We start from the raw sequence: 56532 nt of genomic DNA, 5'->3' as shown, positions 1-56532 counted from the left end.
CCTGCGCGACCCGTCGGAACGGGTGGTGACGCTCAAGAGCGGCCAGGTCTTCGTCGTGCCGAAGGGCACGTTCCACAAGCCGTCGTCGAAAGCGGGCGCGAGCGTGCTCCTGGTCGAGCCGGCGGGCACGCTTTCGGTCGGCGACCAGCACGACGACGTCCCGGACCACGTCGACGTCACCACCGGTCACCTGGTCTAGCTTCGGGGCATGGCGCTGACCTTCGTGCCCGCGGACCAGGCGTCCTGGGCGGACCTGCAGTCGATCTTCGGCGACCGCGGGGACCCGGCCCGCTGCCGGTGCCAGTACTTCAAGGACACGCCCGCGCAGTGGCGCTCGGGCACCGTGTCGCGAACGCGGAGCGCGGGCCGTCGAGGGTTACCCGATGCTCGTCGAGCCGGGGCAGCAGCTCGCCTGGCCCGGCGGGTGGTCATGCGGCTGACCTGCTGAGTCTCTCCGGAAAACGGCGTACTCTCGGCCGCATGAAACGGACCTCGTTCGCGCAGTGGCCGTGCTCGATCGCGCGCACCATGGATCTGCTGGGGGACTGGTGGACGCCGCTGGTGCTGCGTGACGCCTTCTACGGCGTCCGCCGCTTCGACGAGTTCCAGCAGGCCCTCGGCATCGCCCGCAACACCCTGGCCGACCGGCTCAAGCGGCTGGTTGACGAGGGGTTGCTGGAGAAGGTCGCCTACCAGACCGAGCCGGTGCGCTACGACTACGTGCTCACCGAGAAGGGCCGCGACTTCTACCCGGTGCTGCTCGCGATGACGCGCTGGGGCGACAAGTGGCTCGCCGGCGATGGCGGCCCGCCGATCACCGTGCACCACCTGGCCTGCGGGCACGACACGCACGCCGAGATCGTCTGCGCCGAGTGCGCCGCGCCGATGACGCCGGACGACACGCGGATGCGCCGCGGCCCCGGCTTCCCGGCCCGGCTGGCGCAGCGCGCGGACGTCGAGGAGCGCTTCGCCCGGCAGGAGTGAGATTGACAGCCGGGTCTACCTACGCAACTATCGTGGTCAGAAGCTCACCGAGAGGAGTGGCGACCACGATGGAGTGGACAGGCGCGCGGTACGCGGACAAGCCGACGGCCGAGGTCTCGACCTGGATCGACGCCGCCCCCGAGGCCGTCTGGCCGGTGGTCTCGGACATCGGGCTGATGCCCTCCCTGAGCTCGGAACTGCAGTCCGTCGAGTGGTGCGACGGCGAGACCCGCCGCAAGTTCGTCGGCCGGAGCAAGCACGACGCGTTCGGCGAGTGGGAGACGACGTCGTACGTCGTCGAGTGCGAAGCGCCGCGCGTGTTCGCCTGGGCGGTGCAGGATCCGGCCGAGCCGAGCTCGGTCTGGAAGTTCACCCTCGAACCCGACAACGGCGGCACCCGGCTCTCGCAGTGGATGCAGATGGGCCCGGGCCGGTCCGGGCTGTCGTTCGCGATCGACCGGATGCCCGAGAAGGAACAGAAGATCGTCTTCGTGCGGCTCCGCGAGTTCGAAACCGCGATGACCGGCAACCTCGCCGCGATCAAGGACCGGGTCGAAGGCTCGTGAAGACCGCGACGACGGTCGAGTTCTCCCGCGACACCCGCTCGACGCTGGACTTCGTGCTGGAGGCGGAAAAACTCGGCCTCGACGTCTGCTGGGTCGCGGAAGCCTGGGGCTCGGACGCGCCGTCCGCGCTCGGCTACCTCGCCGCGCGCACCGACCGGATCCGGCTCGGCTCCGGCATCGTCCAGCTCGGCACGCGCACGCCGGTCGCGATCGCGCAGGCCGCGCTGACGCTCGCCGACCTGTCCGGCGGCCGGTTCGCGCTCGGCCTCGGCCCGTCCGGGCCGCAGGTGATCGAGGGCCTGCACGGCGTGCCGTTCGCCAAGCCGCTGACGCGGATGCGCGAAACCGTCGAAATCATCCGCCAGGCCTTCGCGGGGGAGAAGATCTCCTTCTCCGGCAAGGCTTTCGAGATCCCGCTGCCCGGCGAGACGCGCCCGATGCGGCTGTCGACCGAGCCGAACCCGGACATCCCGATCTACCTGGCCACGCTCTCGCCGAAGCTCCTCGAGCTGACCGGCGAGGTCGCCGACGGCTGGCTCGGCACCAGCTTCGTCCCCGAAGGCGCCGGCGCGTACTTCACCCACCTCGACGCCGGCCTCGCGAAGTCGGGCCGCACGCGCGCGGAGATCGACGTCTGCCAGGGCGCCGAAGTCGCCTTCGCGGCGAACGAGGACGAGCTGCGCACGATGGTCGGCGGGCGCAAGAAGGAACTCGCGTTCAGCCTCGGCGGGATGGGCTCGGCCACCACGAACTTCTACAACAACGCCTACAGCCGTCAGGGCTGGGCCGACGTCGCCGCCGAGGTCCGCGAGCGCTGGCAGGCCGGGGACCGGGACGGCGCCACCGCGCTCGTCACCGACGAGATGGTGCTCGGCACCACGCTGATCGGCACCGAAGAGATGGTCCGCGAACGCCTGCGCGTCTGGCGTGACACCGGCATCGACACGGTCCGGCTCTACCCGGCCGGCGACACGCTGGAAGCGCGGCTGGACACCCTCGGCCGCGCGCTGGACCTGCTGAAGCCTGTCGCGAATGGACGGATCGGATAGTCCGGGCAAACCGCTGCGGGACGGCGGCCTTTCGGTCATAGTGAGAACTCGACCGAAGGGGTGGCCATGCGCAAGATCGTGTCGAACCTGTTCCTCTCGCTGGACGGTGTGGTCGAGGCACCCGACAAGTGGTCGCTGCGCTACTGGAACGACGAGATCGGCCGCGCCGTCGGCGGCGGGATGGCGGCGGCCGACGCGATGCTGCTCGGCCGCGTCACCTACGAGGGCTTCGCCGAGGCGTGGCCCGGGCGGACGGTCGAGGACGACGCGGGCGCCGAGTTCATGAACAGCGCCCGCAAGTACGTGCTGTCGTCGACGTTGTCCGAGGTCAGCTGGAACAACTCGACGCTGCTGACCGGGGATCCCGTCGAAGCCGTCCGGGCGTTGAAGGCCGGCGAGGGCGGCGACATCATGACCAGCGGCAGCACCACGGCCGTGCGCTGGCTGCTGGCCGAAGGCCTGGTCGACGAGCTGAACCTGCTGCTGTACCCGATCGTCGTGGGCCGTGGGAAGCGGCTGTTCCCCGAGGAGGGGCCGGGTTTCCCGCTGGTGCTGAAGAAGTCCGCCACCTTCGGCAACGGCGTCGTCCAGCTGACCTACGTCCCGGCGTGATCACGCCGTTCCGGATCGACGTCCCCGAGGCCGACCTCGACGACCTGCGCGCGCGCCTGCGCCGGACCCGCTGGCCCGAGCCGGAGCCGGTCGGCGACTGGAGCCAGGGCACGCCGCTGGCCGTGCTGCGGGAATTCTGCGAGTACTGGGCGGCCGGCTACGACTGGCGCCGCGCGGAGGCCCGGCTCAACGGATTTCCGCAGTACCGCACCGAAATCGACGGCCTGGGCCTGCACTTCCTGCACGTGCGTTCGCCGCACCCGGACGCGCTGCCGCTGGTGCTGACGCACGGCTGGCCCGGCTCGATCGTCGAGTTCACCAAGGTGATCGGCCCGCTGACCGACCCGCCGGACCCGGCGGACGCGTTCCACGTCGTCTGCCCGTCGCTGCCGGGTTACGGCTTCAGCGACAAGCCGTCGGTGCAGGGCTGGGGCATCGAGCGGATCGCGGCGGCGTGGGCGGAGCTGATGGCCCGCCTCGGCTACTCCCGCTACGGCGCCCAGGGCGGCGACTGGGGGACGTCGATCACGACGTCGCTGGCCCAGCGGGACGCGGCCCACCTGGCGGGCATCCACCTGAACCCGCCGATCGCCGCCCCCGACCCGGCGACGTTCGACGACCTGACCGCGGCCGAGCGAGCCGCGCTGGCGGCGTTGGAGCACGCGCAGCGCTGGGAGGACGGCTACTCGGTCCAGCAGTCGACCCGCCCGCAGACGCTGGGCTACGGCCTGGCCGACTCCCCGGCCGGCCTGTGCGGCTGGCTGCTGGAGAAGTTCCACGCCTGGTCCGACGGCTTCCCCTTCACCCGCGACGAGCTGCTGGACACCATCACGCTGTACTGGCTGACGGGTACGGCGACGTCGTCGGCGCGGCTGTACTGGGAGAGCATCGCCAAGGTCCAGAAGTGGTTCAGCGAGGCCACCGACGACACGGTCGACGTCCCGACGGGCTGTTCGATCTTCCCCGCGGAGATGCCGCGCCCGTCGCGCCGATGGGCGGCGCGGAGGTACACGGACATCCGGCACTGGAACGAGCTGGACCGTGGCGGGCACTTCGCGGCGTTCGAGCAGCCGGAGCTGTTCGTCGCCGAGGTGCGGACGTTCTTCCGCCTGGTCCGCTAGCGCTTGAAACCCTTCGGGTCGGCCAGATACCGGTCCAGGTCCGGATCCTCGTGCAGCGCGGTGAAGCCGTCCTCGACGTCCTCCCCGAGTTCACGACGCAGCCGGGTCAGCGCCGCGCGGACGTCGGCGTTGAACCGAAGGCACCGCGCCTCCCGCCACGGGCCCGGGTCCGGCGGGTAGTCCCAGTTCAGCGACTCGTCGTACTGCTCCACGAGGCTGTCCAGCTCCGCGCGCAACCCGGCGCTGATCGGCAACCGGTCCACGTCCGCCGGGCCGACGCCGGTCCAGAGCACCGCGCCCGAGCCCGCGTCGAAGAAGAACCTCAATTCACCCCTCGGGCCTGGCCCTGCCAGAACGGCTCCCGCAGCTTGAACTTCTGGATCTTCCCGGTCGCCGTCCGCGGCAGCTCGTCCAGGAACTCCACGCGCTTCGGGCACTTGTACCCCGCCAGGTACTCGCGGCAGTGCTCGATCAGCTCCTCTGCGGACACGTCCGAACCCGTCACCACCAACGCCGTCACCAGCTCGCCCCACTTCTCGTCCGGGATGCCGATCACCGCGGCTTCCCGCACGGCCGGGTGCGAGCTGAGCGCGTCCTCCACCTCGATCGACGACACGTTCTCGCCGCCCGAGATGATCACGTCCTTCTTGCGGTCCGCGATAGTGAGGTAGCCGTCTTCGAACGAACCGCCGTCACCGGTGTGGAACCAGTTGCCCTCCTGCACCCGCGCGGTCTCGTCGGGGTTCTCCCAGTAGCCGTCGAGGTTGTGGTTCGACTGCGCGAGCACCTCGCCGTCGGTGTCGACGGCGATCCGGACGCCCAGCGCGGGCGTGCCGGCGCGGCCCAGCAGCCGGGCCTGCTCGTGCGGGTCGAGGCCGGCCCACTCGCTGCGCATCCGGTTCACCGTCAGCAGCGGCGCCGTCTCGGTGAGGCCGTAGATCTGGATGAACTCCCAGCCCAGCTCGGCCCGCACCCGCTCGATCGTCCGGGTCGGCGGGGGCGCGCCGGCCACGACGATCCGGACGCGGTCGCGGCCCGGGATCTCGCCGTCCCAGCTCGCGGCGCCGTCGAGCGCCGCGCTGACCACCGCGGGCGCGGCGCACAGGATCGTGACGCCGTGCTCCTCGACGCGCCGCAGGATCTCGGTGCCGTCGACCTTGCGCAGCACGATGTGCCGCCCGCCGAGCCCGGTCACCGCGTACGGCATGCCCCAGCCGTTGCAGTGGAACATCGGCAGCGTGTGCAGCAGGACGTCGTTGTCGTTCAACGTCGTGTGCAGCCCGAATACGGCCGCGTTGAGCCAGATGTTGCGCTGGGTCAGCTGCACGCCCTTCGGCCGCGCCGTCGTGCCGGAGGTGTAGTTGATCGTCGCGGTGGCCGACTCGTCGCCCGCCCACGGCCGCGGTTCGCCGTCGCCGCCCCAGATCGCGGCGTCGTCGTCGCGGCCCAGCACGAAGACGTGCTTCGCGGTGACGGTGCCGAGCAGGTGTTCCAGCTCGGGGTCGACGATCAGCACCTCCGCGCCGGAGTGCTCCACGATGTACTTCACCTCGGCCGGCGCGAGCCGGAAGTTCACCGGCACCAGCACCCGGCCCCAGGCCGAGACGCCGAAGAACGACACGAGCAGGCGGGCGGCGTTGTGCGACACCACCGCGACGCGCCCGCCGACCGGCACGCCCAGCGCGTCGAGGTGGGCGGCCTGCGCGCGGGCCCGCCGCGCGACCTCGCGGTAGGTGAGCGAACCCCAGCTCGGCGCGGGCTGGTCCGGTTCGTCGACCACCGCGACGCGGTCCGGGTACACCGCCTCCGCGCGGTCGAGGAAGTCCCGGACACCCAGATCGAAGAACACGCGCCTTCCCTTCGTCGCCCCTGACCCGATGATGACTGTTCGCGGGTGCTCGCACCAGTCCGATGTGGTTGGCTGGGCGGGATGGACCTGAAGACGGTGGCCGGCGAGCTCTACGGGGGTGACCTCGCGGAGTTCGTCAGCGCGCGCAACGCGGCGGCGAAGACGGCGAAGGCCGAGGGCGACACCGACCTGGCGGCGAAGATCAAGGAGCTGCGGAAGCCGACCACGGCCGCGGCGATCGTCAACCGCTTGGCCCGCGACGACCCGGACGAGCTGCGTGAGCTGGCCGAGCTCGGCGACGAGCTGCGGGACGCGCACACCCGCCTGGCCGGCGACGACCTGCGCGCGCTGGCCCGCCGCCGCGGCGAGCTGGTGCGGCGGATCCTGCACGGCCTGGCCAAGATGAGCGACACCGTGGCGCGGGAGGTCGAGGCGACGCTCGAAGCCGTCGCGGCCGACCCGGACACCGCCGCGCTCGCCCTGGCCGGGTGCCTGACGTCGGTGGCGCACCAGGACACCGACCAGTGGTTCACGCTCGCCGCGACCGCCCCGCCGTCGACCGGCAAGCGCCCGGCGAAGCTGGTGGAAAAGGCCGAACCCGCGAAGGCCAAGCGGACCGAAAAGGCCGAGCGAGCCGAAAAGGACTCCAAGCGCGAGGACGAGGAGCGGGCCGAGCGGGAGCGCGTCCGCGCCGAACGCGAGCGCCTGCGCAAGGAAGCCGCCGAGCTGGCGAAGGAACGCGCGGTGGCCGAGCGCGACCTCGTCCGCACCGAGCGGGCGGCCGAGCAGGCCACGGCCCGTGTCGAAGACCTGCGGGCCCGCCTGGCGGAAGCCAAGGAACGCGCCGAGCGCGCGACGGCCGAGTTCGAGACGGCCAAGGAAGCCTTCGACCAGGCCGACGAAGCTTCCATCGCGGCGAAGGAAGCCGCTGACGACGCGCGCTGATTCCGTGCTACCGTGGAAGTGCGCCCCGGATGGGCCTACGCACGGAGGTAGTGGCTACTCAGCCCCCTGAGATCGACACGTCGGTGTCTCTCGTCTTTTCCCTGCTGTGGGACAAGTGTGCCTCCGTCGTGCCCTCTCACGCCTCCGATCACTCCACATCGGAAGGACCACGCGAGTTTGATCCAGCTCACCACGACCGGTGCCCGCACCGGCCGGAAACACCGCGTCACCTTGGGAGCCCTGCACATCGACGGCCGGCTGGTCGTCGTCGCTTCGGCGATGGGGTTGCCGAAACACCCCGCCTGGTACCACAACATCCGCAAGAACCCTTTGGTGACCGTGGAAACCGGCACCGAGACGTTCGAGGCGATGGCCGCCATCGCCCCCGATCGTGACGCCCTGTTCGCCAAGGTCGTCGAGCAGCAGCCGGGCTTCGGGGACTACCAGGCCCGCACCACCCGGGTGCTGCCGGTGCTCGTGCTGCACCGGCTCGACCGCGTCCGGCGCATGGGCGACTGGATCGTCGAGGTGCACGACTGGCTGCGCACCGAGCTGCGGGACCTGCGTGCCCAGCTGGATTCCGGCGAACCGCTGAGCTTCGGCAAGCGCTGTCTCGGTTTCTGCTCGGCCCTCACCCGCCACCACACGGGTGAGGACACGGCGATCTTCCCGATGCTGGCCGCGCAGTTCCCCGCGCTCGCCCCCGCGTTGACGAAGCTCGGCGAGGAACACGTCGTCGTCGCGCAGCTGCAGGAACAGATCCAGCGGCTCGTCGACGAGGAGTCCGACCCGGCCCGGCTGCACGCGGAGTTCGACCGGCTGGCGTCCGCATTGGACAGTCACTTCACCTACGAGGAAAGCGTGATCGTCACGGCGTTGAACGCGCTGGCCCCGGCGCCGGGCTGATCAGAGCAGTAGGCCGGCGAGGATCCGGTGGTGCTCGGCCTCCACGTCCGGCGTGGGGCCGAGCACCTGGACGGCCACGTGGTCGGCTCCGGCGTCCACATGGGACCGCAGGCACTTCGCGATGCTCTCGGGCGTGCCGTGCAGCACGAGGTCGTCGATCAGGCGGTCACTGCCGCCGCCGGCGACGTCCGCCTCGGTGTACCCGTGGCGCAGCAGGTTGTTCACGTAGTTGCGCAGCCCGAGGTACGGCTCGCGGACGAACGGCCGGCCGATCGCGCGCGCCGCCACCGGGTCCTCGTCGACGACCACTTTCTGTTCCGGCGTCAGGAGTTTGCCCGGGCCCAGCACCGATCGCGCGTGCCGCGTGTGCGCGACCGGCACGAGGTAGGGGACCGCGCCGGCGGTGCGCTCGGCGGCCAGCTTCAGCACGCGGTCGCCGAGCGCCGCGAGAATCCTGGCCTCGACGGGCACGCCGGCCGCGTCCAGCCGGTCGAGGTAGCCGACGATCTTGTCGTACGGGCTCTGGTAAGCGGCGATCGACTCGGGGTGGCCGACGCCGATGCCCAGGAGCAAGCGCTTTCCGTACCGGCCCGCCAGCCGGTGGTACGACTCGGCCAAGGCCTCAGGCTCGTCGGCCCACATGTTCACGATCGCCGTCGCCACGGTGATCCGCTCGGTCGCGGCCAGGACGTCCTCGACGAACGCGAGGTCGCCGACCGACGCGCTGCCGGTGCCGAACCAGACCGTGCCGTAACCGAGCTTGTCGGCCGCGACGGCGTGCGCCTTGCGCGTCTCGTCGTCGCGGTGCGGGGCCAGGAACACACCGAACTCGTTCACTACATTCGCCATACGGCTCAATGTAGCAAATGTAGCGTCAGCTCGCGAGGCGGTGCAGCCACTCCCGCAGCAGCTGTCGCTCGGTGGTCGTCAGCTCGTCGACGTCGTCCGCGAGCGCGGTCGACAAAGCGACTGCGAGCGCGCTCGTCGACGACCCCGCGGCCGGGCCGTCGGTCAGCAGCCCGGCCAGCACGGCGTCCCGGACCTGCGTGGACATCGCCAGGTCGCGGGCACCTTCGTGCTGGGCGATCAGGCTGAGCGTGACCCCGCTGTTGGCCGCCGCGAACTGCCGCGCGGCCTCGGTCGCCTCGACGCGCAGCCGCCCGGCGCGGGCGAGCGGGGTGAACAGCTCGAGCAGCATCGCCTCGGCGCTGCTGGTGAGGTTGCACGGCACGCCGGGCTCGATCTGGCCGTAGAGCAGCACGTAGAACGCGGGGTTCTCCAGGCCGTACGCGACGTGCCTGTCCCAGCCCTCGCGGATCCGCGCCACCGGGTCGCCACCGGTCTCGGGCGCCTGGACGTACTGGGTGAAGCCGTAGTTCACGACGGCGTCGAGCAGGCCCTGCTTGCTGCCGAAGTGGTGGTACAGCGTCGGGGCCTGGACGCCGGCGCGTTCGCAGATCGCGCGCGTCGACACCGCGCCGCCGTCCGCTTCGTGCAGGAGCTGCCCGGCGGCCAGCAGGAGGCGGTCGCGGGTACTGGTGGCGTTGCTCGATCGTCCGGCCATGTAGCAAGTGTAGCGGCGAGCTGTAACGTCAGGCCGTCCCGTCGAGCGCGCGCAGCCGCAGCTGGACCCGGCGCAGGCCGATGAACGCGTCGAGCACGGCCGGGTCGGTCGCGAACGTGGCCGGGCGCACCGACCGGTACCCGTCCAGCAGCGCTTCCCGCAGCTCCGCGCGGTGCGGCAGGTGCGCGAACGCCTCGACCGTCACGGCCAGGTCGTAGGCGTAGTGCCCGTACCCGCAGTCGTCGAAGCCGACCACCGCGACCCGGCCGCGGTGGACCAGGTAGTTCTCCTGGTGCAGGCCGCCGTGGACCAGGCCGAACACGTCGGCGCCGAACCCGAGCGCGGCCCGCACCGCCCGCACTCGCTCGAGCGCGGCGCGGACGTCCTCGCCGGCCAGCGCGACCGCCCGCGCGACGACGGTCGCGGAGAAGCCGTCCACCTGCGCCCGGCCGAACGCGCTGAGGTCGTCGACGCGGCCGCGGTCGAGGCCGTTCATCCGCGCGCCGTGGCGCTGCAGCCGCGCGGTGACCTCGCCCAGCCGGTAGAGCTGCGACGCGTTGAGCCGCTCGTCGAGGAACCGGCCCTCGACCCAGTGGCGCAGCACGCAGGTGCGCGGCTCGGGCACGGCCGGGTCGGCGACGACGGTGGCCGGCTCCCGGTGCCGCGTCGGCACCGGCCGTGGCACCACCAGGTCCGTTTCCCGGCACAGCGCCGCGAGCCAGGCCACCTCGGCTCGCACCTGCGTGACGCTCGGGCCGTCCGGCCGCTCCACGCGCAGCACGTAGCGGCGGCCGTCCGCACCGTCGACCCGGAACGTCGTGTTGCGCCCGCGCGCCAACGGCGTCAGCCGCGCCACCGGGACGTCGTAGTCGGTCAACGCCGCTTCGGCGAGCCGGCGCAGCCTGCGCGTGCGGCCCGCGCGGTCGAGTTCGGCGAACGGCCGGAGGTTCGCTTGGAAGTCGGCCATCGACCACGTGGTCAGCTGATCGACCGTTCCGGCTCGCGGGAGTGCGAGACGAGCTCGATCGGCGGCGTGTGGCGGCCGCCGCCGAGCCGCTCGACCCCGCGCAGTCCCTCGACCAGCCGCTCGACCTCGGTGTCCGGCCGCACCCCGAAGCGCATGAACTGGCTGGTCATGCCGATCTTGTTGCCGCACTGGCGCACCAGCAGGTGGTGCTCGGTGAGCAGGTAGTCGCACAATTCGGCGCCGTCGACCGAGCCGGGCAGCTTGACGAGCAGGAAGTTCGCCTGCGACGGGTACACCGTCAGCTCCGGGAACTGGCTCAGCTGCGAGTTCATCATGAACCGGTCGAGCGCGAGCCGCTTGAGGCTGTCCTCGTACTCCGCGCGGTGCTCGGCGAGCATGAAGATGACGGTCTCGGCCAGCGAGTTCAGGTTCCACTTCGGCAGCGCGGCCGACAGCTTGCGCGTCAGCGCCGGGTTCGACACCTGGTAGCCGAAGCGGATCCCGTGCAGCCCGAAGTTCTTCCCGAGGCTCTTCAGCACGATGACGTTCGGCCGCACGACGGCCTCGGCGGCCACCGACGGGTTCATCTCGGCCTCGACGAAGTCGATGAACGACTCGTCGATCACCACGAGATCGAGGTCTTCCAGGGCGTCCATGAACCGGATGACCTCACGGCGTGACAGGTAACCGCCGTCGGGGTTGTTCGGGTTGCACAGCACCGCGACCCGCGAGCCGCGGCGCTTGATGAACTCGATGTACTCGTCGACGCGCAGCTCGAAGTTGTTCGCTTCCTTCAGCAGGAACATGTCGACGCGCTTGCCGGTTTCCAGCGGCTGGTCGGTCCAGCGGCCGAACGTCGGGATCGGCACGGCGATGCTGGCGTCCACCAGCAGGTGGTCGATCCAGGTGATCAGCTCGGTCGAGCCGTTGGCCAGCGAGATCGTCGAGGGGTTGAGGCGGAGCACGTGCGCCAGCTGCGCGGTGATCGCGCCCGCGTCGCTCGGGTAGAACTTGAGGATCGTGCGGAGGTTCCGTTCCAGCTCGCCGAACATCCCGTCGGTCGGGAAGTACGGGTTGCAGGGGATGCAGAAGTCCGCGAGGTCGTCACCGTGCTGGCCCATCGCCCGCATGACGGAGAAGAACGACGGGCTGTGGGCCTGACTCTGCTGGAAAAGGCCGTTCGTGGTCATGCCGTGCCGCACGTGGTCTCCGTCCGCCGCTTTACCGGCCCCTTGCCTTCCCATCGGAGATACGTACGAATCGGATACCCGGTTCAACGCCGCTCAGCGCGTAAAGCCCGGTGCCGGCCAGCGCGGCCGCCGCCAGGACGGACAACGCGAGCACCGGCAGCGGCGCGGCGAACGGCGAGACGGCGGTGAAGGACTCGACCCCGATCACGGCGGTGAGCACGGCGTCGGCGACCACCGCGATCTTGACGACACACAGCCGGTGGGCCTCGGGCCAGCGGGTGAAGGTGAGCAGCCAGGCCAGCCCGGGCAGCACGAGGATCGCGTGCATCGCGACCGCGTGCAGCGGCTTGAGCGAGCCCGCGGTCGTGTAGGCCAGCTGCGGATCGCCGCCGCGGGCCTCCACGACGCCGCGCGCGATCATCACGGCCCCGGTGGCCAGCGCCACCACCAGCACGAGCAGCCCGGCCCGGACGGCGAGACGCAGGCTCGGCGCGTCCGGCCCGGGTTCCACGAGCGCGGCGGCGGTGAAGCCGATGACGGTCAGGATGAGCACCCCGCCACCCGCGGCGAGCGTCATCGACACGACGTTGTCGAACGGCGTCTCGAAGTCGAAGTGCGACGGCACACCACGCCAGGACTGCATGCTGACCAGGGCGACCTCGACGACGCTGGCGACACTGAACGCGCCGAGCAGGGTTGTGCGCCACCGCGGCCGGACGGTGAGGAACGACGTCGCCCAGGCGACCGAGGCCAGCGTCAGGCCGAACGACAGCCCGAAGGTGACGGCCTTGCGCATCGACAGCGGCCCCAGCCACGAGCCGCCGGTGGCGAGGAGCACGATCGCGTGCACGAGGCCGCTCACGAAGAGGACCGCGCCGACGACGTAGGCGATCCGCTCGGCGCGCCGGCCGTGCCGCCAGACGTCGTGCCGGATCCGGGTCAGTGCGTTCATGCCCCCGAGTCTCGCGCGTCAAGGGGGCGCCCCGCGTCGGCCCGGCGTCGACTCCCTGTCGTACGCCGATCTACGTACGGTGGATTCAGAAAGCCGCCGTAAAGAATTACCGGAATTCTTGACCGAAATATTGCCGAATACGGTGTCCGGCGCCACTCGGCAGGTGGATGCGGGGTGGCCGGGGGAGTTCTACTCTTGAATCATGTACATCGCACTGCTGACCTACACAGCGCCCGAGACAGAAGTAGACTACGCGCTCCCGGACCATTCGGACTGGTTGCGCACCCAATTCACGAGAGGAATTTTCCTCGTTTCCGGAAAGGGAACCGGAGCGGCCGACCACGTGATCCTCACCCGCCCGGTACTACGCGGCAAACTCGACGCGGTCCTCGCCAGCGACCCGTTCGTGGTCCAGCGCCTCGCCCGCTACGACGTCATCGAGTTCACCGCCACCCGCACCGCACAGGAGCTACTGGCGATCAACGAGGCCATCGCCTCCTGAGGAGCCACGCCGACGGCCAGGTGGCCCGCAACGACGCCCGCCACCTACCGGCAAACGCCGACACTCGCTCTCTCGCTGCGCCCGTTCTCTCGCCGAGCCCCGCTCACCTCGCCCGGCCCTGCTCGCCCGGTCCCCTTGTCCGGCCCCGCTCGCGTGGCCCTAGTCGCTCGGCCCCACTCACTCGACTCCACTCGCCCAGCCTCGCCTGGCCCCGCCCAGCCTCGCCTGGCCCCCACCCGTCCAGCCTTGCTCGCCCGACTTCGCTGGTCCGGCCTCAATCGCGTGGCTCGCGCCCGCGTGGCTCGCTTGTCTGGCCCCACTCGCTCGACCTCCCTCGCCCAGCCTGGTCCGGCCCCGCTTGCCCGGCCTTGCTCGCCCGGCTTCGCTGGTCCGCCCTCGGTCGGTGGCTTGTTTGCTGGCCCCACTCGCTCGGCCCCACTCGCTCAGCCTCGCGTGGCCCACTCGCCCGGCTTCGCTGGTCCGGTCTCGGTCGCGTGGCTTGTTTGCCGGCCGCGCTCGCACGGCCCCACTCGCGTGGCTTGTTTGTCCGGCCCTGCTTGCTTGACTCTGATCGCCCGGCCCCCGTTCGCCCCGGCCCCACTCGTCCAGCCTGGCTCGCGTGGCGCACTCGCTCGGCCCTGCTTGCCCAGCTTCGCTGGTCCAGCCTCGGTCGCGTGGCTTGCGCCCGCGTAGCTTGTTTGCCTGGCCGCACTCGCTCGACCCCACTCGCGTGGCTTGCTTGCCTGGCGCCGCTTGCCTAAATTCTGATCGCCCGGCCTCTGCTCACCCCGGCCCCGCTCGCCCCGCTTTGCTCGCCCGCCCACTGCGCCGCAGTTTTGTCGGTCCCCTCGGGTAGCATGGAGACCGGGGGCAGCGCCCATCACCATCGCGCGATTTCCCTTGCGTCACAACAAAATCTCGCGCCAATCCCGACGCAGCACATCACCCGATTCAGCGATGATCTTCGCACGTGTGTTCGGGTAACGTCGATGGCGTGACCAGAACGATCCGCCCGCCCGGCCGGGGCCGGCTACGAAGACAGCAGCCGGCGAAAGTGCTCCGGCAGCTCCAAAGCGCGTGCCGCCGCCGGCGTAAGCCACGCGAAGTCGTCGTGTTCTCCCGGATTGAGCACCACTTCGCCCGCGCCCGTTTCCTCGGCCGTGTAGAAGATCGCGTGGATCTGCAGCGGCTGTCCCGTGATGTCCGGCCAGGAATCGCGGCCGCGTTCCCCGGTGATCCGCACCGTCAGCCCGGTTTCCTCCGCCGCTTCGCGCACCGCTGTGGTCTCGAAGGGTTCGCCCGGCTCGGCCGTCCCGCCCGGCAGTTCCCAGCGCCCGGCGAGGAAGACCCCGGGCGCGCGGCGGAGAAACAGCACCTCGTCACCGCGGGCGATCCAGCAGTACGCGAGGTGCTTGTGGTCCGTCATGCCCGCGATTCTCGCTCAGTTGGTCTTCGACGTCGGCAGGTGGGCGCCCAGGTACCCGACGTACACAGTGCCCGTGCGATCGGTGTCGTCGAGGAAGTGCAGCCGCGGCGCCGGCGACTTGAAACGCTCCAGCGCGATGTGGGCGCCGAAGTAGTCGCGCCCCGCCGGGTTCGTCCGCGGGTCGACGCGGAACGTCCGCGCCTGCCGGAGCCGTTCGTTCGTCGTCACGGTGTCCGACTCGGCCAGCGCGATGATGTTGGCGCTGATCAGCGAGCCCGGCTGGCCGGTGCGGGCGAACGCGAGCACGTCCGACAGCTCGGGTCCCGGGTCCTGGCCGGCGTCGAGCAGCGACCGGCGAGCCCGCGCGTACGCGTCGAGCGTGCGGAGCGCGTCCCACGCCTTCCGGCGCCAGGCGGCGGCTTTCGGGTGGTGGTCGAGGATCGCCGTCGGCGCGGCTTCGGCCGTGATCTCGAGGTGCTTGAGCGTCGCCGCGGCCGCGCCGATGAGGTCGGCGAAGCTCGGGAAGTCGTCCGGCGGAAGCTCGGCGTCCGCGACCTCGGTGCCCGCGTCGTGGTAGCGGGTCAGCGTGCCGGCCAGCAACCCGTTGGCCCGTCTGAGCTCGTCGCGTTCGGCCTCCACCTCGTCGAAGGCGCGCGTGTAGTCGTCCAGCGCCTCCTGCAGCTGCGCGAGCTGCTCCTGCAGGCAGGCGATGTCGGTCGCCGACAGCTCCTCGATGTGAGCGCGGAGCGCCTTCACCTCGCGGGCCGCGCGATCCCGTTCTTCCGCGCCGGTCTTGGCCTTCTTACGCAGGATGGTGATCACTCCGCGCGCCTCCGCCAGCTCGCGCTCGACGCGGTCAAGCTTCTCGGTCATCCCGGTGTCGGGTTCCCGCTCCGGCGCCGCGAACGGGTCCGCCGCGTACCAGGCCCGCACACTCGGCACGTCCGCCCACTCCTCGGGCAGCGGCGTCCGGCCTCGCGTCTGGATGAACCGCGTCATGGCGTCCTCGAGCGCCTGGTCCGCCATCGGGATCGTCGCTTCCACGAAGTCCGGCAGCTCGTCGCACGGCGGGACGAACAGCCGCGCGCCCAGCGGCACCGCGCAGCCGAGCGGGAGGTGACTGTTGAGGGTGCGGCGGAAGCGGTCGTCGACGTCGAACACGTTCACCAGGCCCGGCCAGCCCTCGACCGGCGCTGTCGGCGGTTCGGTGAGCACCAGCACCGCCGACGTCCGCCACGGCGCAACCAGCGCCTCGGCGAGCAGATCCGCGACGCGGTCGCACTCCTCGCGGGACCAGCCGTGCATCGAGAGCACCGGCCCGTCGATCGGGATCTCGTCGCTACCGCTGGCGCCCAGCTCTTCCAGGCCGATCCGCTGTGCCGGCGCTTCGTGGCAGCTGCGCCACGGCCGCGTGCACGCCGCCGCCAGCAACCACGCCACGCGGTCCTCGCCGGCGTGGTAGCAGAGCGAAAGCAATACCTGAACGGAGTAGCGGCCTTCGTGGCCGAGCCACGCGAACTTCAGGTCGCACCGGCGCGACCCGCCGTCGTCGGACGAGCCGAGATCGGTGACGGTGTAGTCGTCGTGCTGCCGTTGCCGGCTGATGAGCCTGCTGCGCAACGCGTCCAAGGGGCGTTTCCCCTCGACGGGGACCAGTCCGTGGTGCCAGATCCGGTGCACCCCCACTGGACTCACTCCGTTCGCCGGGAACCGGTACCTCCAGCGAACATAGCGGATCCTGTGACCGTTCGAACGCAGGGTGTCACCTCATTCACGCGTCCAGAGGCAGAACGGATGCCCGGCCGGATCGAAGTAGACGCGGACCTTCTCCTGCGGCTGGAACGCCGAGAGCCCGGCGCCCGCGGCGATGGCGACCGCGCCCGCAGCGTCGAGATCGTCGACCTCGATGTCGAGGTGCAGCTGCATCTGCTGGGCGCCTGTCGCCTGCGGCCACTCCGGCGGCACGTGGTCGGGTTCCAGCTGGAACGACAAGCCGGGCCCGTCATCGGCGGGGCGGAGCGTCACCCACTCCGGCTCGTCGGTCTTGATCGACCAGCCGAGCAGAGTCGCGTAGAAATCGGCCAGCGCGCGTGGATCCCGCGCGCCGAGCACGGTCGAAGTCAGCTTCATGCCCGGTGTCTACCCGCCCGGGCGGTCGATCTACCGTCGGCGTCCCGACGTTGCGCCACGATGATGTCGCGAACACCACGGCACCGGAAACGCGACCGCGTGCCGGCGTACCTGCCGAAGACCAGTGCCGGCACGTTGATCGGCAGCAACGCGAACCACGGCGAGCACCAGCACGAACGCCTGCGCGACCCAGGAGTACGTCCACACGGCCGGCGGCCGGACGATCACCCAGGCCGCCCAGGCCGCCACCGCCGGCGTCGGGCCGGACGCGCCGATCGCGACGGCCGTGATCGCGAGACCCCGTGACTTGGTTTCCGTGCGCTCGGTTCATCGTCAGGTTCCCGCATGGCGGGACTGGCGCCTACGCGCGTCGTGTTACCCGGAATACCCCGGCGAGGCCTCGCCTTGCACCTTGGCGCAGGCGTCGTGATCACTGAGGGAGCCGCCATGTCGTCCGAGCACATCCAGGGAACCGTCGCCGACGGGTACGAGTCGGTCCGCGAGGAATTCGCCGCCGTCGCGACCGAGGAAGGCGGCGACTATGCCGCCCAGCTCGTCGCGCACGTCACCGGCGAACGCGTCGTCGACCTCTGGAGCGGCCCGGAGATCACGGCCGACTCGCTGACCGGCGTGTTCTCCTCCACCAAGGGCGCCGCACACCTGGTGGTCGCGCTGCTGGTGCAGGACGGCGTGCTGGACCTCGACGAGCGCGTCAGCCACTACTGGCCGGAGTTCGGCGCCGCGGGCAAGGCCGCGATCACGCTGCGGGACCTCCTGGCGCACCGCGCCGGCGTCGTCGGCGCGGACCACGGGTTCACCGCCGAGGAGATCGCGGACGACCGGATCATCGCCGAGCGTCTCGCGCCGCAGAGGCCGTACTGGCGCCCGGGAACGGCGTTCGGCTACCACGCCCTGGTGATCGGCGCCCTGACCGGCGAAGTCGTCCGGCGCGTGACCGGCCGCAGCATCCAGGAGCACTACGAAGAGCGCGTGCGCAAGCCGTACGACCTGGACTTCTACCTGGGCCTGCCCGAGGACCTGGAGCCGCGTTTCCTGACCACGTTGCCGATGCTGCCGACCCCGGAGCAGCTGGCCGCACTCGAGGCGAACGCGACGGGACCGGACAGCCTCACGGCGATCGCGTTCAACCGCAACCACCCGGAGGCCCCCGAACTGTGGGACCTCCCGAACCTGAAGCAGGTCCGCCAACTGAGCCCGGCCTCGGTAGGCGGCGTGGCATCGGCACGAGGCCTGGCGGGAATGTACGCGGCGGCAATCAGCGGCCCCGAACCCCTCCTGACTCCGGAAACGGCAGCGGACGTAGCCCAGATCCACTCGATCGGCGACGACCTGTCGACACGAGGCCCCAACGCTTTCGGCCTGGGCTTCTCGGTCGTCTCGTACGACTACCCGGTCCTGGGCCAGGGAGCATTCGGCCACAGCGGAGCGGCGGGCTCCCAGGCATTCGCAGACCCCCGAACAGGCTTGGCGTACGGCTACAACCGCCGCAGGTTCGCCTTCCCGGGCGGCGCGGCCCCGGAGAACACTCGCTTGATCCAAGCGGTCCACGCGGCAGTGACAGCAAAGCGCGCCTGACCCACAGACGCCCCCGACGCTCCAGGCCGCCAGGTCCGGACCACGAAGCCCCAGACTCCGAAGCACGGCCGGGAGAACCGGATCGCCTGGCAACAAAGAAGTCCCCGCTACGCCCACCGACGGTTGCGGGGGTACGCCCAATCGAGCCCCGCAGGTGTCCGCAGCCGTGCCGTCCCGTGGTCCCGCGATCGGCAAGGATTCCCCCAGCCATGGCAGCCGATGGCTCGCGCGCCGAGGCCGAGCGTCAGCGGCTGAGCAGGTTCGCTCGCGTGCAGCGCCACCAGTGCCGGTGTCCTGCCCACATGACCCGCGACCTGGCCCGGCCAGGGCCAGCGCGACATCGCGCGGGTGGCGGACGCCGCCGTCGGCCCAGACGTGCTTGCCCAGCTCTCGCGCGGCGGCCGCGCGTCGGCAGACCATCGCGGTCGCCGCAGAGATCCACAAGTACTGCGCCCGAGCCGCAGCCCGCGGTTCGCCGCGCACGCCCACCCTTCTCTCGCCGCCGTCACCCATCACCATCGCCCGCCGCGCCCGCCGCCCGCCGCCCGCCGCGCCCGCCGCCCGCCGCCCGCCGCGCCCGCCGCCGGCGCGCACCGAGGCGGCGACCGGGCGCGGCCAATCAACCGCCGCACTAGACCACCTGAGCGCACGCTCAGTCGCACTCCGTGACCGGCGGTGTGCGTCGATCCGCATGACCCCGATCGCCCTAGTCCGCCCGGTGGTGATGCACGCCCTGGTCAAAGCCGTTACAGGGTTCACTCGTTAGGACGGTTTGGCGAGCGCGTCTGCCCAGTTCACGCCGATCGGACTGACTTTCCGTAGTGAAAGGCCTCCCGATCACTGCTCCGTTGTGCAACTATTGGTCCGTTCGCGGGGAAGAGGGCCCCGCGGCGAGGGACTCACCGTCACCGGTCAGCGTCCCTATGAAGATCCCCAGGGGAGAGGAGATCGACCATGTCGACGCCCACGGACACCAAGCCCGAAGAAACCCCGGAGCCGGTCGAAAAGGCCGGACCGGTGGTCCCGCACCCGGAGGCCGACGAGCACGGCTGGGTGCACATCGGCCATGACCACCCGAAGAGTGACGGACCGGTCATGACCCCGAACTGCGGGAACCCGTGCTATCAGGTCATCAAGTCCTGAACTTCATCAATTCGTGATCACCCGCCTGCCGGATTTCGCCTGGCAGGCGGGCTTCTTTCTGCGACTGGCTGTGCTGTCATAGGAGAGTGCCTGTGACGAACCTGGACCCGACCGAAGTCATCGAGAAGGTCCGCGCTCTTCAGAAACAAGCCGCAGACGGGTCCTGCCTCAAGCACTACCGCGAGGGTGTCCGGCTGCTGCGACGCGGTATGAGCATGCTGGACTCGATCCACCCCGTTCCGGAGAGTCGTCGCACCGACTGGCTGGTCACGAGGATCCGGCTCGTCAGCCTCATGGCCGCGCTGTCTTCGGAGATCAGCGGGGACCTCGCCGCGGGCTTGGCCGGTCTCGACGATGCCCGGCTGCTCATCAACGCGGTGCCGAATCCCGTGCTGCAAGCCGAACTCAACGGCGCGCTCAACCACAACTACGCGGCGCGGTTGATGAGCGTCGGGCGCAACGAGGACAGCCTGATCGCGTTCGACATCTCCGTCGGCCACCAGGAGTACCGCCTGGCGCACGGCCCGGACCCGGAGACCAGGATGGGCGCCTTCGTCCAGACGCTGTCGTCCCGGGCGTGGGTGCAGATCCGCCTGGGCAACGTCAGTGAGGCCCGGGCTGATCTCAACCGCTCGCTCGAGCTCGCCGAAAAGTTCGAGCTACGCTCGGTCGCCGCCGACATGCGGCGCACCATGGGCATGCTCGCGCTGAGGATCGGTGACGTCCCCGAGGCGTTGCGGCTGTACGAGGAAGCCGAACGGACCTACCGGGCATTGGACAGGGACGTCCCGAAGGAGCTGCGGTTCGAGCAGGCGGAGGCGTTGCTGGCGGCGGGGCTGGCCGACGAAGCCGGCGCTCACCTCGACGAGGTGCTTCCGATGCTGATGGCCGGGCAGAGCATCAGCCGCGAGGTCGCGCGAGCGGAGCTCTACCGGGCCTCCGCCGCGTTGATGACCGACGACGTCGAACTCGCTCGGCAGATGGCCGATTCGTCACGGCGCAAGATGCTGCGGGTGGGTTGCCAGACCTGCATCGCGGACGCGACGCTCGCCGGGTTGCAGGCCGATGTCCGGGACGCGCTACGTGGCTCGGAGGTGCCTGCCGCGCTACCGACTCGCGCGCTCCGGCTCGCGGCGAAGATGCCGATGCCGCAACTGACGGAACAGGCTGCGATGGCTCAGATGCTCGCCGTCCGGCTCGACATTCGGCGGGGGAACCTCAAGCGGGCGGCTGAGACTCTGCAGAAAGTGCCGCGGCCCGGGCAGCTGACTCCCATCGACTACCGGATGCTTCGCCGGCTCTGCCGGGCCGAGCTGGCCGTTGCTCAGGGGAGCCGGGCCAAGGCGCTCACCGAGATCCGGTCCGGGCTGACCGAGCTCGACGCCGTCCGGGATCGGATGGGTGGGCTTGACCTCGTGTCCGGGACCGCGTTACACGGTCAAGAGCTCGCCGATCTCGCCGTGAAGCTGGTGTTGGAGCGCAATGACGCTCGGCGGCTCTTCGTCTGGCTGGAGCGGACCCGCGCGCAGACTTACCGCTACGAACCGCTCTCCGCCGGGACCGATCCCGAGCTGGCCGCGCGGGTGGCCGAGGTGCGTGGTCTCGGGCAGGCCATCCAGGAGGCCCAGCACGACGGGCACCCGATCGCGGGCCTGCGCGCCAAGTACAACGAACGCCTTCGGGAAGCCCAGCGGCTCGGCTGGCACACCGGGCGCTGGGGCCGGCCGCGGCCGGTGGCCGGGTTGGGCGAAGTCGTGGGGCAGCTCGGCGAGCGGGCTTTGGTCAGCTTCGCCGCCTCCGGGAACGAGCTGGTCGCGGTGGTCGTCGCCGGGGGTGAGTGCCGGCTGGTGCGGCTCGGGTCGGCCGGCGACGCCGCCGAGTCCGCGCGCGTGCTGAACGTCGACCTCGACGCGCTCGCGCCGGACAACCTGCCCGAAAGGCTGGCCGAGGTCGTCATGGTGTCGGCGCGCAAGCAGGCGGACAAGCTCGACGCGCAGCTGATCCAGCCCCTGGAGAAGCTGTTCGGCGACCGCGATCTCGTCATCGTTCCCACCGGGCCGCTGTACGCCGTGCCGTGGGGTGTGCTGCCGGGGCTGCGGGGCCGGCCGACCGTCGTCGCGCCGTCGGCGACCGCGTGGCTCGCCGCCGAGCGGACGAAGCTGTCGCGGGCCCGCAAGATCGTGCTCGTCCGCGGGCCGGGGCTGGCCGGCGCGCGCGGTGAGCTCGAGAAGCTGACCACGCACTACCGCACCGCGACGACGATGACCGGCGCCAAGGCGACCGTGAAGTCCGTGCTGCGCGCGATGGACGGCGCCAAGCTGGCCCACTTCGCCGCCCACGGCGCGCACGAGCCGGAGAACGCGCTCTTCTCGCGCCTCGAGCTCGCCGACGGCGCGCTGTTCGGGCACGAGATGGCCGGGTTGCGGCAGCCGCCGCGGCAGGTCGTGTTCGCCGCGTGCGAGCTCGCGCTCAACCGCATCCGGCCGGGCGACGAGGCCCTCGGGTTCGCCAGCGCCCTGCTGGCGAGCGGCTCGCGGACGGTGATCGCGCCCCTGTCCCGCGTCGGCGACCTCGCCTCGGCCGCCGCGATGGACGACTACTACCGGGCCCTCGCGGTCCGCGACAGTCCCGCGCTGGCCCTGGCCGACGCGATCGCGGTCGACCCGTTCCGCCGCCCCTTCGTCTGCCTCGGCGCCGGCTGACGGTCGTTTCGCCCGACGTAGTCAGGTGGATCTGTTCTGTCTGCTTCGGCGCCGGTCGGCAGTGGCCCGGTCTGAGACCCTCGAATTGGCTCTGTGGGCTGGGCCAATCCCGTCTTAGGCTGCCCGGCATGTCCAAGCGTCTGCAGCAGGCCTGCGACAACGCCGTTGCGATGTGGACCGTCCTCGGCCGGGCTCGTGGCCACGACGTCCGGGAGCACGACGGCTTCGTGGCGATCGACGGCCCGGCCGGCGTGCGGATCATGCTGACCACCCCGGATCCCGGGGAAGACCCGGCGTCGGCCGCGAAGACGTACAGGGACGGCGGCCGCGCCCTGGTCGTCGAGGATCCCTTCGGCACGCTCGACCTCATGGCCATCGGCATGACCGCGCGCCCCCTGCCGGTGATGGTTCGCGAACCGGCGCCCGCGCCCGAGCCCGTCGGTGTCCGTCGTGTCGAGACCGGCGACGACCTGGTCCAGGCCGGACGCATCGTCGTGGACGGCTTCCCGCTGGAGCATTACCGGGCCGACGACGTCTTCCCGCCGTCGCTGCTGGCGCAGGACGGTCCGGCCTTCTTCACCCTCGGCGACGCGGGTGCCTGCCTGACCATGGCCCACGGCGGCATCGGCGGCGCGTACTGGGTCACGACGATGCCGGAGCACCGCTCGAAGGGCGTCGGGCGGACGTTGATGCACGCCGTGCTGCGGCAGTTCGACGGCCTGCCCGTGACGCTGACCGCTGCCCGGGCGGGCAAGCCGCTCTACGACTCCCTGGGCTTCACCAGCGTCGGTGACGCGCACTGGTGGAGCTGACGGCACACGGTGGACTCCGCCCTGTAGTCGCCCAGTAGGGTGACCCCCGTACGCGGCCAGGTGACGCCGGCAGGTGGAGGTCTTTCGATGGCACGCACGGGCGGTGAGGGCGAACTCCCCTCGGTCGCCGAACTGGTGAACCTCTCGCAGACGAAGCCGCTGATGATCCGCGGTGAACTCGACGCGAAGCTCGCCGGGGAGCTTGCCGCCGAATCCGAAGAGCCCAGACCCGACCCGCTGGCGATCCTCGACGCCGAATTGGCGGCCGAAGACGTCGCTGACGACCGCCCGCTCGACGCCCCGCCGGACGACCGGCCGCGGCGTACGCAGCCGTTCGTCATCGGGGCGGTCGCGGCCGTCGCGCTCGGGCTGGCCGCCGTGGTGCTGTTCCAGCCGCACGAGGTCGGCGGGACGGCCGTGCCGCCGCCGGGGGCCGCCGCGCCACCGCCACCCGCGACCTCGAGCGAGGCCGTCGCGACGTTCAGCGCCTCGGCCGAACCGCCGCCGCTCACCGCCGGGCTGCAGGACACTCCCGTCAAGACGACGAGCCGCCCCGTCGCGGGGCGCAAGCCCGCGAACCCGGTGGCGACGTCGTCGACGCCGCCACCGCCCGAGGACCAGTGGCGCGACATGGTGAGCTCGGCGATCAGCTCGTGGCAACACGGCCACGGCCGCCCCGGTCGCTGACCCGCGCCGCGGTCGTCGGCTCGTCGGAACCTCGCGGCGCTGCCGAAGATCGGCGACACAGCATGGCGCCCGGTCGCTGATTCGCGCCGCGGTCGCTTGTCGGAACCTCGCGCCGCCGCTGCTGCTGCCCGAATACCGGTGATGCGGCATGGCGCCAGTCGCTGGTCTGCGCCGCGGTCGTCGGCTCGGCGAAACCTCCCGCCGCCACCGTCCAAAGGCCGGAGACGCGACACGGCCGCCGCGGGAGCTGAGCCGCGCCAACAGCCGGTCGACCACCACGATTCCCTGCGCCGCAACGCATCGCGGCCGCCTGAGTGTTAACCGGGCGCGGGGCGAAGCGTTACTCAACGGCGTTCTGGTAACGCGCCGATGTTCCGGATGAAACCGTCCGGAAATGGTTCGCCGTTGCACTGATCGGCATGAACTTCGAGCTCGACGGCCTGCACCGGCCGGTGATCGTGGTCGGCGGCGGCCAGGCGGGACTCTCGATGTCCCACTGCCTGACCTCCGCCGGAGTCGGGCACCTCGTGCTCGAACGCGAGCGCGCGGGGCACGAATGGCGGACCCGCCGCTGGGACAGTTTCTGCCTGGTCACGCCGAATTGGCAGTGCCGGCTCCCCGGTTTCCCCTACCCGGGTGGTGATCCGGACGGTTTCATGGTCCGGGACGAGATCGTCACCTACCTCGAGTCGTACGTGAAGGCCTTCGACGTCCCGCTGCGCGAGGGCGTCGAAGCGAAGCGGTTGCGGCCGCTGCCCGGCGGCGGGTTCCGGCTGACGACGTCGGCCGGCGAGCTGACCGCCGACCACGTCGTGCTGGCCACCGGCCCGTACCAGGTGCCGCTGAAGCCGCGGCTGGCCGAGCGGCTGCCGGAGCACGTCGTCCAGCTGCACTCGGCCGAGTACCGCAACCCGGAGCAGTTGCCCGACGGCGACGTCCTGGTCGTCGGCACCGGGCAGTCCGGCTGCCAGATCGCCGAGGACCTGCACCTCGCCGGACGCGGCGTGCACCTCGCCGTCGGGTCCGCGCCGCGCGTCGCCCGGCGCTACCGCGGCCGGGACGTCGTCGCCTGGCTCGACGAAATGGGCTACTACGCCCGGGGGATCGACGAGTTCGCCGACGCGGACGCCGTCCGGTTCCGCGCCAACCACTACGTCACCGGACGCGACGGCGGCCACGACATCGACCTGCGCGCGTTCGCCGCCCAGGGCATGCGGCTCTACGGCCGGCTCAGCGGCGTCCGAAGTGGACAGCTGACGTTCGCCGACGACCTGCGCCGCAACCTCGACGCGGCGGACGCCGTCTCCGAGGGCATCAAGGACTCCATCGACGCCTTCATCGCGAAACGCGGGGTAGCTGCGCCGAGGGAGGACCGCTACAAGCCGGTCTGGGAGCCACAGGATAGCCGGAAGTCCCTCGACGCGGAAGCGCTTTCCGCCGTCGTCTGGAGCACCGGCTTCGGCCGCGACCACCGCTGGATCGACGTCCCGGTCTTTGACGGCAAGGGCTACCCGACGCACCACCGCGGCGTCACCAGCTGCCCCGGCCTGTACTTCCTCGGCCTGCCCTGGCAACACACCTGGGGCTCCGGAAGGTTCTGCGGCGTGGCGGCGGACGCGGAATACCTCGCGAGGCGGATCACCGGAGGCGGCCGCGGCGACGTCCGCTGGCTGTCGGGCACGCCGGTCAGCACCTACCCGGCCGACGACGACTGGGTCGCACCGAGGACGGTCGCATGAAGCGCTGGACCAACGACGCCCACCGCCACCTGGGCGTGCTCCCGCCGTTCCCGTTCTACGGCGGGCCGCCGGTCGCCCCGGCGATCGGCAGCCGCGCGACGATCGGCGAACTGCTGGCCGACCTGGACCGTGAAGGCACCGAACGCGCGCTGGTGATCCCGAACTACGGCGTCCCGGACCCGGCGATCGCGTTCTCCTTCAACGAGCTCTGCGTCGAAGCAGCGGGTAAGGACGACCGGATCAGCGCCGCGCTGTGGGTGTCGCCGCGAGCCGAAGACGCCGTCCGGACCGACGACGCGTTGAAGCTGGCGGGCGAGGACGGCGTGCGAGCGTTGAAGCTCAGCTTCCTGCTGGGCGGCAAGGCATCCGACCCCACGTGCAAGCCGCAGCTCGACAAGATCTTCGCCATCGCACGGGATCACGACCTCGTCGTGCACGTTCACACCTCGCCGGGCGCGGCGTCGGACATCGACGAGGTCGGCAAGCTCGTCGACGCCTACGCCGGCGACGTCAAGCTGCACCTCGTCCACTTCGGCGGCGGGATGAGCGGGCACATCAAGCTCGTCGGCGGCCGCTTCTTCGACTGGATCGCCGCCGGGAAACAGGTCTACACGGACCTGTCGTGGGCGATCGGCTTCACGCCGCGCTGGCTCGTCGAGGAGATCTCACGCCGGGGCCTCGGCCACGACCGCGTGCTGTTCGCCTCCGACGAACCGTGGGGCGATCACGAAGGCGAACTCGCCAAGCTGGCCGCCGCGGCCGGCGACGGCGAGCTCGCCGACCTGGTTTTCCGCGGCACGTTCGACGTGCTGTACGGACCGAAGAAAGGGAAATAGACCGATGGCAGAGCTGACCGACACCGAAAAGACCAGCCTCGACGAGATCCCGCACCCGTCGCTGCCGCAGGGCTCCAACCTGTACGGCGGGACCAAGGTCTTCCCGGACTACCAGGCCGAACCCGGCCAGAGCTACTTCACCCTGGTCCACGGCATCGCGCACGAGTCGTCGGTGAGCTTCGTGGCGATCCTGCAGGCGACGCGCGCGCTGCGGAAGGGCTTCGAAGCCGCGATCTACTTCTACGGCCCGGGTTCGCTGAACTGCCTGGCCACGCGCGGCTTCCCGACCACCGGCAACGCCGCGTTCCCCGGCGAGCTGAACATCAACGACCAGCTCAAGACGTTCATCGGCGAGGGCGGCAAGGCCTACTGCTGCCGCTTCGGCCTGTCGCTGCACGGTGCGCGCGAGGAGGACCTCATCGAGGGCGTCATCCCGACGCACCCGCTGGACGTACAGGACGCGCTGATCCACTACGCGCGCAAGGGCGCGATCATCAACTCCACCTACATGTTCTAGGGAGCGGTAGTGCGCGTTGGCATCGAAGAGGACCTGGACACCCGCGCCGACATCGCCGTCCGCGGGGTGCGAATGGACGCACCCGTACAGCGCAGCAAGGGCGCCGGGCCGAGCGACGACGGCCACCTGGTGGTCGACGGTGCCAACGCCACGCTGCCGCTGAACCCCGAAAGCCCGTACGTGGTCCGGGACGGCCGCATCTTCCGCGAGACGATCGACCTTGGCCTAAGCGTCGCACCAGTGGACCGTCCGCGATTCTACGATCTGTCCACGTCAGACGGTGTGCCGTACCGCAAGATCGCCCTGCTGCATGGAAAGGACGTCCTCGCGACAACGGTCGTCCAGACGTGCATCCGGTACACCGAGGACCAGCGCTGCCGGTTCTGCACCATCGAGGAGTCACTGCGGGCGGAGTCCACGGTGGCCGCGAAGACGCCGCAGCAGCTCGCGGAGGTCGCGGAAGCGGCGGTGCGGCTCGACGGCGTCCGGCAGATGGTGATGACGACCGGCACGACGTCCGGGCCGGACCGCGGCGCCCGGCACCTCGTGCGCTGCGTCCGCGCGGTGCTCGGCGCCGTGCCGGGCCTGCCGATCCAGGTGCAGATCGAGCCGCCGGGCGACCTCGGCGTCCTCACCGAACTGCGCGACGCCGGGGCGACGTCGATCGGCATCCACGTCGAGTCGTTGGACGACGACGTCCGGCGGCGCTGGATGCCGGGCAAGTCGACGGTGCCGATGGCGGAGTACGAGGCCGCGTGGGCGGAGGCGGTCCGCGTCTTCGGCCGCAACCGCGTCTCGACGTACCTGCTGATCGGCCTCGGCGAGGACCCGGACTCCCTGGTGGAGGGGGCCGGGCGGCTCATCGGCATGGGCGTCTACCCGTTCGCCGTGCCGATGCGGCCGATGGCCGGGACGCTGGCCCGGCGCGACGGCGCGACCGCGCCTTCACCCGCGCTGGTCGCGGACGTCACTGGCCGCATCGCCGCCCTGCTGCGGGCGGCCGGGATGACCGGCGCCGAGCAGGGCGCGGGCTGTGCCGCGTGCGGTGCGTGCGGCCTGCTCAGCGCGGCGGGAGGCTGACGTGGACCACGACATCCTCGCGTTGCTGGGTGACGTCCGCAGCGTCGCGGCGCGCCCGGCGTTCTCGATCAGCGAAGCCGACCACAGTGGACTGACCGCGTACCGCACGTTGCGGCACGAAGCGTTCGTGGCACGGCAGGGGCTCTTCGCCGGGCACGACCTCGACGACCATGACACCGACCCGCGCACCCTCTTCCTGGTGGCGAGGGACGCGGCGGGCGAAGTACTCGGCGGCGTCCGGCTCGGCCCGGCGACCGACGGCCCGGACCTCGGCTGGTGGCAGGGCGGCCGCTTGGTCGTCGTCCCTGGCTCACCGGCCGGGATCGGCTCCGCGCTGGTCCGCGCGGCCTGCGCACGGGCCGAAGCGGAAGGCGCGCTGCGGTTCGAGGCGACCGTGCAGACGCGCACCGAGCGGCTGTTCACCCGGCTCGGCTGGCAGCGGGTGCGGCCGGTGACCGTCGCCGGCCACGACCACGTCCTCATGCGCTGGCCGATCGGCCGGATCGCCGCGCTGGCCCGCTCGACCAAGGCCGCGCTCGGCCCGTTGCTGCAGGGAATGACCGGCGTACCCGGGTTTGTCGGCGACGACGGCGTCCCGCTGCCGGGCACCGACGTCGTCGCGGCCTGCGACGCGATCATCCCGTCCATGGTCGAGCGTGACCCGGAATGGGCGGGCTGGTGCTCGGTCCTGGTCAACCTCAACGACCTCGCCGCGATGGGCGCGACGCCGACCGGTCTGCTCGACGCGCTGGGTGCGCGTGATGCGTCGTTCGCCGCGCGAGTCCTCGGTGGACTGCGGAAGGCGAGCGAGGCGTACGGCGTCCCGGTGCTCGGCGGGCACACCCAGTTCGGCGTCCCGGCTTCGCTGTCGGTCACGGCGCTGGGCCGCACCACCGACCCGGTGCCCGGGGGCGGCGGCAAGCCGGGGGAGCGTGTCTGGCTCACCGCGGATCTCACCGGCGGCTGGCGGCCCGGCTACACCGGACGGCAGTGGGACTCGACGAGCTTCCGCCGCACGCCCGAGCTGCGCGAACTGCTCGGCTCGGTCGCGAAGGCGCGCCCAGCGGCGGCCAAGGACGTCTCGATGGCCGGCATCGCGGGCACTCTCGGCATGCTCGCCGAAGCGTCCGGCTGCGGCGCGGTCCTGGACGTCGACAAGGTGCCACGGCCGCGCGGAGCGTCCACAGGGGACTGGCTGACCTGCTTCCCCGGCTTCGCGATGCTCACCACCGGCACGCCCGCGCCCGCGGGGCCGGCGGTCACCGCGGACTGCGGCGAACTGGCTGCGGGCACCGGCGTCACGCTGCGCTGGCCCGACGGCGAACGGACGCCCGCCATCGACGGCGGCGTCACCGGATTGGGGAACTCATGACGACACTCAGGATGGCCGCGGTCGCCGCGCCGTTCGACCGCGACCTCGAAGGCGACTTCGCGCGCATCGAGAAGCTGATCGGCGAGGCGAAGGCCGAGGGTGTGCGGCTGCTGGCGCTGCCGGAAGCGGCCCTCGGCGGCTATCTCGCCAACCTCGACGGCGGCGCCGAAGGCCCGCCCGCGCTGGCCGTCGACGGTCCGGAGGTGCAGCGGCTGGCCGCGCTGGCCGGCGACCTCGTCGTCACGGCGGGGTACTGCGAACTCGCCGGCGGCCGCCGCTACAACTCGGCCGTCTGCGTGACCGGCGACGGCGTCCTCGGTAACCACCGCAAGGTCCACCAGCCGCTGGCCGAAAACGCCAGTTACGGCGCCGGCCGCGGGTTCGCCGCGTTCGACACGCCGGTCGGGCGCCTGGGCATGATGATCTGTTACGACAAGGCTTTCCCCGAATCCGCGCGGGCGCTCGCGCTGGACGGCGCGGAGGTCGTCGTCTGCATGAGCGCCTGGCCCGGCAGCCGCACCAACGCGGCCGCCGACCTCGCGCAGGACCGCTGGAAACGGCGGTTCGACCTGTTCGACCGGGCCCGCGCGCTGGAGAACCAGATCGTCTGGGTGTCGGCCAACCAGTCCGGCACCTTCGGCGACCTGCGGTTCGTGGCCGGGGCGAAGATCGTCGACCCGGGCGGCGAGATCGTCGCCGACACCGGCATCTCCGAAGGGATGGCGATCGCCGAGATCGACGTCCAGGCCGCGCTGGCCACGGCGCGCCGGTCGATGGGGCACCTGGCGGACAGACGCCCGGACGCCTACCCCGTTAGTGTCCCGTGAATGGGGCAGATCCGGATCGCCGCCGTCGCCGCGCACTTCGGCCGCGACCTCGACTTCGACCTGCAGCGCATCGCGACGCTGATCGACCACGCGCGCTCGGCCGGCGCCGCGCTGCTGGTGCTGCCGGACGCGGCCCTCGGCGGTTACCTCGCCGACCTGCGCCATCCGGACCCGGAAGCGCTCCCGCCGGCCCTCGACCCCGACTGTCCGGAGCTGAAGACGATCCAGTCGCTGGCCGCGGAGATGGTGGTGTGCGTCGGTTACTGCGAAGCCGACGGGCCGCGGCGCTACAACTCCGCGGTGTGCGTCACGGGTGACGGCGTGCTCGGCCGGCACCGCAAGGTCCACCAGCCGCCGGGGGAAAGCATCGCGTACGAACCGGGCGCCGAGTTCGCCGCGTTCGACACGCCGGTCGGGCGGCTGGGCATGCTGATCGACTACGACAAGACGTTCCCCGAGTCGGCCCGCTCGCTGGCGGTCGACGGCGCGGACATCGTCGCCTGCCTGAGCGCGTGGCCGACCAGCATCACCAACCGCGCGCCGCGGATGGCGCAGGACCGGCAGTCGCGGCTGTTCGACCTCTACGACCAGGCGCGGGCCGCGGAGAACCAGGTCGTGCTCGTGTCGTCCAACCAGACCGGCGCGATGGGCGGCATGCGGTTCCTCGGCCAGGCCAAGGTCGTCGGGCCGGGCGGCGAGATCCTCGCGCGGACCTGGTCCAAGGCCGGCATCGCGGTCGCCGAACTCGACGTCGAACAAGAACTCGCGAACGCCCGTCGCGTGCTGCACCACCTGGGGGAACGGAAACCCGAGGTCTACCGGGAGGCCTGATGCGCATCGCCCTGCTGAGCTACTCGACCAAACCCCGCGGCGGCGTCGTGCACACGCTCGCGCTGGCCGAAGCCCTCGCGGCGCTCGGCGAGGACGTCACGGTGTGGACGCTCGGCCGCAGCGGCGACGCGGGGTTCTTCCGGCCGGTGGATCCCGCTGTCCGATTGTCGATCGTGCCCTTCCCGGACGTCCCCGGCGAGAGCGTCGGCGCGCGGATCCTGCGCTCGATCGCGGTGCTGCGCGCGGCGTTCACGCCGGACGCGTACGACGTCGTGCACGCGCAGGACTGCATCAGCGCGAACGCCGTCGACGCTTGCGTCCGGACGATCCACCACCTCGACACCTTCACCACGCCGGAGCTGGCGGCCTGCCACGAACGCGCGATCGTCCGGCCGTACGCGCACGTCTGCGTGTCGGAGTCCGTGGCCGCCGAGGTGCGCGACGGCTGGGGCATCGAGGCGACCGTGATCCCCAACGGCGTCGACTACGACCGGTTCGCCAACGCCCGCCCGGATACCGGCCGAGGACGTTATGTCTTGGCGGTGGGCGGGATCGAGCCGCGCAAGGGTTCGCTGGACCTGCTGGAGGCGTACGCGCTGCTGGCCGAACCGGACGTCCGCCTGGTCATCGCGGGCGGCGAGACGCTCTTCGACTACCGCGACTACCGCACCCGCTGGGAGAAACGCGCCGCCGAACTGGGCGTCGAGCCGGACGTGCTGGGCCCGGTCGCGCACGACGAGCTGCCGTCGCTGATGGCGTCCGCCGCGGTGTTCGCCTTCCCGTCGACCAAGGAAGGCTTCGGGCTGGCCGCGATGGAGGCGCTGGCCGCCGGGGTGCCGGTGGTGACGCGGGACCTGCCCGTGCTGCGCGAAGTCTTCGGCGAGGTGGCCCGCTTCGCCGTCGACCCGCCCGGCTTCGCCCGGGAGCTGCGGACCGCGATGGCGGGGGTCGACCCGGCGCCGGGCCGCGCGCTGGCGCAGTGCTACACGTGGCCGGCGGCTGCGGAAGCGCACCGGACGTTCTACCGCTCCCTGCTCAGCGGCGGCGCTTGAAGTACGGCGCGGCGTCCACGCGGAACATCAGCGCGAACCCCGCCATCGACAGGCCCAGCACGAGCAGGAACGCCAGGCCCCGCACCAGGTCGCCGGTATCGCGGGCGGACGCGGCGAAGAGCGCGAACAGCTGCAGCACGACGTCGAGGATGCCCAGCGCGCCGGCGATCGCGAGCACGACGCGCGCCCACCCGGCACCGCGGAACACGCCGTACACCAGCGACGCCCACAGCCCGGCCGCGACCACGAACGCGAGCACCGCGACCGGCGTCGGCAACGTCGTCGCCAGCAACGCGTCGCGCTCCCCGGTCCCGCCGGCTCCGGCGCCCGGCGTGGCGTGCCCGCCCAGCAGCCGGCCGAGCAGCGAACCGAGGAACCAGCACGCCGTCGCTCCCCACCACGCGAAGGCCGCGCGCCGGACCGGTACGGGCGGCTCGGACATAACGGCAGCGTAGGCGCGGAAACCCGGGTAACGGGACCGCCGCGACCCGAACCGTTATGCACGCGGCGGAACACCGGGGTGCTATAAATCGCTACCCCAGGCGGGGCCCGTGTGGTCGTAGGCGGCCGCGCCCGGTGCCGCTAGGGTGATCGCCTGCAAGGTGCCGCTGAACGGGAGAATCCGGTGACCGCCGACTCATCGTGGGATCCCCGCACCCGCTTGCGCGTGCTGCTGATCGAGGACGACGACGGCGACGCGCTGCTGGTCGACGAAATGCTCGCCGACACCTCCGTGCCGGTCGCGCTCGAACGCGTCGAGACCCTTTCCGCCGCCCTGGCCGCGCCGTTGACCGCCGACTGCGTCCTGCTCGACCTCCAGCTGCCCGACGCGATGGGGCTCGGCGGGCTCACCCGCCTGGCCCAGCACGCGCCCGGCGTCGCGGTCGTCGTGCTGACCGGCCAGCACGACCAGGCCACCGGCGTCGCCGCGGTCGCCGCCGGCGCCCAGGACTACCTCGTCAAGGACCAGGTCGACGGGCCACTGCTGGTGAAGGCTCTGCGCTTCGCCCGCGAACGCAAGCGCGCCGAGCAGGTCGAGCAGCAGTTCCTCCAGCAGCAGCTGCTCGCCCGCGAGAACGCGCGGCTCGAGCGCGGCCTGCTGCCCAGCCCGCTGCTGCGCGACCCGCACCTCGAACTGGCCTCCCGCTACCGGCCCGGCCGCAACGGCTCCCTGCTCGGCGGCGACTTCTACGACGCCATCGAGCTCACCGACGGCAGCCTCAACATGATCATCGGCGACGTCTGCGGCCACGGCCCGGACGAGGCCGCGCTCGGCGTCGCGCTGCGGATCGCGTGGCGCTCGCTGGTGATGGCCGGCCTGCCGATGCCCGACGTGCTGAGCATGGTCGAGCGGGTCCTGGTGCACGAGCGGATCGAGCCGCTGTTCGCGACGGTCTGCATGGTCGTCGTCGCGCCGGACCGAAGATCCCTGCGCCTGTCGCTGGCGGGGCACCTGCCGCCGCTGCTGCTCACCCCCGGTGACGGGCACCTGCTCTCCGGCGAACGCCTCGGCGTCCCGCTCGGCGTCGTCGAGGGCACGAAATGGGAGGCCCTCGACGTGCCGCTGGACCCCGGCTGGTCACTGCTGCTCTACACCGACGGCGTGTTCGAAGGCCGCGTCGGCGCCGGGTCCGAACGGCTCGGCCACGAGCGGATGGCCGAGCTCGTGCTCGACATCCGCCACCAGGACGGCCTCCACGGCCGCGCTCTCCTCGACGAACTGATCGCCCGCGCCGAACGCCTCAACTCCGGCCCGCTGGACGACGACGTCGCCCTCGCCCTGCTGAACCACATCCCTGGGGAGACCGGCCGATGACCGGGACCGTGCGCGGCTGGCCGATCCGCCGCTGGCTGACCCTGCTCGCCATGACCGAGGCCGTGCTGCTGCTCGCGGCCCTGGCCGGCGGCGGGATCGCGTTGAGCAACCTCACCGACGCCCGCAATCGCCTGCTCGACGTCATCGGCTCCCAGCGGCTCGCCGCCATCCAGCTGTCGACGGCCATGCTGAACCAGGAGACCGGCGTCCGCGGCTACCAGCTCGGCCGGCAGCCGGACTTCCTCACGCCCTACACCGACGGCGTCCGCTCGCAGGCCGACGCCGTCACCCAGCTGCGGCAGCTCGGGGCCACGCCGGGCACGCAGATCGGCGACGACCTCGACCGCGTGCTGCGGGCCGCGTCGGCCTGGCAGGCGACGATCGCGCCCACCATCACCCCGGCCGCGCCCGCGGTCACCCCGGCGCAGGCCGACCGCAGCCGGACCCAGTTCGACGCCGTGCGCGGCGCCCTCGACGCCCAGGCCGCCCACCTCACGACGCTGCGCGGCGAGGGGCGCGCCGACCTCGACAGCGCGGCGAACTTCCTGACCGCGATGCTCATCGCCGTCGCCGTGCTCATCGTGCTGTTGTTCGTCCTGCTGTTCCTGGGGCTGCGGCGTGTCATCACGCGGCCCATCCTGCGACTGGCCGGCGAGGTCCGGCACGTCGCCGACCAGGACATCCACCGCCCGGTCCGCGGTGACGGGCCGATCGAGCTCGTCCAGCTCGGCAGCGACGTCGAGGCCATGCGGCAGCGGATCCTCGACGAGGTGGCCGAGCTGGAGCGGGCGCACGCGCTCCTGGACCGGCGGACGCACGAGCTGGAGCGGTCCAACGCTGACCTGGAGCAGTTCGCGTACGTCGCTTCGCACGACCTCCAGGAGCCGCTGCGGAAGGTCGCCAGCTTCTGCCAGCTGCTGCAACGGCGGTACGCGGGCCTGCTCGACGAGCGCGGCGAGCAGTACATCGAGTACGCCGTCGACGGCGCCAAGCGTATGCAGGGCCTGATCAACGACCTCCTGTCGTTCTCCCGCGTCGGCCGGAAGCCGGGGGAGCACGTCGTGGTCCCCGCGGGCGAGCTGGTCGACGGCGCGCTCGCAAACCTCGAAATCGCCCTCTCGCTCAACCGCGGCAAGGTGACCTACGACGACCTGCCCGACGTCCGCGTCGAGCCGGCGCTGCTGACGGCCGTCTTCCAGAACCTCATCGGCAACGCGCTGAAGTTCCACGGCGAGGTGCCGCCGGAGGTGCGCGTCACCGCGGACCGCGACGGCGACGACTGGGTGTTCGCGGTGCGGGACAACGGGATCGGCATCGAAGCCGAGTACGCCGACCGGGTCTTCGCGTTGTTCCAGCGGCTGCACTCCCGCAGCGCCTACCCGGGCACGGGCATCGGGCTGGCCATGTGCCGCCGGATCGTCGAGTACCACGGTGGCCGGATCTGGCTCGACACCGAGGCCGGTGACGAGGGGGCCACCTTCCGCTTCACCCTGCCCGCGCGGCTCGAGCGCGGCGCCGAGGAAAACGAGGACGCATGACCGAGGCCCTGCCCCCGATCGACATCCTGCTCGTCGAGGACGACCCCGGCGATGTGTTGATGACCCAGGAAGCGTTCGAGCACCACAAGATCCGCAACGCCCTGCACGTCGCGAGCGACGGCGTCGAAGCGCTTCGCTTCCTGCACCGCGAGGGCCCGTTCGCCGACGCGCCGCGGCCGGGGCTGATCCTGCTCGACCTCAACCTGCCCCGCAAGGACGGGCGCGAGGTCCTCGGCGAGATCAAGCAGGACCCGGCGCTGCGGACCATCCCGGTGGTCGTGCTGACGACGTCGGAGGCGGAGGAGGACATCCTGCGCAGCTACGACCTGCACGCCAACGCCTACGTCACCAAGCCGGTCGACTTCGAGAAGTTCGTCGAGGTGGTCCGGCAGATCGACGACTTCTGGGTCACCGTGGTGCAGTTGCCGCACCGCTGACGCGGGCGTTGGCGCCGGGGCGCGGATTGGGGCACGATAAGTGGCCGTGAGCCCTTCACCCCGGGATCTCCCCGCCACCGAGCTGGCGGCCACGCTTGACTGGCGCGGCCAGGCCGCCGTGCTCCGCGTGGCGGGCGAAATCGACCTGCTCAGCGCACCGGACTTCGAGGAAGTCGTCGACACCGTGCTCGCCGAAGGCCCCGAAGTGCTGGTGGTCGACCTGCGAGCGGTGACGTTCTTCTGTTCGGCGGGCCTGCAGGTGCTCGCGGCCGCGCACCGCAAACTGGCGGAGCACGCGCTGCGGGTGGTGAGTGACTCGCCGGTGACGTCGGGACCGCTGACGACCACCGGGCTCGACACGTGGATCGGCGTCCACCCGACGGTCGACGAAGCCCTCCGGAAGTGACGGGCACCGCGAGCCCCGGGCCGGGCAGAAAGGCGAACCCGATGCACGAATCCGCCGGGTCGGCGGCCCCGTTCCGCTGTCACGGCGTCGCCGCCGCACCCGAGGCGTTGCGGCGCCTGCGGCACGACCTCACGGCTTGGGTCCTGGCCGCGGGCGTCGAGCCGTCCCGGGCCCAGGACATCGCGCTGGCGAGCTACGAGGCGTTGGCCAATGTGGCCGACCACGCATACCACGGCTCGGGCTCCGGCCTGGTCGACCTCGACGCCGCGATCCACGCCGACCGCGTAGAGGTGGTCATCACGGACCATGGCCAGTGGCGCACGCCGGTCCCCGATCCCCGCCCGGTTTCGTTGCGGGGCCGGGGGTTGATGTTGCTGAGGGCGAGCGCAGACCGGGCGGACATCGCGTCCGGCGAGGACGGGACTGTGGTGACTCTAGCCTGGGATCTGGACCCAGTGCGTCCGTAACTCTCCGCCCTTCGCCCGATCGTGTGATGAACGGGTGTTCGATCCTGGGCTAGTGTTCATGGTGTGGACGACGACCGGATGTGGCAGGCCGACGCGGTGGCATTAGCCGACCGCGTCGATGAGTTGGTGACCCGGATCCGTTGTGCGGAAGCGGAACTGGGCGCGGTGCTGGTCGAGATCGAGCACCGCGGCGTAGACGAGCTGTTCGGATACCGTTCAGTGGCGCGCTTTCTGGCAGACCGGGCGGACATTTCCGCTGGTGTGGCAGGAAAGCTGATGCGGCGGGCGCGAGAGTTGAACGCGGATCCCGCGCTGGCCCCTGCCACCGCCGCGGCGGCCCGGGAAGGCCGGCTGAGCAACCCGGCGATCAACACGATCCTCGAAACAGTGCGCCAGATCCCAGACGAGCATCGAGCGGATGCCGAACGCGAATTGGTGACGCTGGCCCGGACAACGGGCCGAAGACAGGTAGCCGTTTTGGGTACGCACCTGCTGGGCCACTTCGCCCCGGTCGACACATCTCCGCCGACTCCCGAGCGCCAGTTGTCGTTGCGGCGCAAGAGAACCGGCGTCTGGGAGCTACACGGCCGATTCGACGACGAGACCGGCACTCGAGCCCATGCAATGCTGGATTCCCTGACCGAGTGCCGATCCGACGACCCCCGCTCTCCGAGGGAACGTTTCGGCGACGCGTTCTCGGACGTGATCGACCTGGCTCTGAACTCTCTCGAACTCCCGCGCCAGCCCGGCCGACGAGCCCCCACGCGCGTGACGGTATCCATCGCGGGCCGGAAAACCGCCACTGGCTCGACCTGCCTGGACGACGCAGGCGAAATCCCGGCGGCGGATGCCCTGATCCACGCGTGCGACGGCAGCACCATCTCCGCGGTACTGGACGGCGAGAGCGAGTCCCAGGACCTGGGCCGCCTCCGGCGCCTGATGACGGCGGGACTCCGCCGAGCCCTGCACTTGCGTGGCCGAGGCTGCGCGTTCGATGGTTGCCACCGACCACCCCGCCAGTGCCAGGGCCACCACATCCGACAGCAGTCCGAGGACGGCCTGGCGAGTTGGGAAAGTCCGGTCCAGCTGTGCAGCTACCACCACCGTCTGCTGCACAGGTCGGGTTGGCAGATCCACATCACCCCGGACGGCCTAGCGGAGTCCACCCCGCCGACGTCCGATGACCGGCGCCGAAAACCCGAGCACAACGACGTCGACAGTCCGCAGTCCAGGGCGGCTTGATCGGCGGTGGGTTCCCGAACGTGGACGGGTCCCAGGCCGACCAGCGGACCGTGCCAGCAGTCACTCGCTGGCCTCGACGTCACCGTTCGGACTCAGGTGACACGGCAGCCGACCGTCCGCGCCCTGAACAGCAAGACGGGCTCGCGGCCAGCCTGACCACGAGCCCGTCCAGCATCACAAACTACCGATGTGCCACGGCCCCGGTTTTCGGGTCGAGCGTCAGCTTCGACGCCTGAGGCCACCAGAAGTTGAACATGTTGGACATCGAGTTCGCCCGTGAATCGTACGAACTGTCGCCGATGCGGCCTGCGAACCAGTTGTCCTCGATGAACTTCAGCACCGAGGTCTGGTCCGTCAACGTGTGGTCGACGTGGTTCACTTTGCTGTACGGGGAAATCACCATCAGCGGAAGCCGCGGTCCGTAGCCGCAGCGGTCCGCGTAACCGCCCAGTGTTGTCTTCTTCGCCGTGCAGACGGCCTGGTCCTGCGAAGCGTCGTGAGAACCGTTGATCACCGGGGACGAGACGTGGTCGTACCAGCCGTCCGAGTCGTCATAGGCCAGGACGATCGCCGTCGAGCGCCAGTCGGGGGACTGCTGGATCTTGTTGACTTCGCTGACCACGAACTGCTGCTCGTCCAGCGGGTCCGAGTAGCCCGCGTGACCGTCCTGGTACTCCGGGGCCTTCAGGAAACTCACCGCGGGCATCGAGCCGGCCTGCAGGGAGTCGTTGAAGTCCGCGACGTCGTACTGGTGGTTCGCGCGGTCCGTCTGGCCGATCGCCTGGACCGACGACGGCGGCAGGTGCTTCGGGTTAGCCGTCGACGGGTAGTACTGGAACGGCTCGTGGTGTGGGCTGTAGTCCACCGCCGCGGCGCCGCCGATGTTGGCGTGCGTGGTGCCGCAGACCGCGTAACCGTTGGCCGAACCGGTCGGGCGGAAGCCGCCTTGGAACCAGCCCCACGTCACGTGGCGCTGGTTGAGCAGGTCGCCGACGTTGCGGCCGTGCATGGTCGCCAGGTTGTCCGTGCTCGTGTGATTCTTGTCCGAGCAGTCGTCCCAAGCCGGGTCTGGGTCGTTGATCATCGTGCCGACGCCGTTCGCGTCCGGCGACTGGACCGCGTAGGCGTCGCTGACCGGCTCGTGCGTCACCGGGTTCACGGCCTGGACGCCGTGCGTGTTGCCCGAGACGAGGTTGATCGCGCCCGGGGTCGACGGCCCGAAGTTCGCGTCGAACGAGTTGTCGTTCAGCGAGTAGTGCTGCGCGTAGTTCCACATGCCGGTGACGGTGTTGCCGTCGAAGTAGTCCATCACCAGGCCGGGCTCGCCGAACAGCACGGGCTGGCCGGTGCACTTGTCCGTCTCGGTCTTCTCGACGAACTTGTCCATCTTGCCGCCGTTGAAGGCGGCCTGCTCCGCGCCGTAGTTGTGGTTCTGGTCGCAGGTCAGCGCCTGCTCGTGCGTGAGCCGCTTCGGGTTGTACGCGTTCGGGTTGTCGGTCAGCAGCTTGTGGTCCAGGCCGTTGACCTTCGGGGTGTTGCGCGCGGCCTGGAACGGCGTGCCGTCCGTGTTCGCCGCGTTCGGGTAGGTGCCGAAGTAGTGGTCGAAGGCGATGTTCTCGCCGAAGATGACCACGACGTGCTTGATCGGCGTCGAGGTGGGGATCCACTGCGCCGGGTACGGGTGCAGCGGCTGGGCTTCCGCGGTGGTCGCCGCGGAACCGGTGGCGACGGCCAGCACGGCGACCGAGGCGAGTGCCCCGGCGCCGAGCAGGCCGCGTCGCCGCCGGCGGGGTCGGGTGTCCACTTCGGATTCCTCCTGGTGTTTCGTGGTGGTGGGGAACGGTGTCAGGTCAGTAATGCTCGGCCGTAGTGGTCGTCCGGGCTCGTTACGCCCGGCAGCGCGAAGAAGTAGCCACCGCCGAACGGGGAGATGTAGTCGGTCAGCGGCTCGTCGGCCAGCCGGGTCTGGACCGCCTCGAACTGGCGCTCCAGGTCCTGCTGGTAGCAGACGAACATCAGGCCCATGTCGAGGTTGCCGTTGCTGTCGACGCCGCGGTCGTAGTTCACGGCGCGCCGCAGGATCCGGCTGTTGTCGGTCTCGGGGGTGCGCGGGTTGGCCTTGCGGATGTGGCTGGTCAGCGGGATCACCGTGCCGATGGGGTCGTCGGCGTAGCGGGGGACGTCCTTCTCGTCGGTGCCGTCGAGCGGCGCGCCCGTGTCACGGCGGCGGCCGAACATGTTCTCCTGCTCGGCCAGTGAAACCCGGTCCCAGAACTCCACCAGCATCCGGATCAGCCGGATGACCTGGTAGCTGCCACCCGCGGCCCACGCCGGTTCGCCGGCTCCGGTCGTCCACAGGAGGCTGTCCAGTTCGGACCCTTCCGGGTTCGCGGTGCCGTCTTTGAAGCCCATCAGGTTCCGCGGCGTGCCGGACGGCCTCGGCGGCGAGCTGAAGCCGTTCAGCCGCCAGCGCAGCTGCATGCCGCCGCGGGTGGCGCGGGTGATGTCGCGCAGGGCGTGCAGCACCGTGTCGTTGGCGTTCGCGGAAAGCGTCAGGCTCAGGTCGCCGTGGCACTGCGCCGGGTCGAGGGCGTCGTTCGGGAACGTTGTCATCGGCTTCAGCTTGGCGGGCTTGAGCTTCGCCAGGCCGTAGCGGTCGTCGAACAGTGACGATCCGACGCCGAGGATCACGCCCAGGTCGCCACCCGGCACGACCGGGCCGAGTACTCCGGAGTCGGCGGGCGGTCCGGTGATGCCGAGCGCGGCCGGCGCGCCGCCGCCGGTGAGGAACCGGGTCCGGTCGGTGATGGCGCGGAACAGGTCGGTCAGCTCGGCCTTCGACTCCGCGACGACATCGAACGAGGCGATGACCGTCTGGGTCGGGGGCAGCCGCAGGATCGCGGCCTGGTTGGCGCCATGAAAGGGAACGGGCGACGTGCTGTCGGTGACGGCGGCGGACGCCCCGAGCCCGGCCCCGGCGGCCACGGTCAGGCCGGCGCCCATCGCGGCCCGGCGCAGGAACGAACGCCGAGGCAGTCCACCGGCCGGGTGCGGCACGGGACAACGAGGCTGGTCGGTCACGGGACCCTCCTCGGTTCGGCGTCGGTGGTGATCGGTGTCGGCAGGTCCGCGGCGGTGGGGTGTGGCATGGGACAGGGAGGCTGGTCGGTCACGAGACCCTCCCCGGTTCGGCGTCGGTGGTGATCGGTGTCGGCAGGTCCGCAGCGGTGGGGTGCGGCACGCGGCAGCGAGGTTGGTCGGTCATGCCACCCTCCCCGGTTCGGCGCGGGCGGTGAGTCGGTGCCGGCGGCCGGGCGAGGACGGGACGGCGAGGTTGGTCGGTCACAGGACCTTCCTCGGTTCAGCGCCGGCAGTGGTCGGCGTCGGCGGGACCGCGGAGGTGGGGTGCGGCGCGGGACAGCGAGGCTGGTGGGTCATGAGACCCTCCTCGGCTCGGCGATTGCCGCTATCGGGGCCAGCAGCTCTGTCAGCTCGCTTACGTCGGCGTTGAGCTTCTGTCGCTGCTTCACGTCCAGCTGGGCCAGCGGGGTCCACGTCCCGTCGGGGCGATGCGCGGCGTCCAGTGTTGTCTGCGTGCGAGTCAGCCAGCTGTCCAGCTTGGGCAGCTGCTGGTAGCGCGGTGTGAGGAGCGGGCGCAGGACGTCGAGTACAGCTCGGGTGCCGTCGAGGTTGGCACGGGCGGTGGCCAGGTTGGTGCCGCTGCCGTAGTCCGTGCGGCCCGTCAGTTCGAACTGCAGCGTGTTCTCCATGATCTCGTGCGCGCGCAGGGCTAGGTCGTTGCCGTCGACCTGGCTGTCGGCGAACGATGTCTGCAGTGCGTGGGCGTCCGTGTCCAGCTGGTCGGCGACGCCGGCGAGCGCGCCTAGGTCCTCGCCGTGCCAGAGGCCGGACTCCAGGCGGTGGAAGCCGGTGAAGCCTTCGTCGCTGATGCCGCCGGGTAGACCGTCCGCGGTGCCGTTGAGTGCGCCGTCCGTGTCGCCGAACGCGTCGTATGCGGCGCCCAGGCGCTCGTAGGTCAGGTGTGCGGTCAGCCAGGCCGTCTCGCTCGCCGCGCGGTCGCCGCCGTGGACGGCGTTCTTCAGCGCGCCCGTGTTCGTGACCAGCTCGCCCAGGCCGGAGGTGACGTGCGCCTGGTACGCCTTGAGCGGGCCGAGCAGGTCGTTGTGCGTCACCGGCGCTACCCCCGGGCCGGTCCGGTCGGCGCCGCCGCTGACCTGTGCGGTCGGCCCGACGATCGCGCCCGCGTCCTCGGGTAGGCAGCGGAACGCGTAGCTGCCGTTGCCCAGGTTGACCTGCAGCGGCCGGGTGGTCGCCGGGCCCAGTCCCTCGATCTCGCCGTAGATCACGCCGGTGGCGGGGTCGATCAGGTCGACCTCGGCGGTCACCGAGCCGGTGTTGTGCACGCGGAACGTCTGCGGGCCCGGCTTCGGGGCCGCCCAGCCGGTGCCGCACGACGAGCGCGACACGGCGATCTCCGGGTCCTGCGCCTCGGCGTCGCGTGGCCAGAACACGACGACCGCGCCGGCCACGACGGCGAGGGCGACCACCGCCACGATCCAGCGGGTACGCACTGACCCCGGCACGCGCGCTCTCCCGTCACTCGATCGGACCATTCCCGGTCACGGATCATGCGAGCCTAACGCCCGTAAAACCACTACGGAGGCCGTCGGGAGTAGGAAAATTCACCGGGACTTCAGCGGCACGCTCCCGAAAAGGGGAGGATTCAGACGTTTTGCTGTGCCTGTTGTGTCGTTTTGGTCCGATAAGTCGGGGTCACGCAAGTGGGGTGCCGGTCTGCGGGAGCGTCGTCGGGCTCGGTAGCGGTGTGCCCTGCGGTTCCCAGTGTGACCGTGGCCTTCGTGCGGCTTCCCTGCGCGGTTTCGGTGTTGACGCCTGTGCCTTTCACTCATTCCCGGGTGAAAGGCGCAGGCGCGGGAAAGTCCGCGGTAAGGCTCGGATTCGCGGACGACCTGTTCGGAACCGCTCGCTTTCCGTCCAAGTCATCGGCGAGCCTTTCCCCGTATCGAAGGAAACAACTGCCGGGGCGTTTACGGGAAGCGGATCACCGCGATGCCGGCCAGCACGAAGAACACCAGGATCACCAGGGTGCTCGTCTGCCCGCCGGACGAGCGGGTCACGACCTGGTCGACCGTGCCCGTCAGCCGCACTCCGCATTCGGCGACCACCGTGTGCGGGCCGGCCTCGATCCGGGTGAACTGGACCGGTGCGGTGAAGGCGCCGGTGCTGTCGGTGTAGGCGGAGCCGACCTCGGCGCCGTCGGCCATCAGCGTCACCATCCGGCCGGGCTCGCAGCCCCTCCCGGACGCCGACAGCTCGTCGCCCGGCTGGACGCTCGGCCGGTCGAGCACCAGCTCGCCCGGCTTCGGCACGGTGCTGGTCGTCGTCGGGGCGCCGGGTGTGGTGGGGGTGGTTGACGTCGGCGGTGTGCTGGTGGTCGTGGGTGGGGTGGTCGTCGTCGACGGCGGGGTCGTGGTGGGGGTCCCGGGCTTCGAGGGCTTGGTCGTCACGGGCGGCGGCGTGACCGGTGTCGTGGTCGGCGGTGGCGGCGGGGTCGTGGTGGTCGTGCCGGTCACGGTGAACCGGCTGCCCGCGCTCAACGGCCCGCCGGTGCGGGCGTTGGTGCACGTGCCGGTGACGGGGTAGGTGCCGGGCTGGGCGCCGCCGGGCACCTTGGCCGCGACCGTGCCGCTAGTGGTCTGCAGGGTGGCCGGCGTGGACCACATCGGCGTGCCGTTCCAGGAAAAGGTGACCGCGCCTTTGCAGGGGTAGAAACTCCAGGAAATGGTGAACGAGCTTCCGGCCGGTCCGCTCGACGGTTTCAAACCAACCGAAGAAGTGTATTGTGCGTTGGCGTTGGACGCGAACACGACCAGGAGCAACGCTCCGGTCACCGCGCCGAAAAACAACCGAACCACGTAACGCATCGGAACGTCCTCCCCAGGTGTGTGCTCGCTGTAGCATCCCGGACCAACTGGATTACGCAAGTAGGGGATGCCCAATGGGACGTGTCATCGCGGCGGGGGTTGCGTTGGGTTTGTGCGCGGTGCTGCTCGGCGCACCGGCCGCCTCGGCGGAGTCGGGTTCGCTCGGACTGCAGGTGTCGATCGACGATCGGCCGATCGCGGACGCCACCGTGCCGATCGACCCGGCGAGCCAGGTCAAGCTCGAGGTCGTGGCCACCAACACCGGCAACGCGCCGGTGAAGGTCCGCAGCGTGCGGGTGTCCGGCGTCGCCCTCGCGCTCACCTTCTTCGCCTACGACACGACAGCGCCATTCGAGGTGCCGGCGCGCGGCAGCGCGACGCGGACGTTCGTGCTCGACCTCGGCGACCTGTCCGGGCAGGCGACGGGGCTGCTGCCGTCGTCGGTCGAGCTGCTCGACGCCGGGCGCGTGACGCTCGGCGAGGCGACCACGGTCGCCGACGTCCGGGGCTCGTTCTGGTCGGTCTACGGCGTCTTCGGCCTGGCGATGCTCGTGCTCACGATCCTGGCCTGGCTGACGGCGCTGCTCGCGCTGGCCCGGCACCGCCTGGCCGCCAACCGCTGGCGCCGCGGCCTGCGGTTCCTGCCCGCCGGGTTCGGCACCGGCCTGGTCGCGGTGATCACGCTGTCCGTGCTGCGGCTGGTCCCGCCGGAACCGGCGATCGAGATCCCGGTGGTGCTCGGCGCCGCGGCGATCGCGTTCCTGCTCGGCTACCTGACCCCCAACCCGGTGAAGCCGGCCCCCGAGCCCGAGTACGAGACCGTCGGTGACCAGACCGTCCGGATGCGCGTGCCCGCGACCCGGGACCTCGGCCGATGAGCGCACCGGCGGACCTGATCGCCGCGCTCCCGCAGTACGACATCGGCGCCGAGATCGGCGAAGGCGGCATGGGTGTCGTGTTCGCCGGGACGCACCGGACGCTGGGCCGCAGCGTCGCGATCAAGCAGCTGCCCTGGGACGTGCTCAACCACGCCGCGAGCAGCGAGCTGTTCGATCGCGAGGCCCGCGTGCTGGCCAGCCTGGACCACCCGCACATCGTGCCGGTGTACGACTACGTCCGCACCGGTCGCGAGCACCTGCTGGTGATGGAACGGCTCGACGGCGGCACCGTGCACAGCCGGTTCCACGGCGGTGGCGTCAGCGGCGAGCAGGCGTGCGCGATCGGCCTGGCGATGCTCGCCGGGCTGCACGCGGCGCACCGGGCGGGCGTGCTGCACCTCGACGTCAAGCCGCGGAACCTGCTCTTCAGCACGCAGGGCGTCATGAAGGTGGCCGACTTCGGCATCGCGCGCGTCATCAGCGAAGGCGCCACGCTCGTCACGCACGGCGGCGAGATCCTCGGCACCCCGGCCTACATCGCGCCGGAGCAGGCGATGGGCAACGCGCTGAGCCCGGCAGCGGACGTCTACGCGGCCGGCACGGTGCTCTACGAACTGCTGTCCCGGCAGCTGCCGTTCGACAACACGCGCGGCGCGATCAGCATGATGCGCCAGCACATGTTCACCGACCCGCGGCCGATCGCGGGGGTGCCGATGCCCATCGCGGGCGTGATCATGCGCAGCCTCGCCCGCGAACCCGAGTCACGCTACCGGGAGGCCGAGGCGTTCGCGGCCGACCTGGCCGGCGCCGCCACCGCCGTCTACGGCCCGGGCTGGCTCGAACGCGCCGGCGTGCCGGTGCTGCACCTGACGCCGCGGGTGATCTCCGGGCTCAACTCGCCGACCGCGCCGGCCCCGCCGGTCGACGCCCGGACGCGGCCGGTCCAGCGGCCCGCGCCGGACCCGACGTTGTCCGCCACGCGCATTCCGCAGCAGCAGCCCGTGCCCGAAGAAGTGACGCCGTCGTCGGCGGCGACGCTGTGGTTCCGGCTCGCCGCGGCCGCCGCGCTCATCGCGCTGGTCGTGCTCACGCTGCTCACCCCGGAACGGCTGCCGCACCAAGCGTCGCCCACGCTGAAACTGGGCGACGCGCCCGTGTCGGCGCCGGTCGAGGTGGACCTGAGCAAGCCGCTGACCGTGACCGGCCCCGGCAACCCCGGCCGGATCGCGCTCGACCTGACCGCCGCCGGGATCCCGCTCGGCTCCGCCGAGACGACGGCGAAGGCCGCCGGCAACGGCTTCACCGCCCAGCTCGAGCTGCCGGGCCTGGCGCGGTGGATCGTCGGCGGCGCGGTCACCGCGACCATCCAGACCGGGACCGTCACCCAGACGTTCACCCTGCTCACCTCGCAGCACCCGCTGGCCAGCGCGATGGGCGCGGGCAGCCTCATCCTGGCGCTGTTCGCGCTCGCCTACCTGGAGTCGGTGCTGCGGAACATCCGCAACGGCCACCGCGGGCGGGGCGCGCTGGTCGCCGGGCCGGTGCTCGGCGTGCTGTTCGGCGCCGCGGTGTGGCTGTGCGTGTCGGTGCTGCGCGTGCACGAACCGGCCGCGGGGTTCGGCGCCGGGTGCGCGGTGGCGGGCGCCGTCGCGGCCGGGTTCGTCGTCGCGGCGGCCCGGCGCAAGTCCACAGTGGCTAGTCGATCAGTGGCTAGTCGATCATCCGGACGGTGACGTTCGGGCTGTAGGTCTTGCGCCGGCTCCACCCGAGCTCGGCGCACAGGCTCAGCTGGATCGAGCGGTCGGCGGGCGCCCAGTAGCCGGTGCGGACGAAGTAGCCCTCCATCGTGCTGAGCGCGCCGAGGCTCTTGCGCGCCGAGCACATCTCCCAGCCCCACTGGCGCCCGGACTTCTCGACGCCGTTGCGGCGCACGGACAGGCGCGGGTTGCCGACCGCGCGGATGTCGGCGTCGCCCTGCGCGACGTAGACGACGCCGTCGATCTTGTAGAACCGGTTGTTGTCGAGCAGGGTCACCTGGCCGGAGAGGGTGACTTCGACCCGGCCGCCGTCGTCGCCGGTGAGTGTCCAATCGAGACAGTATTCCTGGAGTGGGAGTTCCAGCGACTGGGTCATGGTGCCTTTCCCCTGTTCTGGCCGTGGCGTCCCTTCCAGAAGATAGGGATTTTCCGGACGCCGGGAAGAGGTGGGGAAGATCTTCACCCGAAGCGGTTCCGGGCCGTCGAATGCCGTGCCACGCATGGGTTTTCAGGCGAGTGGGTGACGGTGGACACGGGACGTGAGAACCGGTCCCACCTCGGAGTGGTGCCGCCCCGCCGCCGGGGTGCCCGGTGCGGACGGTCACTGGCGAAGTCACGGTCCGGAGTCGAAAGTAAAGGAACCATTACCTTCGGCCGGGCGTTGTCAGGGCATGAGCGAGCCCACCGTCATCGAGCTCGGCCCGCGTGACCTGCTCGTCGTCGCCGGGCTGCCCGGCGCGGGCAAGACCACCATGCTCCGCCACGCGGCCGAGGGGCTGCCGGTGCTCGACTCCGACCAGGTCCGGGCGCGGCTGGCGACGGTGCTGCCGGACGCGGTGCCCTACCGCTGGTACCGGCCGCTCGTGCACGCGGGGCACCGGCTGCGGATCGTCAGGCGGGCCATCTTCGCCGACGGGCCGCTCGTCGTCCACGAACCCTCGACGCGGGCGTCGACCCGCGCGCTGCTCGCAGTGGTCGGGAGGCTGACCGGGCGTTCGATGCGGCTGCTGTTCGTCGACGCCACCGCCGAGCAGGCCCTGGAGGGGCAGCGCAGCCGGGGCCGGATGGTGCGGCCGCGCTCGTTCGACCGGCACGTCCGCCGCACCGGGAAGTGGCGGGCGGAGCTGCTCGCCGACCGGGTGCCGCCCGGCTGGCGCAGCGTCCAGGTGGTCGACCGCGCCGGCGCGAAGCGCACCCGCCTCGTGGCCCGGCTGTTGGTCGCCCGCTGACGAGTTGGTCTGGACATTTTACTCAGTGGTCTAGACAATATGGTTCTCCGCGGTGCTACCGCGTCCCCACTGGAGGACCCGATGAGGCGTTCCAGATTCTCCGCAGCACTCGCCGCCCTCGCGCTGGCGCTCTCCGGCCTGGTGGCCGGCGGAGGCACCGCCGACGCGGCCAACCTGCTCACCAACCCCGGTTTCGAGGCCGGCTCGCTGTCCGGCTGGACGTGCTCGGGTGGCACGGCCGTGACGACGCCGGTGCACTCCGGCGGCTACGCGCTGGCCGCCACCCCGGCCGGCTCCGACTACGCCCAGTGCGCGCAGACGGTGTCCGTACTGCCGAACACGACCTACACCGTGTCCGCGTGGGTCCGCGGCAACCCGGTCTACCTCGGCATCACCGGCGGCGCGTCGACCTGGTCGGGCAACGCGGGCGCCTACAACCAGCTTTCGCTGTCGTTCACCTCGGCCGCGGGCCAGACGTCGGCCCAGCTCTACCTGCACGGCTGGTACGGCGCGGGCACCTACTACGCCGACGACGTCGTCCTCGACGGTCCCGGCGGCAGCACTCCCGGCACGCCGGGAGCACCCGGGACGCCGTCCGTCGGCGCCGTCACGACCTCCTCGATCGCCCTGAGCTGGGGCGCGAGCGCGGGCACCGTCACCGGCTACCGCGTCTACGAAGGCAGCACGCTCCGTACGACCGTCACCGGAACGAGTGCCACCCTCACGGGGTTGACGGCCTGCTCGACGCACAGCTACACCGTCGCCGCGTACAACACCGCCGGCGAGTCGCCGCGCACCGCCGCGGCCACCGGCAGCACCACCGGCTGCGTCGACACGGGGCTGCCCAAGCACTCCCTGATCGGCTACCTGCACGCGAGCTTCGCGAACGGCTCCGGGTACGTCCGGATGGCCGACGTCCCCGCGGCCTGGGACATCATCGACCTGTCCTTCGGTGAGCCGACGTCGGTGACCTCCGGCGACATCCGCTTCAACCGCTGCTCGGTCGCGGAGTGCCCGAACGTCGAGAGCGACGCCGACTTCATCGCCGCGATCCGCGCGAAGCAGGCGCAGGGCAAGAAGGTGCTGATCTCCATCGGCGGCCAGAACGGCCAGGTCCAGCTGACCACGACCGCCGCGCGCGACACCTTCGTCAGCTCCGTCTCGGCGATCATCGACAAGTACGGCCTCAACGGCCTCGACGTCGACTTCGAAGGCCACTCGCTCTCGCTCAACGCCGGCGACACGGACTTCCACAACCCGACGACGCCGTCGATCGTCAACCTGATCTCCGCGCTGAAGTCGCTGAAAGCCAAGTACGGCGCGGGTTTCGTGCTGACGATGGCGCCGGAGACGTTCTTCGTCCAGGTCGGCTACCAGTTCTACGGCGGCTCGGGCGGCGGTGACGCGCGGACCGGCGCGTACCTGCCGGTGATCAACGCGTTGCGCGACTCGCTGACCGTGTTGCACGTCCAGGACTACAACTCCGGCCCGGTGATGGGCCTGGACAACCAGTACCACAACATGGGCGCGGCGGACTTCCCGATCGCGATGGGCGACATGCTCAAGGCCGGTTTCAGCGTGGCGAACACCGGCCAGTTCTTCCCGGGGCTGCGGCCGGACCAGATCGCGGTCGGGCTGCCGGCGGCGGTCAGCGCCGGCAACGGCTACCTCGCGCCGTCCGTCGTCCAGACGGCGGTGACCTGCCTGGCCAAGGGCACCGGCTGCGGTTCTTACACGCTGCGCGGCGGCGCGTCGCCGGCGTTGCGCGGGCTGATGACGTGGTCGATCAACTGGGACAAGTACTACAACTGGGAGTTCCAGAACAGCCACGAGCCGTTCCTGAACGCCCTGCCGTGACGCGTCGCGGTGTGCCCCGCCTCAGGGTGGGGCACACTGCCTGACGTGGTGAGACCGGCCCACGGCGAGTCCGTGATTTCGCGCGTCGTCCGCGTCTTCGAGACGTTCGGGCCGGACACGCCGGCGCTGCGCGTGTCCGACGTCGCGCGGCGCGCGGGCCTGCACGTCGCGACGGCGTCGCGGCTGATCGACGAGCTGGTCGGGCACGGCTGGCTGCGGCGTGACCCCGACCGGCAGGTCCGGGTGGGTGTCCGATTGTGGGAGCTGGCGTCGCGCGCGTCGCCGACGCTCGGGCTGCGCGAAGCGGCGCTGCCGTTCATGGAGGACCTGCACGCCGTCGTCGGGCACCACACCCAGCTCGCCGTGCTGGAGGACCGCGAGGTGCTGTTCGTCGAGCGGCTTTCGGCGCCCGGCGCGGTCGTCAACGTGACGCGGGTGGCCGGGCGGCTGCCGCTGCACGCGTCGTCGTCCGGGCTCGTGCTGCTCGCCCACGCCCCCGCCGAGCTGCGGGAAGAGGTGCTGGCCGGGCCGCTTCCGGCGTACCGCCGCACCACGCTCACCGAGCCCGCGCGGCTGCGGCGGTTCCTCGCCGACGTCCGGCGCGACGGCTACGCGTACTGCGCGGGCTTCATCGACGAGGAGACGACCGGCATCGCCGTGCCGCTGCGCGGGCCGGCCGGCGACGTCGTCGCGGCGCTGTCGGTGATCGTCCCCACCGGCCGGAACGCCCGGATGCAGATCCCGGCCCTGCTCGCCGCGGCGCGCGGTATTTCGCGGACAATCTCTCAATGAATGAGAATGGCCTGGTGTGACGCGCGCTCTCGGCGTCATCCTCGGGGTCCAGCCGTCGAAAGGACGTTCCGCGTGCGCACCCAGGTCGCCATCGTCGGCGCCGGCCCGGCCGGGCTGCTGCTGTCCCACCTGCTCGGCCTCGAGGGCATCGACTCGGTGCTGCTCGAACGGCAGACCGCGGAGTACGTCCAGGCGCGCATCCGCGCGGGCATCCTCGAAGCCGGCACGGTCGAGCTGCTCCGGAACTCCGGCCTCGGCGACCGGCTCGACGCCGAGGGCATGGAGCACCGCGGGATCCACCTCCAGTGGCCGGGTCACCGGCACCACCTGGACTTCGTCGACCTCGCCGGCCGGTCGGTGACGGTCTACGGCCAGACCGAGGTGACCAAGGACCTGATGGCGGCGCGGGAAAAGGCCGGGCGGCCGGCGTTCTACTCCGTCTCCGACGTCGAGCTGCACGACGTCACCGGCTCGCCGTCGGTGTCCTTTGTGGATGGTGACGGGCGCGCGCAGCGGATCGACGCCGACGTCGTCGTCGGCTGCGACGGTTTTCACGGGCCCAGTCGGGAGTTCATGCCGCAGCAGAAGGTCTGGGAGCGGACGTACCCGTTCGCGTGGCTGGGGGTGCTGGCCGACGTCGCGCCGTCGACCGACGAGCTGATCTACGCGTGGCACCCGGACGGTTTCGCCATGCACAGCATGCGCTCGCCGCACGTCAGCCGCTTCTACCTGCAGGTGACGCCGGACGAGGACATCGCGCGGTGGAGTGACGACCGGATCTGGACGGCGCTGTCGGAACGGCTCGGCGTCCCGGGCTGGACGTTGCGGACGGGACCGATCACGGAGAAGAGCGTGCTGCCGATGCGCAGCTTCGTGACGACCCCGATGCGGCACGGAAACCTTTACCTGGCCGGGGATGCGGCCCACATCGTCCCACCGACGGGCGCCAAGGGCCTGAACCTCGCGGTAGCCGACGTCGCCCTGCTTTCCACGGCCCTCACGGCTTCGTTCCGGGGCGATGGCAGCCTCGTCGACGCCTATTCGGCGACGGCGTTGCAGCGGGTCTGGCGCTGCACGCACTTCTCGTGGTGGATGACGTCGATGCTGCACCGCCACGGCGACGACTTCGACGCGCAGCTCCAGCTGTCCCAGCTCCAGCGCACGGTGACGTCCGAGGCTGCGGCGACGGAACTGGCCAACAACTACGCGGGCCTGCCGCTCTAGCTCTCTGCCGCGGCGGGGTCGTGAGTGGTTAGGGCGGTTAGAACCGCCCTAACCACTCACGACAAGCCGCGGCAGACCCACACTCTTGACGCGCGGCCCCGACTCCCGCAGTATGCCGTGAGTAATTCGTATTACTCCGGCAGTGTGGCGAGATGCGGGAAGGCTCATGAAGGAACTGGACACGGAGATTCTGGTCGTCGGCGGCGGGCTCGGCGGGGTCGCCGCCGCGCTGGCGGCGGCCAAGGCCGGACGGCGCGTGGTGCTCACCGAGGCGACCGACTGGCTCGGCGGGCAGCTGACCGCGCAGGCCGTGCCGCCCGACGAGAACCCGTGGATCGAACGGTTCGGGTCCACCCGCACCTACCGTGAGCTGCGCGAAGGCATCCGCGGCTACTACCGGCGCCACTACCCGCTGCGTGCCGAGGCCGCCGCCCTGGCCGAGCTGAACCCCGGCGCCGGGAAGGTGAGCAAGCTCTGCCACGAACCGCGCGTCGCGCTCGCCGTCGTCGAGAGCCTGCTCGCGCCGCACCGCAGCGCCGGGCGGATCCGCGTCCTCCTCGAACACCGGCCGGTCGACGCCGTGACCAGCGGCGATCGCGTCGACGCCGTCACCCTCGAAGGCCGCGACGGGGAGCGCGTCACCGTGAAAGCGCGGTACGTCCTCGACGCCACCGAGGACGGCGACCTCCTGCCGCTCACCGGCACCGAGCACGTCACCGGGGCGGAGGCGCGCAGCGAGCACGACGAGCCCCACGCCCCGGCGGAAGCCGATCCCGCGAACCTGCAGGGGATCACCTACTGCTTCGCCGTTTCGCACCACGAGGGCGAGCACCACGTCATCGACCGGCCCGAGATGTACGGCTTCTGGCGCGACTACCAACCCGACTTCTGGCCCGGCCCGCTGCTCGGCTTCGTCGCCCCCGACCCCCGGACGCTCGAGCCCGTGAAACGCACCTTCGTGCCGAACCCGGCCGGCGACCCCCTCGCCGTCAGCGCCGACCAGAGCGCCGACGCGGGGGACAAGGAGCTCTGGGCGTTCCGGCGCATCCTCGCCCGCGGCCTGCACGCCGACGGCGCCTTCGACTCCGACATCACCCTGGTCAACTGGCCGCTCAACGACTACTGGCTCAAGCCCGCGCTCACCATCCCCGGACACGCGGACGAAGCCGTCGTCAAAGAGGCGCACCACGAAGCCAAGCAGCTGAGCCTGTCCGTCCTGTACTGGCTGCAGACCGAAGCGCCCCGCGCGGACGGCGGCACCGGCTTCCCCGGGCTCAAGCTGCGTCACGACGTCACCGGCACCGACGACGGCCTCGCGAAGTCCGCGTACGTCCGCGAAGCGCGGCGGATCAAGGCCGTCACCACCGTCACCGAGCACGACGTCTCGGCGGAGATCCTCGGCGTCGACGGCCGGGTGCGGCGCGCGGACGCCGTCGGGGTCGGGAGCTACCGGATCGACCTGCACCCGTCGACCGGCGGGGACAACTACGTCGACGTCGCGAGCGTGCCGTACGAGATCCCGCTCGGCGCGCTGGTGCCCGTCCGGGTGCGCAACCTGCTGCCCGCGGGCAAGAACGCCGGCACCACGCACATCACCAACGGTTGCTTCCGGCTGCACCCGGTCGAGTGGAACATCGGCGAGGTCGCCGGGCTGCTCGCCGCGTTCGCCGTGCGCGAGGGTGTCGAGCCACGGGCGGTGCAGGCCGACGGCCGGCTCTTCGAGGAGTTCGCGCGCGAGCTGGACGCCGCCGGGGTGGAGCGCCGGTGGCCGGAAGTGCGGGGGTACTGAAAGTGCCGCCTGTACTGTGCCGATTGTCCGCGGCAGTCGCGCTGGAGGGAGTCATCGATGACGGCGGGTTCGGGCCGGGTCACGCAGGCCCAGGTGGCACGCCTGGCCGGCGTCTCGCAGGCCGTCGTCTCGATGGTCCTGAACGGCTCCGACAGCCTGCGCATCACCCCCGAGACCCGCGAACGCGTGCAGCAGGTGCTCCGCGAGACCGGGTACACCGTGGACATCATGGGCCGGCGGCTGCGCGGCAAGTCCAACCAGATCCTCGGCGTGTTCACCTACGAGTCGGTGTTCCCGTCCGGCGTGGCCGACTTCTACCGGCCGTTCCTGCTCGGCATCGAGGAGGAGGCCGAGGCCCAGGGCTTCGACCTGCTGCTGTTCACCAGCGGTGGCCGCCGCGACGGGCGCCGCCGCATCTACGACCAGGGCACGAACCGGCTGCGCATCGCCGACGGCTCGGTCCTGCTCGGCCGGCACAACGACCCGCAGGAGCTCGCGCAGCTCGTCGAGGAGCAGTTCCCGTTCGTGTTCGTCGGCCGCCGCGAGTCGCCGACCGGGCCGATCAGCTACGTCGGCGCCGACTACGTCGCGGCCACCCGTGAGGTGCACGAGTGGCTGTGGCAGCTCGGGCACCGCAAGATCGGCCTGCTGAGCGTCACCGAGGAGAACGAGCCGACGCTCGACCGGCGCACCGGCTACGACGCCGCGGCGCGCAAGCACCGCCGGCCGCCGCTGGTGTTCCTCGCCGACGACCCGGCGCTCGCGCTGCGGCAGGCGCTCGACGAAGGCGTCACCGCGCTGCTCGTCGAGAGCTCGGCGATGGCCGACGGCATCCTGGCGTGCGCGCACGACTTCGGCCTGGCCGTGCCCGACGACCTTTCCCTCGTCGTGCTGGGCGACGCCGACCCGTCGCAGCAGCCGGCGGCGCACGCGGTGCCGAGCACGGCCACCGACTGGTCGATGTTCCGCATTCCGCGGCACGAGATGGGCGCGCACGCGGTGCGCGTCCTGGTCGAGCTGCTCGCGGATCCGAAGCCCCGGCAGCTGCTGCTGCCGTGCACGTTCCACGAGGGTGCCACCGCGGCGGCACCCTCCACAGTGCACACTCAGAACTAGGCGCACTGGCTGTTGACAGCCTACGAACGAGACGTTTACCGTCGCTGCTAATTCGAATAACCAGGAGGCATTGTGGCCTACCCGAGAACCCGGCTGCTCATCGCCGCGGCGTTGTCCGCCGTCGCACTGGCTTCGACCGCCTGCTCGGGCGGCGCCGGCGACGACACGAACGTCGCACTGCGCATGACGGTCTGGACGACGGACAAGAACCAGCTCGCCCTCTTCGACTCCATCGCCGCCGAGTACCGCAAGGCCCACCCCGAGGTCGCGTCGGTGAAGTTCGACGTCGTCCCGGGCGACACGAGCGCGTACTCGGCCGCGCTGACGACGCAGATGTCCGGCGGCAACCCGCCCGACCTCGCGTGGATCCTCGAGCGCGACGCCCCGGACTTCGTCCAGTCCGGCGCGCTCACCGACCTGAAGCCGACGCTGACCGCGACCGCGGGGTACAACGTCGGCGAGCTCGTCCCGTCCGCCACGAAACTGTGGACCAAGGACGACAGCCTCTTCGCCTACCCGTTCTCGACGTCGCCGTTCGGCATGTTCTACAACAAGAACCTGCTCACCCAGGCCGGGATCACCGAGACGCCGGACCAGCTGCTCGCGAGTGGCAAGTGGACCTGGGACGCCGCCAAGCAGATCGCCACCCAGGTCGCCGCGCGCGACACCGGCAAGGCCGGCCTGGTCGTGCGCGAGTTCGAGTACAAGCAGTGGGTGCTGCTCGCCTCGGTCTGGCGCGGCTTCGGCGCCGACGCCTGGGGCCCGGACGGCAAGACCTGCGGGTTCGCGACGCCGGAGATGACGTCCGCGATGACCTTCCTGCACCAGGCGATCTTCACCGACAAGGCGCTGCCCGGCCCGGGCACGACGGCGGACTTCTTCGCCGGCGAGTCGGGCCTGACCATCGCGCAGATCAGCCGGGCCGGGCTGCTGAAGGCCAAGCCGTTCGACTGGGGCATCGTCCCGCTGCCCGCCGGGCCGAAGGCGAACGCGCAGGTCATCGGCCAAGCCGGGATCGGCGTCCCGGTGAAGGGCAAGCACGCCAAGGCCGCGGCGGACTTCTTGGCGTTCTTCACCGACCCGGCCAACTCGGCGAAGCTCGGCCAGTACTTCCCGCCGGCGCGCGACAGCCTGATCAACGCGGCCACCCTCGCCAAGGCGAACCCGTTGTTCAGCCAGGAACAGCTGCAGAACGTCGTGGTGAACGGGATCAAGAACGGTGCGGTGCTGCCGTCGCACACCGGCAGCGCGCGGATCGCGTCACTCGTCCAGTCCGCGTTGGACCCGATGTGGAAGCCGGACGCGAACGTGTCCGCCGCGCTGGCCGGGGTGTGCCAAGCCATCGACCCGGTGCTGAGCCGGTGACTCTCACGTCGAAGAAGCGCGAAGAGCTCGCGGGGTGGATCTTCATCGCCCCGCAGGCTCTCGGCTTCCTCGCCTTTGTCGTGGCGCCGCTGGCCGCCGTGGTCTGGTACAGCTTCCAGGACGTCAACCTGCTGGCCGGGACGTCGTCGTTCGCCGGGGCGGACAACTACGCGAAGCTCTTCGACGACCCGACCGCGCCCAAGGTCGCCCGCGCGACGGCGATCTTCTGCGTCGGCCTGGTCGTGCTGAACCTCGCACTGGCGCTCTCGCTCGCGTTGCTGCTCAACCTGAAGCTGCGCGGCACCACGGTGTTCCGGACGATCTTCTTCTCGCCGGTGGTCATCACGCTCGTGGCGTGGACGATCGTGTGGAACTTCCTGCTGCAGGACAACGGCGGGATCAACTCGCTGCTGCAGACGATCGGGGTCGACGGGCCGAACTGGCTGCGTGGCAACGGCAGCGCGATGGTGTCGGTGATCGTGGTGCAGGTTTTGAAGAACGTCGGGCTCAACATGGTCCTGTTCCTGGCCGCACTGCAGGGGATCCCGGCGTCCATCATGGAGGCGTCCCAACTGGACGGTGCCGGGCCGTGGCGCCGGTTCCGCTCGGTGATCCTGCCGATGATCAGCCCGACCACGCTGCTCACCGCGATCATCACGGTCGCCGGCGCGCTGCAGGTGTTCGCGCAGATCCAGG

55 protein-coding genes (2 of these 55 running past the window's edge) are annotated in these 56532 nt (G+C 71.1%); 39 read left to right on the top strand and 16 right to left on the bottom strand.

Translation table 11 applies throughout. From position 1 onward, the window contains the following. The 7 genes from OHS58_RS28190 to OHS58_RS28160 all read left to right on the top strand — a co-directional run. Positions 1–199 carry the 3' portion of a cupin domain-containing protein gene (locus OHS58_RS28190; protein ID WP_326958385.1) on the top strand. It extends 191 nt beyond the left edge of the window, so the window shows 199 of its 390 coding nt (coding positions 192–390); its start codon lies off the left edge, out of view; the stop codon is at positions 197–199. 9 nt (positions 200–208) lie between these two features. Beyond that, on the top strand, positions 209–448 hold the full coding sequence (locus OHS58_RS28185; protein WP_328644569.1) for a hypothetical protein: 240 nt from the start codon (positions 209–211) through the stop codon (positions 446–448). Between the two features lie 32 nt (positions 449–480). Next, a complete protein-coding gene (locus tag OHS58_RS28180; protein WP_326944020.1) occupies positions 481–984 on the top strand; it encodes a winged helix-turn-helix transcriptional regulator in 504 nt (167 codons plus the stop codon). 68 nt (positions 985–1052) lie between these two features. Continuing rightward, positions 1053–1550 carry an SRPBCC family protein gene (locus OHS58_RS28175; RefSeq protein WP_326944019.1) on the top strand — a complete coding sequence of 166 codons (498 nt, stop codon included), beginning with the start codon at positions 1053–1055 and terminating at the stop codon, positions 1548–1550. Beyond that, positions 1547–2599, top strand: coding sequence for an LLM class flavin-dependent oxidoreductase (locus OHS58_RS28170; protein ID WP_328644568.1), 1053 nt, complete (start codon positions 1547–1549; stop codon positions 2597–2599). Before OHS58_RS28175 ends, OHS58_RS28170 begins: the two co-directional genes overlap by 4 nt. Before the next feature lie 66 nt (positions 2600–2665). Beyond that, positions 2666–3211 (top strand): dihydrofolate reductase family protein, encoded by a 546-nt coding sequence (locus OHS58_RS28165; protein WP_326944017.1) that lies wholly within the window; start codon positions 2666–2668, stop codon positions 3209–3211. Beyond that, positions 3208–4332, top strand: a complete 1125-nt coding sequence (locus tag OHS58_RS28160) for an epoxide hydrolase family protein (RefSeq protein WP_328644567.1) — start codon at positions 3208–3210, stop codon at positions 4330–4332. The genes OHS58_RS28165 and OHS58_RS28160 overlap by 4 nt, the downstream gene beginning before the upstream one ends. Here OHS58_RS28160 and OHS58_RS28155 read toward each other — a convergent pair. Both OHS58_RS28155 and OHS58_RS28150 read right to left on the bottom strand, forming a co-directional pair. Continuing rightward, positions 4329–4658, bottom strand: a complete 330-nt coding sequence (locus OHS58_RS28155; protein WP_328644566.1) for a hypothetical protein — start codon at positions 4656–4658, stop codon at positions 4329–4331. The genes OHS58_RS28160 and OHS58_RS28155 overlap by 4 nt on opposite strands. Continuing rightward, positions 4655–6181, bottom strand: coding sequence for an AMP-binding protein (locus tag OHS58_RS28150; RefSeq protein WP_328644565.1), 1527 nt, complete (start codon positions 6179–6181; stop codon positions 4655–4657). The genes OHS58_RS28155 and OHS58_RS28150 overlap by 4 nt, the downstream gene beginning before the upstream one ends. An 81-nt stretch (positions 6182–6262) precedes the next feature. Here OHS58_RS28150 and OHS58_RS28145 point away from each other — a divergent pair, with 81 nt between their 5' ends. Further along, the gene (locus OHS58_RS28145; RefSeq protein ID WP_328644564.1) at positions 6263–7126 is read left to right on the top strand and encodes a hypothetical protein; all 864 of its coding nucleotides are present in this window, start codon (positions 6263–6265) and stop codon (positions 7124–7126) included. A gap of 177 nt (positions 7127–7303) precedes the next feature. Beyond that, positions 7304–8032: a nitroreductase/quinone reductase family protein gene (locus OHS58_RS28140; RefSeq protein WP_328644563.1), complete on the top strand. Its 729-nt coding sequence runs from the start codon at positions 7304–7306 to the stop codon at positions 8030–8032. Here OHS58_RS28140 and OHS58_RS28135 read toward each other — a convergent pair whose 3' ends face one another. The 5 genes from OHS58_RS28135 to OHS58_RS28115 are packed head-to-tail and all read right to left on the bottom strand — an operon-like array spanning position 8033 to position 12705. Beyond that, complete coding sequence (locus OHS58_RS28135) at positions 8033–8881, bottom strand: TIGR03620 family F420-dependent LLM class oxidoreductase (RefSeq protein WP_328644562.1); 849 nt, start codon at positions 8879–8881, stop codon at positions 8033–8035. A gap of 25 nt (positions 8882–8906) precedes the next feature. After that, positions 8907–9596: a TetR/AcrR family transcriptional regulator gene (locus OHS58_RS28130; protein ID WP_328644561.1), complete on the bottom strand. Its 690-nt coding sequence runs from the start codon at positions 9594–9596 to the stop codon at positions 8907–8909. 28 nt (positions 9597–9624) lie between these two features. Then, positions 9625–10563: a phosphotransferase enzyme family protein gene (locus tag OHS58_RS28125; protein ID WP_326958403.1), complete on the bottom strand. Its 939-nt coding sequence runs from the start codon at positions 10561–10563 to the stop codon at positions 9625–9627. A gap of 11 nt (positions 10564–10574) precedes the next feature. Continuing rightward, positions 10575–11753: a pyridoxal phosphate-dependent aminotransferase gene (locus OHS58_RS28120; RefSeq protein ID WP_326958405.1), complete on the bottom strand. Its 1179-nt coding sequence runs from the start codon at positions 11751–11753 to the stop codon at positions 10575–10577. Positions 11754–11784: 31 nt separating this feature from the next. Continuing rightward, on the bottom strand, positions 11785–12705 hold the full coding sequence (locus OHS58_RS28115; RefSeq protein WP_328644560.1) for a hypothetical protein: 921 nt from the start codon (positions 12703–12705) through the stop codon (positions 11785–11787). A gap of 202 nt (positions 12706–12907) precedes the next feature. Here OHS58_RS28115 and OHS58_RS28110 point away from each other — a divergent pair, with 202 nt between their 5' ends. Beyond that, positions 12908–13207, top strand: a complete 300-nt coding sequence (locus tag OHS58_RS28110; protein WP_247056828.1) for a YciI family protein — start codon at positions 12908–12910, stop codon at positions 13205–13207. Positions 13208–14237: 1030 nt separating this feature from the next. Here OHS58_RS28110 and OHS58_RS28105 read toward each other — a convergent pair. The 3 genes from OHS58_RS28105 to OHS58_RS28095 form a co-directional block, all read right to left on the bottom strand. Further along, positions 14238–14633 (bottom strand): NUDIX hydrolase, encoded by a 396-nt coding sequence (locus OHS58_RS28105; RefSeq protein WP_328644559.1) that lies wholly within the window; start codon positions 14631–14633, stop codon positions 14238–14240. Between the two features lie 15 nt (positions 14634–14648). Further along, positions 14649–16319: a hypothetical protein gene (locus tag OHS58_RS28100; protein ID WP_328644558.1), complete on the bottom strand. Its 1671-nt coding sequence runs from the start codon at positions 16317–16319 to the stop codon at positions 14649–14651. 81 nt (positions 16320–16400) lie between these two features. Then, complete coding sequence (locus OHS58_RS28095; RefSeq protein ID WP_328644557.1) at positions 16401–16763, bottom strand: VOC family protein; 363 nt, start codon at positions 16761–16763, stop codon at positions 16401–16403. A gap of 447 nt (positions 16764–17210) precedes the next feature. Between OHS58_RS28095 and OHS58_RS28090 the strand changes: the two genes are divergently transcribed. From OHS58_RS28090 to OHS58_RS28030, 13 genes are all read left to right on the top strand, one after another. Beyond that, complete coding sequence (locus tag OHS58_RS28090) at positions 17211–18359, top strand: serine hydrolase domain-containing protein (protein WP_328644556.1); 1149 nt, start codon at positions 17211–17213, stop codon at positions 18357–18359. 954 nt (positions 18360–19313) lie between these two features. After that, positions 19314–19502 carry a hypothetical protein gene (locus OHS58_RS28085; protein ID WP_326944001.1) on the top strand — a complete coding sequence of 63 codons (189 nt, stop codon included), beginning with the start codon at positions 19314–19316 and terminating at the stop codon, positions 19500–19502. A gap of 92 nt (positions 19503–19594) precedes the next feature. Next, complete coding sequence (locus tag OHS58_RS28080; protein ID WP_328644555.1) at positions 19595–22204, top strand: CHAT domain-containing protein; 2610 nt, start codon at positions 19595–19597, stop codon at positions 22202–22204. Between the two features lie 128 nt (positions 22205–22332). Next, complete coding sequence (locus OHS58_RS28075) at positions 22333–23016, top strand: GNAT family N-acetyltransferase (RefSeq protein WP_328644554.1); 684 nt, start codon at positions 22333–22335, stop codon at positions 23014–23016. A gap of 87 nt (positions 23017–23103) precedes the next feature. Beyond that, complete coding sequence (locus tag OHS58_RS28070) at positions 23104–23703, top strand: hypothetical protein (protein WP_328644553.1); 600 nt, start codon at positions 23104–23106, stop codon at positions 23701–23703. A gap of 419 nt (positions 23704–24122) precedes the next feature. Then, a complete protein-coding gene (locus OHS58_RS28065; protein WP_328644552.1) occupies positions 24123–25442 on the top strand; it encodes an MSMEG_0569 family flavin-dependent oxidoreductase in 1320 nt (439 codons plus the stop codon). Next, entirely contained in the window at positions 25439–26278 is an 840-nt protein-coding gene (locus OHS58_RS28060) for an amidohydrolase family protein (protein WP_328644551.1), read from the top strand. Before OHS58_RS28065 ends, OHS58_RS28060 begins: the two co-directional genes overlap by 4 nt. 4 nt (positions 26279–26282) lie before the next feature. Further along, positions 26283–26795 (top strand): MSMEG_0572/Sll0783 family nitrogen starvation response protein, encoded by a 513-nt coding sequence (locus OHS58_RS28055; protein WP_326958427.1) that lies wholly within the window; start codon positions 26283–26285, stop codon positions 26793–26795. A 9-nt stretch (positions 26796–26804) separates the two neighbouring features. Beyond that, positions 26805–27875, top strand: a complete 1071-nt coding sequence (locus tag OHS58_RS28050; RefSeq protein WP_328644550.1) for an MSMEG_0568 family radical SAM protein — start codon at positions 26805–26807, stop codon at positions 27873–27875. Between the two features lies 1 nt (position 27876). Then, on the top strand, positions 27877–29247 hold the full coding sequence (locus OHS58_RS28045; RefSeq protein ID WP_328644549.1) for an MSMEG_0567/sll0787 family protein: 1371 nt from the start codon (positions 27877–27879) through the stop codon (positions 29245–29247). Next, complete coding sequence (locus tag OHS58_RS28040) at positions 29244–30074, top strand: carbon-nitrogen hydrolase family protein (protein ID WP_328644548.1); 831 nt, start codon at positions 29244–29246, stop codon at positions 30072–30074. The genes OHS58_RS28045 and OHS58_RS28040 overlap by 4 nt, the downstream gene beginning before the upstream one ends. After that, positions 30075–30905 (top strand): carbon-nitrogen hydrolase family protein, encoded by an 831-nt coding sequence (locus OHS58_RS28035; RefSeq protein WP_328644547.1) that lies wholly within the window; start codon positions 30075–30077, stop codon positions 30903–30905. Beyond that, positions 30905–31957, top strand: a complete 1053-nt coding sequence (locus tag OHS58_RS28030) for an MSMEG_0565 family glycosyltransferase (protein ID WP_328644546.1) — start codon at positions 30905–30907, stop codon at positions 31955–31957. Before OHS58_RS28035 ends, OHS58_RS28030 begins: the two co-directional genes overlap by 1 nt. Here OHS58_RS28030 and OHS58_RS28025 read toward each other — a convergent pair. Next, positions 31941–32399, bottom strand: coding sequence for a hypothetical protein (locus tag OHS58_RS28025; protein ID WP_328644545.1), 459 nt, complete (start codon positions 32397–32399; stop codon positions 31941–31943). The genes OHS58_RS28030 and OHS58_RS28025 overlap by 17 nt on opposite strands. 183 nt (positions 32400–32582) lie before the next feature. Between OHS58_RS28025 and OHS58_RS28020 the strand changes: the two genes are divergently transcribed. The 6 genes from OHS58_RS28020 to OHS58_RS27995 all read left to right on the top strand — a co-directional run bounded on the left by OHS58_RS28020 (position 32583) and on the right by OHS58_RS27995 (position 37863). Then, positions 32583–33773 (top strand): PP2C family protein-serine/threonine phosphatase, encoded by a 1191-nt coding sequence (locus tag OHS58_RS28020; protein WP_326958439.1) that lies wholly within the window; start codon positions 32583–32585, stop codon positions 33771–33773. Next, positions 33770–35311 (top strand): sensor histidine kinase, encoded by a 1542-nt coding sequence (locus tag OHS58_RS28015; RefSeq protein WP_328644544.1) that lies wholly within the window; start codon positions 33770–33772, stop codon positions 35309–35311. Before OHS58_RS28020 ends, OHS58_RS28015 begins: the two co-directional genes overlap by 4 nt. Then, positions 35308–35748 carry a response regulator gene (locus OHS58_RS28010; RefSeq protein ID WP_247056788.1) on the top strand — a complete coding sequence of 147 codons (441 nt, stop codon included), beginning with the start codon at positions 35308–35310 and terminating at the stop codon, positions 35746–35748. Before OHS58_RS28015 ends, OHS58_RS28010 begins: the two co-directional genes overlap by 4 nt. 46 nt (positions 35749–35794) lie before the next feature. Continuing rightward, entirely contained in the window at positions 35795–36154 is a 360-nt protein-coding gene (locus OHS58_RS28005; RefSeq protein ID WP_247056786.1) for an STAS domain-containing protein, read from the top strand. A 41-nt stretch (positions 36155–36195) separates the two neighbouring features. Continuing rightward, the gene (locus tag OHS58_RS28000; RefSeq protein WP_326943988.1) at positions 36196–36621 is read left to right on the top strand and encodes an ATP-binding protein; all 426 of its coding nucleotides are present in this window, start codon (positions 36196–36198) and stop codon (positions 36619–36621) included. A gap of 63 nt (positions 36622–36684) precedes the next feature. Beyond that, positions 36685–37863, top strand: coding sequence for an HNH endonuclease signature motif containing protein (locus OHS58_RS27995; RefSeq protein ID WP_328644543.1), 1179 nt, complete (start codon positions 36685–36687; stop codon positions 37861–37863). A 181-nt stretch (positions 37864–38044) separates the two neighbouring features. Here the strand turns inward: OHS58_RS27995 and OHS58_RS27990 are convergent, their stop codons facing one another. The 4 genes from OHS58_RS27990 to OHS58_RS27975 all read right to left on the bottom strand — a co-directional run bounded on the left by OHS58_RS27990 (position 38045) and on the right by OHS58_RS27975 (position 43628). Then, positions 38045–39667 carry a phospholipase C gene (locus OHS58_RS27990; RefSeq protein ID WP_326958447.1) on the bottom strand — a complete coding sequence of 541 codons (1623 nt, stop codon included), beginning with the start codon at positions 39665–39667 and terminating at the stop codon, positions 38045–38047. Positions 39668–39708: 41 nt separating this feature from the next. Further along, on the bottom strand, positions 39709–40866 hold the full coding sequence (locus OHS58_RS27985; RefSeq protein WP_328649871.1) for a Dyp-type peroxidase: 1158 nt from the start codon (positions 40864–40866) through the stop codon (positions 39709–39711). Positions 40867–41297: 431 nt separating this feature from the next. After that, positions 41298–42437 carry an EfeM/EfeO family lipoprotein gene (locus tag OHS58_RS27980; protein ID WP_442875472.1) on the bottom strand — a complete coding sequence of 380 codons (1140 nt, stop codon included), beginning with the start codon at positions 42435–42437 and terminating at the stop codon, positions 41298–41300. A gap of 495 nt (positions 42438–42932) precedes the next feature. Then, a complete protein-coding gene (locus OHS58_RS27975; RefSeq protein WP_247056776.1) occupies positions 42933–43628 on the bottom strand; it encodes a hypothetical protein in 696 nt (231 codons plus the stop codon). A 275-nt stretch (positions 43629–43903) separates the two neighbouring features. Here OHS58_RS27975 and OHS58_RS27970 point away from each other — a divergent pair, with 275 nt between their 5' ends. Both OHS58_RS27970 and OHS58_RS27965 read left to right on the top strand, forming a co-directional pair. Beyond that, entirely contained in the window at positions 43904–44707 is an 804-nt protein-coding gene (locus OHS58_RS27970; protein ID WP_247056774.1) for a hypothetical protein, read from the top strand. Continuing rightward, positions 44704–46440 (top strand): serine/threonine-protein kinase, encoded by a 1737-nt coding sequence (locus OHS58_RS27965; protein ID WP_328644542.1) that lies wholly within the window; start codon positions 44704–44706, stop codon positions 46438–46440. Before OHS58_RS27970 ends, OHS58_RS27965 begins: the two co-directional genes overlap by 4 nt. Here OHS58_RS27965 and OHS58_RS27960 read toward each other — a convergent pair. Continuing rightward, positions 46418–46840 (bottom strand): hypothetical protein, encoded by a 423-nt coding sequence (locus OHS58_RS27960; protein WP_326943983.1) that lies wholly within the window; start codon positions 46838–46840, stop codon positions 46418–46420. The two genes, OHS58_RS27965 and OHS58_RS27960, sit on opposite strands and share 23 nt — an antisense overlap. A gap of 295 nt (positions 46841–47135) precedes the next feature. Here OHS58_RS27960 and OHS58_RS27955 point away from each other — a divergent pair, with 295 nt between their 5' ends. From OHS58_RS27955 to OHS58_RS27920, 8 genes are all read left to right on the top strand, one after another. After that, a complete protein-coding gene (locus tag OHS58_RS27955; RefSeq protein ID WP_328644541.1) occupies positions 47136–47693 on the top strand; it encodes an AAA family ATPase in 558 nt (185 codons plus the stop codon). Positions 47694–47774: 81 nt separating this feature from the next. Beyond that, positions 47775–49550 (top strand): chitinase, encoded by a 1776-nt coding sequence (locus tag OHS58_RS27950; RefSeq protein WP_328644540.1) that lies wholly within the window; start codon positions 47775–47777, stop codon positions 49548–49550. Between the two features lie 48 nt (positions 49551–49598). Next, complete coding sequence (locus OHS58_RS27945; RefSeq protein ID WP_326951640.1) at positions 49599–50342, top strand: IclR family transcriptional regulator; 744 nt, start codon at positions 49599–49601, stop codon at positions 50340–50342. A 72-nt stretch (positions 50343–50414) separates the two neighbouring features. After that, positions 50415–51566 carry a 4-hydroxybenzoate 3-monooxygenase gene (locus OHS58_RS27940; protein ID WP_328644539.1) on the top strand — a complete coding sequence of 384 codons (1152 nt, stop codon included), beginning with the start codon at positions 50415–50417 and terminating at the stop codon, positions 51564–51566. Between the two features lie 166 nt (positions 51567–51732). Then, a complete protein-coding gene (locus OHS58_RS27935; protein ID WP_328644538.1) occupies positions 51733–53355 on the top strand; it encodes an FAD-dependent oxidoreductase in 1623 nt (540 codons plus the stop codon). A gap of 57 nt (positions 53356–53412) precedes the next feature. After that, complete coding sequence (locus tag OHS58_RS27930; RefSeq protein ID WP_328644537.1) at positions 53413–54471, top strand: LacI family DNA-binding transcriptional regulator; 1059 nt, start codon at positions 53413–53415, stop codon at positions 54469–54471. A gap of 72 nt (positions 54472–54543) precedes the next feature. Further along, the gene (locus tag OHS58_RS27925) at positions 54544–55836 is read left to right on the top strand and encodes an ABC transporter substrate-binding protein (protein ID WP_328644536.1); all 1293 of its coding nucleotides are present in this window, start codon (positions 54544–54546) and stop codon (positions 55834–55836) included. After that, positions 55833–56532, top strand: partial view of a carbohydrate ABC transporter permease gene (locus tag OHS58_RS27920; RefSeq protein ID WP_326958463.1) — the 5' portion only. 185 nt of this gene lie beyond the right edge of the window; the window shows 700 of its 885 coding nt (coding positions 1–700); its start codon is at positions 55833–55835; its stop codon lies beyond the right edge, outside the window. Before OHS58_RS27925 ends, OHS58_RS27920 begins: the two co-directional genes overlap by 4 nt.

The organism is Amycolatopsis sp. NBC_00348, assembly GCF_036114655.1.
Taxonomy (GTDB): domain Bacteria; phylum Actinomycetota; class Actinomycetes; order Mycobacteriales; family Pseudonocardiaceae; genus Amycolatopsis.
The sequence above is the reverse complement of the archived record's forward strand: the minus strand, read 5'-3'. Positions and strand labels throughout refer to the sequence as shown.

Coding starts and splice junctions, on each gene's coding strand:
- OHS58_RS28185 (WP_328644569.1), top strand. CDS start 209: ATGGCGCTGACCTTCGTGCCCGCGGACCAGGCGTCCTGGGCGGACCTG.
- OHS58_RS28180 (WP_326944020.1), top strand. CDS start 481: ATGAAACGGACCTCGTTCGCGCAGTGGCCGTGCTCGATCGCGCGCACC.
- OHS58_RS28175 (WP_326944019.1), top strand. CDS start 1,053: ATGGAGTGGACAGGCGCGCGGTACGCGGACAAGCCGACGGCCGAGGTC.
- OHS58_RS28165 (WP_326944017.1), top strand. CDS start 2,666: ATGCGCAAGATCGTGTCGAACCTGTTCCTCTCGCTGGACGGTGTGGTC.
- OHS58_RS28145 (WP_328644564.1), top strand. CDS start 6,263: ATGGACCTGAAGACGGTGGCCGGCGAGCTCTACGGGGGTGACCTCGCG.
- OHS58_RS28135 (WP_328644562.1), bottom strand. CDS start 8,881: ATGGCGAATGTAGTGAACGAGTTCGGTGTGTTCCTGGCCCCGCACCGC.
- OHS58_RS28130 (WP_328644561.1), bottom strand. CDS start 9,596: ATGGCCGGACGATCGAGCAACGCCACCAGTACCCGCGACCGCCTCCTG.
- OHS58_RS28125 (WP_326958403.1), bottom strand. CDS start 10,563: ATGGCCGACTTCCAAGCGAACCTCCGGCCGTTCGCCGAACTCGACCGC.
- OHS58_RS28120 (WP_326958405.1), bottom strand. CDS start 11,753: ATGACCACGAACGGCCTTTTCCAGCAGAGTCAGGCCCACAGCCCGTCG.
- OHS58_RS28115 (WP_328644560.1), bottom strand. CDS start 12,705: ATGAACGCACTGACCCGGATCCGGCACGACGTCTGGCGGCACGGCCGG.
- OHS58_RS28110 (WP_247056828.1), top strand. CDS start 12,908: ATGTACATCGCACTGCTGACCTACACAGCGCCCGAGACAGAAGTAGAC.
- OHS58_RS28105 (WP_328644559.1), bottom strand. CDS start 14,633: ATGACGGACCACAAGCACCTCGCGTACTGCTGGATCGCCCGCGGTGAC.
- OHS58_RS28095 (WP_328644557.1), bottom strand. CDS start 16,763: ATGAAGCTGACTTCGACCGTGCTCGGCGCGCGGGATCCACGCGCGCTG.
- OHS58_RS28090 (WP_328644556.1), top strand. CDS start 17,211: ATGTCGTCCGAGCACATCCAGGGAACCGTCGCCGACGGGTACGAGTCG.
- OHS58_RS28085 (WP_326944001.1), top strand. CDS start 19,314: ATGTCGACGCCCACGGACACCAAGCCCGAAGAAACCCCGGAGCCGGTC.
- OHS58_RS28075 (WP_328644554.1), top strand. CDS start 22,333: ATGTCCAAGCGTCTGCAGCAGGCCTGCGACAACGCCGTTGCGATGTGG.
- OHS58_RS28070 (WP_328644553.1), top strand. CDS start 23,104: ATGGCACGCACGGGCGGTGAGGGCGAACTCCCCTCGGTCGCCGAACTG.
- OHS58_RS28065 (WP_328644552.1), top strand. CDS start 24,123: ATGAACTTCGAGCTCGACGGCCTGCACCGGCCGGTGATCGTGGTCGGC.
- OHS58_RS28060 (WP_328644551.1), top strand. CDS start 25,439: ATGAAGCGCTGGACCAACGACGCCCACCGCCACCTGGGCGTGCTCCCG.
- OHS58_RS28055 (WP_326958427.1), top strand. CDS start 26,283: ATGGCAGAGCTGACCGACACCGAAAAGACCAGCCTCGACGAGATCCCG.
- OHS58_RS28040 (WP_328644548.1), top strand. CDS start 29,244: ATGACGACACTCAGGATGGCCGCGGTCGCCGCGCCGTTCGACCGCGAC.
- OHS58_RS28035 (WP_328644547.1), top strand. CDS start 30,075: ATGGGGCAGATCCGGATCGCCGCCGTCGCCGCGCACTTCGGCCGCGAC.
- OHS58_RS28030 (WP_328644546.1), top strand. CDS start 30,905: ATGCGCATCGCCCTGCTGAGCTACTCGACCAAACCCCGCGGCGGCGTC.
- OHS58_RS28025 (WP_328644545.1), bottom strand. CDS start 32,399: ATGTCCGAGCCGCCCGTACCGGTCCGGCGCGCGGCCTTCGCGTGGTGG.
- OHS58_RS28015 (WP_328644544.1), top strand. CDS start 33,770: ATGACCGGGACCGTGCGCGGCTGGCCGATCCGCCGCTGGCTGACCCTG.
- OHS58_RS28010 (WP_247056788.1), top strand. CDS start 35,308: ATGACCGAGGCCCTGCCCCCGATCGACATCCTGCTCGTCGAGGACGAC.
- OHS58_RS28000 (WP_326943988.1), top strand. CDS start 36,196: ATGCACGAATCCGCCGGGTCGGCGGCCCCGTTCCGCTGTCACGGCGTC.
- OHS58_RS27985 (WP_328649871.1), bottom strand. CDS start 40,866: ATGGGCGCCGGCCTGACCGTGGCCGCCGGGGCCGGGCTCGGGGCGTCC.
- OHS58_RS27975 (WP_247056776.1), bottom strand. CDS start 43,628: ATGTGGTCCACGCCGGCCACCCTGCAGACCACTAGCGGCACGGTCGCG.
- OHS58_RS27970 (WP_247056774.1), top strand. CDS start 43,904: ATGGGACGTGTCATCGCGGCGGGGGTTGCGTTGGGTTTGTGCGCGGTG.
- OHS58_RS27965 (WP_328644542.1), top strand. CDS start 44,704: ATGAGCGCACCGGCGGACCTGATCGCCGCGCTCCCGCAGTACGACATC.
- OHS58_RS27960 (WP_326943983.1), bottom strand. CDS start 46,840: ATGACCCAGTCGCTGGAACTCCCACTCCAGGAATACTGTCTCGATTGG.
- OHS58_RS27955 (WP_328644541.1), top strand. CDS start 47,136: ATGAGCGAGCCCACCGTCATCGAGCTCGGCCCGCGTGACCTGCTCGTC.
- OHS58_RS27950 (WP_328644540.1), top strand. CDS start 47,775: ATGAGGCGTTCCAGATTCTCCGCAGCACTCGCCGCCCTCGCGCTGGCG.
- OHS58_RS27935 (WP_328644538.1), top strand. CDS start 51,733: ATGAAGGAACTGGACACGGAGATTCTGGTCGTCGGCGGCGGGCTCGGC.
- OHS58_RS27930 (WP_328644537.1), top strand. CDS start 53,413: ATGACGGCGGGTTCGGGCCGGGTCACGCAGGCCCAGGTGGCACGCCTG.